Below are 57,671 nucleotides of genomic sequence, written 5' to 3' on the forward strand. Positions count from 1 at the left end.
GCCTATTTTATTAACCCAGATTTTTGCCAAGCTTACTTCTTTAGGACGTATTCATCCCGTTTCTACAGGCATTAAACCCTCGTAAATTGGCTAAGGTATTGAACTCTTAACTTATTATTTGACTTGTAAAGAAGCTGCCACGGCAAGAAATTCTTGTATCATCTTTTGGATCAGATCACCTGCCGGGAGAGCTTCGGCTAATGCTGTTCCCTGTCCTGCCCACATGCTGACAAAATCTGGACTTGATTTTTGAGCAGAAGTCTGATATAGGACGCGCCCTATAGCCATCTGAGCCGGAAATGGTAGCACCTTATCCCTGTTATTTTCCATTTCACGGATAAAACGATTTCGGATGGCTCTGGCGGGTTTGCCGGAAAATACTTCAGTAATAACGGTGTCTTCGTCCTTAGACTGGAGTACCGCCTGCCTATAGACTTCTGGGATATTGTTCTCAGGGCAGGCGAGAAAGGCGGTTCCCATCTGTACCCCGCTTGCCCCAAGTGCGAATGCCGCAACAATTCCACGAGCATCCATGATTCCGCCTGCCGCCACGACCGGAACCGATACCGCATCGGCTATTTGCGGCACTAAGGCTGCTGTTCCAATCAATCCATGTTCATAAGGCACAGCAAAAGTACCACGATGACCTCCGGCTTCAAATCCCTGGGCGATGATGACATCGACTCCTGCTTCGACCAGAGCTTTTGCTTCACGGACGGTCGTCGCGGTTGCTAACACAATTGAGCCTATAGCGTGTATCTCCCGAATTGCCTCAATTGGTGCAGGCCCAAAGTGGAAACTAAATACAGGTATTTTCTCTTCAAGCAGGACAGTAAATTGCTCCTGGAATGGCCCTAGTATTGATATTGGTTCGGGAACAGGCCCTGCATCAAGTTCGTTATGCCATTTTGTTAATAATTCGGACATTGCTGCTTGCTGTTCAGGCGTAAGTTGATACGCTTCAACTGCGGGTGCAAACAAATTAACTGCAAAGGGTTGGTCTGTCAGTTCTCGAATTTGCTTGATTAAGGAGCGAAGTTTGACTGGTGTAGTGGCCGCACCGCCATAGGAGCCTAGACCTCCCGCATTAGAAACGGCCGCCACTAACTCAGGTGTGGAAGCACCAGCCATCGGAGCCTGAATTATTGGGTGTGTGATCTTGAGCAAATCTATCAATTCTGTCTTAGGCCACATGAGTTTCTTCCAGACTTGGTAATACAAGCAAGATATGTGTCTTTAAGTGTATGACTAATGAGATCCCACGATATCAAGGTATTGAGCCGAGATCCGGATACCGTTGGGGAATTCCTTAAACAGCTAAACTGAACCGATTAGTTCAAGGGATTAGAGCAAGTGCGAGATAATGGGTCGTGTAATTATTGATATAACTCTCTTTTGTTACCTTCGGCAGAGAATAATCTGAAACTCCTATCTTTAGATTTCTTCTCAACAAAGGGATTTAAATGATAAAGTTGGCTTGTATTATCCCTTGGCGTTGGCGTAGCGATCGCACAATTCATTATTTTGTTTAGGGTTCAGAAGTAGAGTAGTATTTTTCTTTCCCTAAAGTAACAAAACAGGGTTATTAATTTTGAATTGGGAGTAAAGCGAAGTGACACGTCAAAAATTAAGTGACAAAATTAGATTCCAACTGATTTACCACGATGAAACAAAATTTGGTAGTGCTGTAACTGGACAATGTGACACTACCATCCGGCGTTACTGCAAAAGCATCATGGCACACCGTCAGCAATATGGTCTTGCGGATGTAGTGGCGCATTCACGGGAATTACTGGCAGCAACTATGATTCCTGGTGGACTGGGGGATATATATGAAAGTCCTGGTGTGCTGCGAGAAGATTGGCTATATCCAGATACTAAAGCTGTTCAACCCGTCGCTTTGCAATTGGAACGCAATATTGGCGAAAATATTCCCACCCTCGAACTGCCTCCTCATCTGTTTTCTGATTTAGCTTTGTATTTAGGGGAATGGCAACAAGGAAGTAATCCTCCTACTGCGACTGTTGCCCGTGAGTTATGGGATGTATTAAATGACTATGGCGCGCTGGTTCAAGAGGGTATATCCGCAACGTCTGTGTCAAGCCATGCTACTTTTGTTGGTCACTCAACTTTACATTTGAGCGATCGCAACTCTAATATTCTGTTTGACCCCTTTATCTTGCCCAAGTCTGAGGTTTATCCGCCTAACTATCAACCCCTCAGTCTAGAGGAACTAGGACAAATCGCTGCCGTATTTATCACCCATTCTCACCCCGATCATTTTGATTTAGGCACATTGCTAAGACTAGGTGCGAATACGCCAATTTTTGTTCCTGAAGTGAGGCGAGAATCTGTATTGACAATTGACATGGCATTGCGGCTGCGTCAGTTGGGGTTCGATAATGTTCACACCTTGGGTTGGTTTGAAGAAAAGCAGATTGGTGAAATGCGAGTCATTGCCTTGCCATTCTACGGGGAACAGGCCACCGTTGGGGAAATTCTGCACCCAGAGATTCGGAATCAGGGCAATACTTATTTGGTTGAGTATTGTCATCATCGTGTGGCGTTGACAGCCGATTCTGGTAGTGACTGTCTGGGAAATGTCAAAAAACTAGCAGATACAGCCAAAGAGCATTATGGTTCTCTTGATATTCTCTTTGGCGGCTATCGTGGTTTTGCACTATATCCCATTCAGTATTTATTTTCCTCAGTTGCCCGGTATCTGCCTTTTGTGCCTGAGAAGATTTGGCAAGTCCGGCAAAAAATGATGTGCGATGCTGATGATGTCATTGATGTAGCTGAAATCTGGAATGCCAAACGCATTGTGCCTTACTCCGATGGGGGTGCGCCTTGGTTTTGGCAGCGTGGTCTTGGCCCTTGTCTAGATGGAACGCAAGCACACATCATGGCTGTTGATCCCACCCCAGACTATGTTTATCAGGTGGCAAATCAGCGTTCTGGGACTCCCAAAGATGGAGCGATCGCATCTCCAGTATCAATTTGCCTGCTGCGCCCTGGAGATTCTCTGATGTTTTCACAAGCAGATAAGTAGCTAGACATGATTAAATAAGCTGATATACATTCAAGTTGCAGAATTGGAATTGTTGGTAACAACTTTCAACCCTCTCCCCTGCGCCTCTGCTCCCCTGCCCCCTTGCGGCCTAAACAAGCAAATTAAGTGATTAACAGCTTATATATCCTGCGTTTGCTTCTACTGAATCGGTGGTGGGTAGAATTTGACTTGCTCGAATGGCAGAGTAATAACATTAAAAGCCTTCCAGTTGGTTGTAACGTACTTAAATTTTCCAATACCAAAGTCTTTATTAGTCGTCCAGTTATCCCACCGTGCAGTTAAATGTAACCAGTAATCGCCCCCTTGACTAAGAACGTAGCGAGCTTTATGGCGATCGTCAGGCTTGTTAAAATCATCTACCACAAGTCGAGCTTGAACTGTGGTAAACATCCCCATTACATCAAGGCGATTAATAGATGCCCGGCTAGGTGGCCAAAAGTGGAAGTTGTAACCATTACCTGCTTTGACAGAGATACTTCCGTCAGATTCATATCTAATATTAGCTGCTTTATGGATGTCCCCTACGAAATCTTCTCTATAGGCAGCACCTTCAACTCTTACAGAACTTTGGAGAAGATGCCACTTTTTATCTTTCTTACTTAGATAATAGGCTCTGATATTCCTAATTTGAACTCTAGTGTTAGTAGCTGGATTACCTTCAGACGCTTCATATAATTGTCCCCATGCTGTCATGGCTGTAAAAGTACCAGGAGCAGCACTACCTATACGAGGTTTAGTAGCCCAATTGCAAGACCTGGGAACACCATGTGGTAAACCTTCATGAGGTGGTTGCATATCGTAAATGACAGTTGCAACAGAATTGATTGGTTTGAACACCCGTGAATCTACCCTGTAAGGAAGACAGCAAGTAATTATTGCCGTAATTATACATAGCAAAATAGGTAGAGCTTTAATTTTTATAAACCAAATTCTACGTATAAATATAGATTTTTTCAAGACTTTGTGCCTATATATCGTCAGATAGGTAAATTTGATAACACACTATTTGCTAAATGGCAATTAAATTACAATTTAAAATAATGATTACCAAAATGGCACATCCAATAAAATTATAGTATTTTTGTACTATAAAAAGCTATTTTTTTGACACGCATATCATTAATTTTTGCTACTAAAAAGTAGTATTTTACTCTTGGCAACTCGTACTTGTTGTACCAGAGTTATTATCCACTTCTTGATCAACCACCTAATAAGACTTTGAGCATAATCTTGTAATAAAATTTGCGGATGCAGACGAATTGCCGTCCATAGCTTTTGACTAGCCTGATTAACCGCATCAATATTGTTAACATCTTGCTTAAGATATTGTTGTGTACAATACTGATAAAACCAAGCTAAACTTTGATGTCTAAGATATTGAAGTTTGGGTGGAGCTACTTGATAAGCTTTCTGAATTGTCAGCAGACCAGCTTTCTCCACAGCTTTCATCTTAGATGAGCCTGAATTTGAGGATTGACGATATAGAATTTGGTGTTTGGGAACCACAACAAAAGAGCTACGAGCTGCTAATCGCAAATAAAAATCCCAGTCTTCACAAGGAGTACAGGTAGGATCAAATTTGCCTACAGACTCAATTACCTTCCTGCAAATTAGTGGATTAGAGCCACTGGCCAGAAAATTATTTACTAGTAACTGAGCGTAAACATCACCACTAAAATGAACAGATTTACCTGGATACAAAACTTTTTTTGGACTATCACTGAAGTAAGAAGTCCAGCTATAAGCAACTCCTACCTCTGGATTTTTTTGTAAGGCGACTAACTGCAATTCTAGTTTATCTGGTGTCCACAAGTCATCAGCGTCTAAAAAGGCGATATATTCTGCATTAGCATGAGATATACCTCGATTACGAGCCTCTGCAACTCCACCATTTTCATAAGCGAAAATCTTCAGGCGCTTATCGTTGATACTTTGGATGATTTCTAAAGTTTTATCCTTTGATCCATCATCAATAATAATCAACTCAAAATCCTGGAAAGTTTGCTGCTGAACAGATTGAATTGTTTCTCCGATAGTACATTCAGCATTATAGGCAGGAATAATGACAGATATTTTTGGCATTCCCACATCCTCTGCTATGACAAGCAGAAATCATCAACATCATAAAAAATTTGCCTTAAAGCTAGCAAATTATTGATTTATTAAACCTAACTTTGCTTGCCAATTAATTAATTTTCTTGCCAATCGCATAATTACTTTTCTTCCCAATAGCTTGACTTTAAACTTCACTATCCAGTTGATATAGCTGTAACCTTCTTGAATTCTTGGTTCAGGGAGCAAACTATGAACATTGATAAATGTTCTATAGCTCTTCACTACAGGAGCGTTCTCTGCCAAATTCCACTTTTCGCGCATTCGGTTGATGCTTGTTTCACACCAGGCTTGACTCCAACGTAAATAGAAAAACCGCAACTCTGACCATGAAAGTGTTTGAGGAGGTACATAAGTGATTACAGCAGCGGGTTCAAAATAGATTGGTTTGCCAAACTGAAGTACTGTCAAACATAGATCGTCTTCTTGCCCCATACCCATAACTTGTTCATCTAATAAACCTATGTCCTTGAAACAGTCCATCCGAACTAAGACACAATGGAACTCTACTGCTTGGGTTGGCTGTCGTTTAAACTCTATTCGCACTTTAGATAAAGGAGTTCTAAAGCATGGTCGTCTCATAATCATCCATCTTTGCTCCCCATGCTGCTTGAAATCATAAGTTCCTCCAGCCATGTGAACTTTCGCAAAATCATCGCCTTCTAAACAAAGAGGCCCAACAATCCAGGCTCCAGTTTCATCGGCACATTGAATTAAAGCATTCAGCCAACCTGGCTTAACTAAAACATCGTTGTCAATAAATACAACGTATTCAGTCTTAACAAATTCCAGTGCTAAATTGCGGCACTGATTCGGAGAAAGAAAATTATTAACCCGAATTAAGCGAAATTTCTTTTCTTGAGATTGTGCTTCAAGATAACGTCTGATGTTAGAAGGAGAATTAACATCTACATAGATGAGATCAAATGGTATATGGGTATTTTGATATATATTTTCTAGAGATATTTGAGTATAACTATATCTTTCTCTAGGAACAACAATAAGAGTTATTCTTGCTTCTTGCATAGGACACCTCGATAGTTAAATGCCAACTTTTGATTGTAATGATTTTCAGCAGAGGCACTGTTGAAATTGCATTTTTAAATCTGATTATGATTTTATAATAATAACTACACCATGTATATATTTAGCTACTCTAAAATATGCTAATTTTTACTTATTAATTAAAAACTTAAAGATTTGATTTAGCAAGAAAAAATTTATGTGAGTTTTGATTAAATACATATCGATGAATCCAGATGGTGAAACCATTCAGAACTACTAAATTAGAAACAAGCACGGCTATAGCCACCCAAAATATTCCCCAATTTACTGCTATTAATATAGCAATGGAAAAAACTATGGTAAAAGCTGTATTTATGTAAAGGGAAATATCAGTTTTATCTATAGCATTTAGTAGCAAAGAGGATGCCCAACCAAAAATACGTGGTATGACAGATAAACAAATTAATATTAATATTGGGATTGCTGATATCCACTTTTGACCAAAGATGATTGGTACATAAAAAGGAGATAAAAATGATTGTAATAGAATAATGGGAATTACAATAAGTGAAACTTTTTTGAGGCTACTAAAATATCTGTGTTTGAATAGTTGGTAGTCATCCCGGACAGCACAAATATGAGGAAATAAAGCTGACATAAAGGTGTTGATAACATTCATACTAATTCCTAATCCAGCATTGAAGGCAAAATAGTATAGTCCTAAGGCTTCAACTCCTAAAAACTTACCAATAAGTAAATAATCTAAGTTTCCTCTGAGTTTATTTAAAATCGCAACTAGGAGTAAATTTTTGCCAAAATTAGTGACATCCTGCCATTTATCTAGTTTGAAAGATTTGGGAGGCCGCCAAGCATGATTCATCCAGTTGATAACAATCCAAACTGGAGTAGTCAAAACCATAGGCAAAACGATCGCCCATATCCCCATACCCAGGAGAGCTAGAATTACAGTCATGATATTACCGAGTATTGACTGCGTAGCATTCGCTATTGCAGTAACTTTTAGCCGATTTTCTCGCTCAATCAAGGCATTGTGAACAATATAAAGCGGCATCATTAAGTAAACTAAAGCACTCGTACATAGAGGCCAAATTAGCTGGCTATTTCCATAAAACTGAGCAACTGGGAAGGCACAAAGGCACTGAATAATAAAAATCGAGCTACAGAGAATCCAATTCAGCCAGTAGGATGTATCGCATATAGCCTTGACATCTTCCTGAGCGGCTTGGACAATCTTAGCTCCAATCCCTCCTCTGAGAGTGAAAACAGTTGCAAAGTCCAAAACAGTATAAACAACAGCCATTATTCCATAATCTTGCTGGCTGAACATCCGAGCTAGAGTCACCGTCGTTCCTAAGCGGAAGATACGATTTACTAGTTCTGCTCCGCCTAACCAACCAACATTACGGATAAATTGACTTGATAATCTTTGCTTTAACTTATGAATTAGCATCAAACTACTGTTATAGTGCAATGAAATACGTTGCAATTAAAACTTCGTCTGCAAGCTCTCGGTTACTAGAACATCACGCAGTTGCTTGCCAACAGTCTCAGGCGAAAAGCAATTTTCTATCCGAGAGCGAGCGCGCTTGCCTAACTCACGCCCCCAAGCTTCATTGTCCAGAACACGACCAAGTGCGATCGCTAGTGCTGTTGCATCTTCTTTTGGTACAATTATTCCTCCAGAAATCTCGCCTCCCTCAAGAATGTCGCATACACCAGGAGCATCAGCCGCTACAACAGGTAGGCTACAGGCCATTGCTTCAATTGGTGCTACAGGAAAACCTTCTTGTCGAGATGGCAAAGTATAAACATTAGCGGCTGATAGGTATTGCTGAATAACATTGCGATCGCTCACAAATTGATTCAGCCATTGCACACCTTTTAACTGCATGGTTTCCAGGCGCTGACGCAATCGCTCGGCATCACTTCCCGTTCCTACTAGTAGCAACTGCAAGTCTTGAGCGGGACGTTCATTGCAGATTTGCTGCCAAGCCTCCAACAGAATATCTAATCCTTTGCGCGCTATTTCAACTCGTCCATGCCAAACAACCACCTTAGCGTTGCGAGGAATTCCCAGTGCAGCTCGTGCCTCAGTGCGATCGCTTGCTTGCCAGGTTGTGATGTCTACTGGGTTGAAAATCCGCGCTATTTTGCGAGAGGGTAATCCGTAACGAGATTTAATGCGTTGAATCTCGGTTTGTGTAGCGACAATCGCACCAGTACAACCATGAAACGCTAACTGTCGTGGAATAGCTTCCAGAAAGCTCTGAGTGCGATCGCCTCCTTGAAAAGTCGCAAAAACTGGTAGACGCATCAATTTTCCCAGCAGCACGCAACTATCAAAGCGGGCATACTCATACTCTTGACACAATATTGCTTGACAGTTTTCGCGCCGCAGTTCCCTAGCCAACAAACCTAGAGGTGTAGATAGATACGTTCCCAGACTCTTAGCTAAATCTTTAATGGGTGTCAGTAGAGAACGGCGAACTTTAATGTCATCCTGAATATCTTTAAAAGATTGTGCCTCGTTTGTTCCATAAAAATTCAGTGAATTTCGCCGCACAGCACGATAAGCGTGATACGTCCCATCAGGAGGTAGCACGCAAATCATAGCACCAGTAGGTACATGAGTAAAACGCGATGGACAATCAACACGCGCAGATATGCAAAACAGTACCGTCCGGACACCAACTTGTTGGAGAGCATTGATGTAGCCGAACATCCAGCTACCGACAAACTCTTGGCAAAAAGTCTCGAAAGAAATGTTGATGCTATCTAAAAAATCATCGATTAAATCGTAACAGTGCAGTAAGGCGATCGTTGGCTGGGAGGATTGACTCAAAGAAGATAATTCCTGATTGTGCTGCACAGTCAGCTGTAAACCAGATAACTTGTTCATGCTTCTAACCTCGGATCGCTTAGAGTCAGAGGTTTTTTCACCAACTGCAAGAAATAATTAGCCAGTTGAGTTGGCAGAACTAGTTTCAAAAGCAGCTTGATGATTAATTTTTGAGTTGTTGTATCTAGTAAAACTTGAGGGTTGAGGCGAATTGCTGACCATATATGCTGGTGCGCTTGGCTAACGCTATTGGTATCACTACGATGTTGCAAATACAAACCAGCAAAATAGATATGAAAACTCACCATCGTATACCTTTTAAGGTATTGAAGTTCTGGAGGAGCTGCTTGATATGCCTTTTTCATAGCGATGAGAGCAGCTTCCTTCATCTGCTCAACTTTAGATGACATTGCTCCAGGTGTTCGACGATAAAGTATCTGGTGCTTAGGTATCACAACAAAATCCCACCGAGTTGATAGCCGCAGCCAGTAGTCCCAGTCTGCACAACCAGGGCAAGCAGGATCAAAACCGCCAGTCGATTCCAGAGCTTGCCTACGTATTAGAGTATTTGAGCCATTATGAATAAAATCGCTAACTAATAACTTTTCATAAACATTACCTGTAAAAGCATACCGAGGTGATGGCAGAAATGATAAAGGTTTTCCTTGTTCATCCACATCCATAAAACAAGTCCAGCTATAAGCAACTCCTGCTTCTGGATTCTCTTCCAAGGCTATCAATTGCCTTTCTAGTTTATCAGCTGTCCACAAATCATCAGCATCAAGAAAGGCAATAAATTCACCAGTTGCCTGAGAAATACCCCGATTACGAGCTACGGGTAGTCCACCATTTTCATAGGAAAAAATTTTTAAGCGTTCATCTTGAATACTCTCAACTATTTCTACTGTTCTGTCTTTTGAGCCATCATTAATGACAATTAATTCAAAATCCGAAAAAGTTTGTTTTTGAACTGATTTGATGGTTTCTGCTATAGTTTTTTCGGCATTGTAAGCAGGAATGATCACAGAAATTTTGGGCATATTCTCACTATCAATAATTAGTAATGAAATGAGGTTTCAACGGGCGATCGCTACTATGCGCTGACGCAGATTATAAACATAAGATAAAAATATTTTGTAACCTTCAGTCCCAAACCAACTCATTAGAGTAATAGCAATACTCAAGCGCATAAATTCTTGTGAAAAGCATATCCAAGGGTAGTAAGCTAAAGCTTTTGCTCGAAAATTAGCTGCACTTTTCCAATCTTGAGCTTGGCTTTGTAAAGCTTTCCAAGCTAAACAGATATTAGCAAAACCATAGCTGCGATTTTTTAAATACTGCAACTCGGATGGTGCAGCAGAGAAAGCTTTTTCAATCACGATCTCAAAACTGCGCGCCATTGCTTCCCAATTTCTGGATGCACTACCAGATAATTGTCGATAGTAAACCAAAGGTTCCTTCACTACTTTAAAAGAATAGCGAGATGCTATGCGTAGCCACATATCCCAATCTTCAAGATATGAGCCTAAATTGCGATCAAACAGTCCGATATCCTCAAAGCAAGAGCGACGCACCATTGCTACGCTGCCAGACTCAACAATGTTGTGTTCAGTCAGCTTTTGCCAAACATCTCCCTCTGCCTGATTTTTGAACACTCTGCCCGTAGGTTTACCCATTTCATCAATGAAGGCAACCCAAGTGTATACCAATGCCACTTCTGGATTTTCTTCCATAACACGCAGTTGTTTTTCTAGCTTGGTTGGCTCCCACAAGTCATCAGCGTCTAAAAATGTTATGTACTCTCCTTTGGCATGAGCAATTCCGGTATTGCGCGCTCCTGCTAAACCTTGATTTTCCTGAGTAATCAACTTTACTCGTGGGTCTTTTATCTGAGAAACCCATCGCTCAGTTTCATCTGCACTCCCATCATTAACAACTATTACCTCAAAGTCAGTGAAGGTTTGGCTTAGAACATTTTCTATTGTTTCTGGGAGATAATTCATCGCATTATAGGCTGGAATTAACACAGAAATTTTTGGCATATTTATCTCCTCATTTAAATATATTTAATTAACTACATTAAACTTAATTTCGGATATAAATTAACATAGTTCATATGTTTTTGATTTACCTTTTTCAAATATAAATTCTTGTTTAAATGCAATTCCTAATATCAATAAACCAGGCCAACAGATATAAGCTAAAGTTTCTATATTTTCAGCAAATGTGAAAAAGAAAATAACTAAAAGGATACTTAATCCAACCTTCGCCTGTTTATTAGTTTGAGCTTTAATCAGCAAATTTATAAAACTCCACGCGAAAGGCACTGCTAAGGCAATGCAGCCAACTAATCCATGACTATATAAAGTACCAAACCATGCATGGTGAGAACCAATTGGCCTGTGTCCTACTATTGCTGGCCCTTTGGATTCCATACGACCATGCCCCCAGATTGGTGCCTCGTTCCACCAAGCCTCTAGTGCCATCCGCCTTAATCTAGCCCGCACTTCTGAAGAACCAGAACGAGCTTTATTGAACTTATCATTAAAACTTTCTAGATAAGTAATCAATGTTGATGAAAATATACCTAGCAGTGTACTAACAAATCCTACTAAGAAATGTACCCAAGGACGAAGGAGATTAGTTAATATCCACATCGATACTATAACTAATGGTAGACATATTATGGCTAACCTAGATACTGAGCCAAAAATCATAGCCACAGCACCAACCATTCCCAACCATCGCCACTTTTTGTTACTTTCCTGTTGAGCAAGACAAAAGTAGATATTACCAACTAATCCTAAAGCAGGAGGCCAAGGAGCAAACAATTGCAAGCGTGGTTGATTTTCGTCAATAACATAGAATAAATAGACTCTATAACTATCAATTACTCCGCCAAATGCCTGGAGAGGCGAAACGTAAGAAAAAATTTCAATTTTTAGGAACTTAGCTATGCTACAGATCATTACTATAATTAAGCTCTGTAAGCACAAAATACATACGGCTCGATAAATTATTTTGGAACGGATATTGAGGTGACCTATTAGAGGAAATAAAGCTAATAGTCCCCAATTTCTATACCACATAAATGAGGATCTAAATATTTGCTCAATTCCTAAAGAAAAATTTAAATGCCCTACAATTAAAGCAAATTCTATCACCAGCATAGCAACAATCCATACCCAAGCTGATGGGGAGATAGTAATTTTTTCAGCTAGAGGTGTATTTTCTGTTTGATTCCAGAGTTTTCTTAGTAGATAAAATGTTAAGTAAGAAGCTAAGAACGTGGCACAAACATACTGTGCGCCAAGTAGATACATTGGATAAGTGCCGATAATGTAGTACCAAACTAGGAATTCAGGAGTATTTTGTGGCTTAATTGTAGTACTGCTCACTGGTGATTAACAAAATAATAAATTTACTCAAAAGTTAAAGTTCTCTGATGTCGGTTGATTTATTCTGACTTTTATGATTGTTAAACCATAGGAATCCGACTCCTGTTGTTAAGAAAAAAGAACCAACAACTGCACCAAACAATACCAATAGGGTCTTAGGTGAACTAGATTCTGCTGGTAGGTTTGGTGGAGATAGTAGTACAAATTGTGGATAGTAGACAGAAATATTTGACTTGCCTAAATCTAACTTAGTTAAAGTTGATGAGAAAACAGCTTCTGCTATTTTAGTATTACGTTGCAGATTGTCTAGCTGAGACTCCTTTTGAGATAGATATGTGATCCTAGATTCTAGTTGCTTAATTTGTTGAGCTAACTCTTGAGCCTGGGCTTGGAGTCCTTGTTGGTCTGTCTGAAGTGAAATTAATTGTTGGAAGAAAACTGCTCGCTCTGAGGATGCTCCCAATGAACCACCGCTATTGATATTTAGTTGCTCTATAGCCACTTGAGATACGGGTCTTCCTAGCAGCGATTGAGCTTGCTTAAGAAGTGCTGCATTAGCTGCATCTTTCTCCATCTGCTTGGTAATCACGGCGGGATGAGTAGGCATATACTTAGCACTTAAACTAGCTAACTGTCCGCTAGTTGTGCTGTAATCACCTAAATAACGTTGAAACAACGGATTGGATTGAAGTACTAGAGCATCAACAGCGTCTTGAGCAGACAAACCTAAACTAGCTGATAGTTGCGTGAATTTGGTACTTACTTGTTTGAGTTGGGCTAAAGTTTCAGAACGTTGTCGTCGTAATCCTTCAACGTTTACCGATAGATCTCGTAGTTGGTCACTCGAAATCAAAGGTGAATTAGCTTTGTACTCATAAAGTTGTCGTTGAGCTGCTTGCAATTTTTTACCAGCGTTATTGAGAGATGCTTCTAAACTACTGTTTTCTTTACTAGTCTCTACCTTTCTCAGTTCCTCTAACTTTGCTTCTAAAACACGTTGAAAAACGATCGCTTTTTGTTGAGCCTGTTGGGGAGTATTTCCTGCAAGTCGAAATTGCATAAAGGTAGTGTTATCTAGGATTTTGATCTGGGGTTTTCCAAAATCCTCTATAGATATGTTGAGCTGATTAGCTGCTGTTTTGATAACCTCATCAGTCAAGGCGATGAATTTGTAGTTTTCTCTGGGATCGGAAGACTGGGTGTTGAAATTGGAGTCGCTGTAGGTAGAGGCTTGACCTATTCCTGGTAAATTTACGTTTGAAGATGTTTTAGCTCCTGGGAAAGCGATTGTCCACTCACTTGTATAACTAGCAGGGATTTTCTTTAAAACAAGTAAAGCAAGGCTCCAGATTATGGCATTACTCAGCAGCCATAAGAGGAAATAACTTTTTCTATTTTTGACAATCTTGGTTAAGGATGAAGAAGAACGGCGGATTACTGTGAAGTCAGACATTGATAAATTTCCATTATTTTAATTATGCTCTAGAATTTTGGTGTTTAATCAATATTCTGGTCAGCAATCCCTAGAGCAGCTCTCATCAAAAAACAGAGATATCTGACCTTGAATTTCTAAGTTTCTCTAACTCAAAACTCCTTTTCTCGAAATTTTAGTTATTTCGCTAGGTATGCCAGAAATAGTTCCATAAAGTTTCAGATTTTCAGCAGTAATCCGATCCCAGTTATAATTTACTCGCACATATTTTTGTGCATTCTTAGCCATTGCTGCCAATTGTTGGGGGTGATGAATCGCCCAATCTAAAGAATGAATACAAGAGTCTAAATTTCCAGATTCAAACAGCATTCCTCGTCCCCCATCAATCAATTGCTGGTGGGGTGGAATGTCGCTTCCTAGAACTGGTATTCCTTCCTGCATTGCTTCAAGCATTGCTAGAGGTAAACCTTCTAAATCAGAAGGAAGGACAAATAACCCTGCTCCCCGAACAATTTCCCAAAGACGAGTTCCTCGAAGTTCACCGGCAAATATAATATCTCGATTATCTGCAACTTTTTCTAATAGATTTGCGGTAAAGGACTTGGTATCACTTACACCTCCAGCCAGAACAAGTTTCCATCCAGCTGGTTTCAAAGCTGAGAAGGCATCAACCAGTAAGTCAGGACGCTTTTCTGGAACCAGTCTGCCCAAAAACACAACATAGCGCCCTTGCTGAAGACCTAGTTGCTTACCGTAAGCAAAGTTAGGGTCTGATTCACCGTAGCAAGCGGGGGCATTGGGAATGTAAACTGTCTCTCGATCGTAAGTCTGCAAAAAGTAGTTTTGTAGTGCTTCTGAAACCACAATCATTCCGTGGGCAAAGCGTACTGCGGACTTCTCTCCGGCGCGAATTAAGCGCGTAGAAAAGTTGCCCCACTTGGCACGTTGCCAGTCTAGCCCCTGGCAGGTAACTACAATCTTTGCATTGGTAATTCTTGGTAAACAGGTAAATAGAGATGGGCCAAGAGCATGGAAATGAACAATATCATAGCTTTTGCCAGTGGCAGCGATCGCTCCCAATGCTGAAGTGACAAAAGCATCTACTCCTCTAAAATCTACACTGGGTAAAGATATAACTTGAACTCCTTGATAGTCATAACTTTCCAGCCAAGAACCTTGAGTGTAAGAGGAACGGGCGAATAAATCTACAGAGTGACCCTGGGCAACTATCCGGGGATAAAGTTCCGCACAATAATGCTCAATTCCACCCTGTTTGGGAGGTAGACCTTTTGCACCGATAACAGCAATTTTCATAGTTAAAATTTACGTTCAAAAATGGTGTACAACCTGATACTCAATAAATCTCTATGGAGTTTTATGTGTTAAAATTATTGCCTGTGCTTTTGGTCTATCAGTTTTTGTATTTGGTTAAACTGCTAATTCACACAACCAACAGCCGAGAAATTTCGCTTTTCCCAACGAGTAAACATATCGCTGTAAACATCTCTCATAACAGTCTGTGCCGCATAACGCTGTGCTGTGCGTACACAAGATGCACTTGGGTAATTTTCTGGATGTAGGATTACTTGCTCTAAAGCATCTGCTAAACACTCTGGAGAGCGCTGTTCACAGACAACCCCATTATCAGCAGTTAGTAGTTTTGGGGTTTCACCACATCTAGTGCTAACTACTGGAGTTCCACTGGCTAATGCTTCTAAAACTACTAAAGGTAGACCTTCGTAGGCACTGCTCAGGACAAAAACACTACTGACCCGATGCAACTGGGCGAGTTCCTGTATTGGGACTGCTCCTAGCATTGTTACCCGATTAGATAGTCCTAACTGAGTGATTTCTATACGTATTTTTGCCGCCAGTTCGCCATCACCAGCTATTAGTAAGTGAGTATGTGGTTGATTTAAAGCGGCGATCGCACGTACTAACAAAATCGGATCTTTTTGAGGATGTAACCGCCCAGCAAACAGAACAAAGCGTGTTTTCTCGCTCAAGCCCAATTTTGTTGCTAGTTCTCGTCTTTGTGCGTCTCTTTGTTCTTGACTCACAGAATAGAAAATCTCGTTATCAAATGAATTTTTGATATATGCAACGCGGTCTTGGATTAGAGGATACCTCTGTTTATACAATTGTGCTGAATCAGTGTTACAGGAAAAAATCTGACTAAACTGGCTAACTAGTAGGTTTTCTAAGGCAAAATAAGCTGCGGGAAATCTGCGCCATAAAATCGCATTTTTATCCCCAACCGCCTGAATTTGCGTTTGAATATCGTTATGAATAAACAAGGTTTTCTCCCCCTGCCAATTTAGGGCGACTAAACTTGGTTCCAGTCGGTGAAAGTGCATAAAGTCTGAGGCGAAGTTACGACCAACAAGTGCAGATGTATACTTGAGTGTGGTTGGGATCAAACTTCTAAAATTATCATTTTCCAAGGTAAATAGGGGAAAGAAGCTAATTTCTCGACCAGCTAATTCTGCTTGGTGCCACTTACCAACTGTTTGAGTGCGATCGCTCGCTGTACCTACTACTCGCACTTCAAATTCATTGGGAGCGTATTTAATAAATGTATTGATCAGTGTTTGTATTCCACCAATAGTAGAGTGCCAAGGATTATACTGATAAAAAATAGTTAAAACAGGTTTACGCATTGTTTTTATAATTAGCCTATACCTTGTAAAGATTTTTATAACTGTTAATATCTAAAAATATTTACTAATTATAAAAGTATTTTTACGTACAAAAGCCTGAGCTTTTTACTAAGTAAAGTATCTTTACTCCTATAGCATCCCTTGTAAGCTCAAAGAGCAACACTATCTATAGATACCGTCCTAGATAAATATATAGGTATCCATCAAGTTATCCGCTTGGATATTATTACTTGCAGACATCATGCTTGCCTCCTAAGGGTAAATACTCTGTATAACCAGCTAGAGCTAATGCAATTGCAAATTAACGGTGAATTACTAGAAAGCACCGTTTTTCTTTAACACAACCTGAAGAGTTTTGAGAATCAAAATCAGATCGTAAGTAATAGACCACTTACGTTGATAGTTAATATCCATACAAACAATATCTTCAAAGTCTTTAATGCTGGAACGGCCATTAACTTGCCATTCGCCAGTCATACCTGGTTTGACATTCAACCTCTCCCAGTGATGATGTGAGTAGTACTTGACTTCATCAGTACTTGGAGGACGAGTTCCAACTAGACTCATTTCTCCTCGTAGCACATTCCAAAACTGAGGAAGTTCGTCTAAACTCGTGCGCCGCAGAAACCTGCCTACACGAGTAATTCGAGGGTCATTCTCATTTTTGAAAATATGATTACCCTTAGCTTGGTTATCAACTAGATGTTTAAGTCGGTCAGCCTCCACTACCATAGAACGAAATTTCCAAATCCGAAAAGTCCGTCCGTTCAGACCACAGCGAATTTGACTGTAGAAGATAGGGCCAGGGTTATCTAATTTAATAGCTATCGCAACTGGAATTAGAATAACTGCTGTGATTACTAGCCCTAAAATAGCGCCCACGATGTCAATTATGCGCTTTGTTTTGCTGGTAACAGAAGGATGAACTAAAAACTCAGCAACATTAGCAGCGTAAATATTATCTGTATTTTTTATGGAATTTTGACGGGAAGTAGGGAGCTTAGGCATAGTAATTACAGTTTTCGTTAGTCAGTTTCATCAGTCAGTAGGTTGAGCAAGTCAACCGCTAGAACGCTAGCAGTTAATAGATGTATTGGTTTTGATATTAGATTTCTCATATTTGCATTACATATACTTAAGCACTATTTAAGATTTTGTATAGATGGAGGCTCTTTTTCTCAGTCTGATTACAGTCTCTTCTTCAACTAGCGATCGCAATACTATCTAATGACTAATTAGGGTTTGATATCTACAGCGTCCTAGTATGAGAATAAAATTGTCCATTTAACTATCCACTTGACCGTATCGTATAAAAACACTAAACCTCATACTAGTGAATAGTATTCAAACTAAGCTATTTTTCTGGAATTAATAACAAAGGAAAAAGTCAGGCTGACTTATTGCTTATAAGCAATATCGCTCTTATTTAAGTATATATGTATAAAAAATGCCATTAATTAAACCTCATATCATTGCTATGGAAACACCTAGAATTATGGTCATTGGAAGTAAGGTTACTACTGTACAAAGCGTTAGTAGTTATTGCCTGAAATATAATTTTGAAGTGTTTCCTTATTATGGAACTCCCCTAGTTGAAGAGATTACTCTGTTTGCTCCTCATGCGTTGGTGCTATGCCTACCTATCTGTGATGACTTCCAAGCTCAGGTGGTTCAACCTTATATCTTGTGGTCAGAACAACCCTCAAGTGGGAAATCATTATTAGTTTCCACCGCTACGGAACTGTATACTTCTTTACAAAAAGTACTAGCAGCTTAAATTAACCCTTCACGCACAGCCAAAGCTGCTGCTTGGACGCGATCGTCAACGCTGAGTTTATTTAGAATCATACGCACATAAGATTTAATAGTTCCTAGTGAAAGGTAGAGATGGTCAGCAATCTCTTGGTTTGAATATCCTTTGGCAATCAGTTTGAGGATTTCTAGCTCACGAGGACTGAGAATTTGTTGTTGAAGCGGCTCAGATTCAGGAATTTCCGGCTTAATAACCGTTGGCTTGAGCATCCGAGCGACCTTTTGAGCTATATGAGGATCTAAATAAGCACCTCCTTGCAAGATCAATTGAATCACCGCGAGGAGTTGTTCCCATTCAATAGTTTTCAGACAGTAACCATCTGCACCAGCTGCTAGCATCCCGATCACCTGGGTATCACTGTCAAATGCACTCAAAGCAAGGATACGAGTAGTAGGACAATCACTCTTTATCTGTTGCGTGGCTGTGATTCCATCAACAACTGGCATATCAATATCCATCAAAATTACTGCTGGTTGGAGTTGCACAGCTAGTTCTATTGCTTTTGCACCGTCATCTGCTTCTCCAACTACACTAAAACTAGGTTCAAGGGAAAATTGAGCTTTCATGCCTCGACGTATTAAAGCATGGTCATCAACCAGTAGAATCTGCACAATATTTTGTTGTCCAACTTTTGCCATCTTTACTTATTCCTGAGATTGTTTTTGCCATAGGAACCTAGCCTGGTCTGTTTTAGCTGGGAGGGTAAACCAGCAGTTACAACTTTTTGTTTCCTTTTGACCAAACATTAGTAAAACTAACATGAACAAACTAGAATAAAAATACTTAAATAAATAACTTTCCCTAAAGATTGAAGCTATAAGACTATTATTTGATTTTTGAAAAAATCAGTACATTGTTACCTGCCTTATTTTGGGTTGCCTATTGCCTGACTACACAAGTATGTTCAGTAATTAAACCGGATTTCTATATGATTAAAAGTAGTAAATTAGCAGGAAAACTTAGGTATTAGGTTGGTAAGGTGATTTCCGAAAATTACTGAAATTTAAATGCTAGATGACTTATACATTCATCATTATCCCTTGCCCTAGAAAATTCTATTAATATGAGCGATTAAAGCGTAGTTGTGTCCTACACTAGTCTCTGTTCTGATTGTAGAGTTGGTTTACTAAAAATTAGGTGGATCAAAAAAAGATTAAGTAAAACTAGTGTTGATATCAACTAATATATTAAACACATAAAATTAACCGTAATATAAAAAATACTTAAAATTTCTAAGAATTATTTTAATTATTAGCCTATCTTGAACAAAATGTAGGGGGTTAAGTCCCATTTTCTATCAATTCGCAAGTGTTGTGGCAGAGTCTAAATCTTCGTTACAACACAGAAAAAACGAATTGCGAATTCGTTTAATATTTGATTGATAATGTAATTTTGGAAAATTGTTACATTAACTTTTCATATTCATCAGGTTTAGTTTCCGTCACTATACCATACAATGTAAGCATTTTTAGAAATGTATAAAAGCTCATGAGAGCCGAAAAAATCGTGAAAAGCATAATGAAGAGTTGATAAACTAAATAGTCTTACGAAATTGAATTGTAGCAATACAGTTACATCTAATTTCGATGTTGTTATCAAGCTAAAAAACATTTATTACTTCCATTCAAACTTTTTTACAACACCAGCTTTACAAACAATTTATATACTTAAACAGCTTTAAACAATATAAATATGAAAATAATACTTACGTATTGAATATGTGCTTAGATTATCTTACAAGACTCATTAGTATGAATACTTAATATTGTCATGAGACTACCATTAGAATTCTTAATTAATTTTCAAAATTTTGTATTATTTGCTACTGCTGGGATTGCTGTATCCAGAGTCATGCTCAAACAATATACGAGCAAATAATTTGGAATTGTCTCTAAATAGCAAGAAAACTATTTCAATGGTGTCATCTATTACTTTTTTACGTTTACTAGCACCGTCAGCTCTAAGAATTCGTTTATTTGCACCTTTGTACACTAGCTTTTTAGTTCTAGTGTTATTAATAGTAGGACAACAAGGCTGGAACCTTTGGATAACAATCCTCAGCCAGCAAGCAGCTACTCGGATCAGCCATACTTTGCTAGTAAAGCGTGAAGCAGAACAGCTGCTGAACATTGCCTGTCATCAAGAAAGAAACTTTCTTGAAGTTAGTACTCCTCAAAAGTTAGACTTCCATACCAGCCTAGAGCGTCTATACACTCTTTCACAAAATAACCCTACTCAACTCCAGAAACTTGATCAGATTAAAATTCTCTCTACTCACTGGCAAAATCAATTAAAAAATAGACAACTTTTCAGATCTGCCAATATCTATATTTCAGGAGAAGATCCCTTATTCAATGCTCTGAGCGATCAAATACGTACCCTGCTTTTGCATGAGGATATTATTTTAGAGCAACATCAGTATCAAGTCCAGCAATTTTACAAAATTAATGTAGCTGTAGACTTATTTTTACTAATAGTGGTATTAGCAGGAGTTGCATATAATGTAAAACTATTATATCAAAGAGTGGCAATTCCTTTAGCCAAATTGACGCAGGTTGGAGAAAAGTGGCGAAATGGGGAAATGGAAGCCAAATTTGATTATTCCTCATGTGATGAAATTGGACAATTGGCTCTTGTTCTCAATACAATGGCAGTTGAAACTTATGCTCGTCAGGAATGGATGAACGAGCGCAATCAACAGTTTCAAAACCTGATTTCTGCTTTATCCCACGATATCCGCTCACCTTTGCTTGCCACCCGCAATACTTGGGATGCAATTTTGAAAGGAGCTTTTGGCCCGGTAAACGATACTTGGAAGGAAGTGTTTCAAGAGTGCCGCCAAGCGAACATGGATCTTCTCAAGCTTGTAGAAGTTCTACTAGATGTCTCTCGTTATGAAGCTGATGGTGGCATTCAGCTAAACTATGAACCTCTTGATTGGGAAGAGATTTTTGTCAAAATAATTGCTCAACTCAAAGCAAATTTAAAATCTGAGATCTCGTTAATCTATAAAATTTCTCCATCTCTACCAACCATTTATGGTGATGAGTTAGAGATTAGAAGAGTTTTACAAAACCTGCTAGAAAATGCGGTGCGGGTAAGCGAGCCAAATAAAACAATTTTCCTAGAAGTAGCAGCTTATCAAGCAAACCAAGTACAAGTTAGTGTGCGTGATCAGGGTTTAGGAATTTCACCACAAGAGAAAGAACGCCTGTTCCACCGTTTTATTCAAGGACGAACTCGCAGTGGAAAATCTGGTCTGGGTCTGTACTTGTGCCGTCAAATCGTCGAAGCTCATGGTGGTAGTATTGGCGTTGAAAGTTCTGTTGGAGAAGGTAGTATGTTCTGGTTTACCCTTCCTGTTAATCAAGAACAGACTCAGTTTTAACATCAAAAAGAATGTCAAATTAGTTACAATGCCTGATAGGATGTTTAGGGTTAGACTCCTCCTTTTTGCCTTGCCCTTCGCAATATAGTAAAATTTGGTGCGATCGCCTGCCCTACCCTAAGCCATCTGTCGCGCCATCAAATTTGCAAATAACCCCTCTTGGCTGACTAATTCCTCAAACTTACCTTGCTGAACAACTCGGCCAGCTTCAATCACATAAATTTTATCAGCATTGCGGATGGTGCTGAGGCGATGAGCAATTACTATGCGCGTGACTCCCAAATTATCTAAACTGCTGCTAACTATAGCTTGGGTTCGATTATCTAAGGCACTGGTAGCTTCATCAAAAATAAGGATTCTCGGTTTTAATACCAAAGCACGGGCAATTAATAATCGCTGTCTTTGTCCACCAGACAGGTTTGTCCCGCCTTCGGAAATGACTGTGTGCATCTCCATTGGCATAAATTTAATATCATCAGCAAACCCAGCCATGCGCGCCGCTTCCCAAGCTTCATCCATCGTCACTAATGCGCCGCTAGAAATATTTTCAAAAATAGAAGCACTATTAATCCGGCCATTTTGCAAGACAACACCAATCTGTCGCCGCACTGCTGATATATCTAAGCCTGATAAATCCTGACCATCGTAGTAAATTGTCCCGTCTTTTGGTGTTTCAAACCCCAACAACATCCTAATAATTGTCGATTTACCACTACCAGAAGGCCCTACTAAAGCAACAAACTCTCCGGCTTCGCACTTAATAGTGACATCATCTAAGTTGAGGGGGCCGTCTTCTCGGTAACGGAACGTTACATGATCAATTTTGACTTTACCTGTTAACCGCCCCGGATCGCTTTTGTTTAGGTCAATTTCTGGTTGCGCCTGAAAGATAGGTTTTGCTCGTTCCCAAAAAATACTGATGTCTAATATGCTAATTATGGTATTGCTCAGTTGTGTTGCACCCAAAATAAAAATAGCAAAGGCTGAGTTAAATGCTAAAAATGTACCTGTAGATAATCCGGCACTGCCTTGAGATGGGGCTTGTGTAATTAATGTGATTGCCAGCCAAAAGATGATGATCGAAGTAACTGTTGGCATGACAGTATTAAATATAGCTAAGATATCTTCTACTATTTCTGTACTCAGTTTGAGTTTGAGTTGCTGACTATATTTGTTTGCCCAGTAAGCAAAGGCACGGTCTTCGGCACTGTTGACACGAAGTTTAGAAACGCCTGCAACCATCTGGACAGTGAAACCAAAAATATCTCCTTCTATTTCTTCTAAAGCACGCAATTTCTGGCGGGTAAATATGCCAGAGATCGTAGTAAAGATGATTGTCGCCACTGCTACTGCTAACACAACTAGAGCCAAACTAGAACTGTAGACAAACAACAGTCCCAAATTCAGCAGGGAGAAGAAACTAGTAAAAATTGTGCGTAATACTGTGTCGCCAAGTTTCTGACGAATTTGGGTGATAGCAGAAACGCGAGATTGTAAATCGCCAATGGAATACTGCCGAAATAAAGATACCCGTAAATTCAATAATCTATCCCAAAGGGCTGCTTGGGAATCTAAACTAGCTTTACTGTCTAGTCTCAGTCCGGCAAACCCTTGGGCAGTTTGAAAAATCACTGTGCCGAAGGTGGCTGCCAATAGACCTAAGCCGATTTGAACTAATAAGCCGCGATCGCCATCGGGAATGGCAGCATCGATGAGAATGCCGGTGGCTAAGGGCGTTAACATCCCTAGTAATGCGGCGATTGTGCCTGTCAGGAGGATGATTAGCAGTTCTCTTATCTGCCCTTGGAAGGCGAACTGCAACACATTGATCGCAGTTAAATTTTGATCTGGGAGGGAACGATAAAACACATAGGCAAAGGGAGCCAGTTGTTTAGCAGTATAATTATTGACGGGAATGCGAGTATGATGTTCTGGGTCAAAAATTTCGTATTTTCTTGTACCTACTGGTAAAATTGCCACAGGGCGATTCTCTTGATACGTGTATCCTAGTAGAGGACTAGTATCTTTTAACCACCATTGCTCGTTGAGTAATACCCGCCGAATCCGAATGCGAGATGCACGGGCGATCGCTTCTAGGGGTTCTTTAATCCGACTCATATCTTCAGAACGCGCCGGGGGCAGAATCTTCATACCTAATGCCCTACCTACGGCACCGGCGGCAATTAACAGGGGTGTCCCTTCTTGCAAAAGTTCTGCTTGTTTGGGTTTAAGAACTGAGGCTAAATTACCTAAAGCACCAACTTTTACTTGATGGTTAAGTTGTTCTCGTGCTTGGAATTGCTGTAGTTTATTGGCTAATTCCTCCTGTTCTATTTGCAGAAGAATTTCACAGAAGTTGCTATGCAATTCATCAAGAGTAACTTGGATGCTGTCGCAATTACTCAGCTTTTCAGGATGAGAGAACACAGAGGGAACGACAATGCGATCGCTTACACAACTACAGATATTTTTCCCCCAAGTCTGCAATAACTCCGGAACTCCCGCAAACTCATCTTTCCCCCAATCATGGATATTTAGTTGCCACAATACAGTATCTTCCATAGATACCGCTAAAATTTTATGGGTTTTAGTCGCTATCCCAAACAAAGCTTCTCCTGCTGTGGCAGTAAATAAATAACGGCGAACTCCTGCAATCCCTTGGTGGATGGGAATAGCAAACAATGCGATCGCACCTGATTTAATCTGCCAAACAGTGTGAGGATCATCTAATAATCGGGACTGATTACCTGTAAACAATAACTCGGAATCATTCATTTGAATTTATAGAATTTTTTAATTACTTTGTAGTCAGCAGTAAAGTGCTTAGAGAATCAGGACTTTGGCTTACGCCACTAGCCTTAGTCTGGGTTGCTTGGCGATTTAGGAGGATAAATTTTAGCCTGATTTGCCAGTTCTGCAATCTTCGCGGTGATTTAGCGATTCTTCTGGGCAAACTAAAAATGATTGATCATCCTAGAGAGAGGAAATACTATCCGATTTATAAATTTTTTTATCAGATTCATATTAAGTTAGGTTAACTTTTAACCTTCTATGAACAATGTTTTTTTAGCTAATGCTAAAGGTGACATTTATTTAAATTAATTACCCATGTTAAAACTCATACTAGCTTTGCGTTTTAAATATTTTTAACTTTAGTGTCAAAGTTAAAAGACTATATTCTAGTGCAATAAATAATTTAATACCACCCATAATCAAGTTTAAATACTATGCTCAAACAAACACTGGCTAATTTTCCTAATTTTGTAGCTTTTAGAAATAGCGATATTGATTGGATGCTTAGTGTAGGTAGAATCACTGAATATTATCCTGGTGAAATTCTTATTAAAGAAGGTCAAGCAATTCTTGATACAGTAGAAGTTTTGTTAGAAGGAGCTTTCAGTATTTGTGTTTCTCCCACTGGGAATATAGAAGATGCAGTAGAAATTGATCGGGTAAATGCGGGAGAAATTGTAGAATCTCTATCTTTTATAGATAATCGTCCGCCATCTAGTAGTTTTATCGCCTTGCAACAATCACAGGTTTTATCTGTGCCTAGAATTTTATTAATTAATAAGTTAGAAGAAGATACAGATTTTGCTGCCCATTTTTATCAAATGCTGTCTATTGAACTCTCACAGCAATTACGAAGATTAAGTGATTTTCTCATTAAAAATAAAGTAGTTCCGGGTGAAGCACTACGAAAAGTTTTATTTGTATTTGCCATCTTGAATGACGGCGATATTGATTGGATGATTTCTCAGGGAACTAAAATCAAAGTTAATCCAGGAACGGTGCTGATTGAGGAAGGTAAGCCAGTTGACGCACTATATATATTGTTAGATGGCAAATTAGGAATTTACGTTAGCACACAACATAATGAACTAACTCAAAAAGAAATTGCTAAGTCAGTCAAAGGTGAAATTTTAGGAGAAATGTCCTTTGTAGAAACAACCACTGCTTCTGCCACAGTTAAAGCAGTAGAATCTTCAATATTATTAGCATTACCACAGCAAATACTAGCCAAAAAATTAAAGCAAGATACAGGATTTACAGCCCGATTTTATCGAGCGATCGCTGTAGTTTTAACAGATAGAATACGTGATAGATTATTCCGCCGAGGATTTGGCAAATTAGCTTATCAACTAGACGAAATCCTATCCGAAGATATCGAAGTTGAAGATGAAATTGACTTAGATACCTTAGACAATACCGCCTTAGCTGGTGCTAGATTTGACTGGATGATTAAAAGGTTGAATAGGCAATAGGCAATGGTCAATAGTCAATGGTCAAGAAAAACCCATTCCCAACTCTCCATTCTCAACTCCCCAAGCAATGCCTGACAAAGAAAGTATATTTCGCAAAGAATCGCTGGAGCGTTTATCTTCTCCAGAGAGATTAGATCAATTAATGCAGATAGTTAATCCTTTAGATTGGCTACCATTGGCTACTTTAGGTAGTTTTATTATCTTGGGGTTAATTTGGAGTATTTGTGGTCGAATTCCTGTGACGGTTTCAGGTAAAGGAATACTCATGAAACCCAATCAAGCTATAACTTTTGAGTCCCCGATTTCAGGACAATTGAAAAGTCTGAATGTTAAAACCGGACAATGTATCGAAAAAGGAGATATCCTAGCCACAATTGATCCTACTGATCTCAAACAACAATTACAACTCCAACGTTTAAAACTGTCGCAGTTACAAACACAAGAACGGAATTCTATTGTTCTTCAGCAACAAAGGATTACAAAAGAAAAAGAAGCGATCGCATCTGCTAGAGCAAGTTACATTCAACGTTTACGTGATACCCAAACTCTCACGCCTGCATTTTATGAAAAAGGCTTAAATGCTATTCGTCAACAGCGTATTAGTTTACAGCAACGCCTTAATGATGCTACAGAACTTGTGCCTGTCCTCCAAGATAGACTCCAGAAACGTCAGCAGCTTTTAGATGCAGGCGCAATTGCCAAAGATACCTTATTACAAGCACAGCAAGAATATAAACAAGGGTTACAAAGTGTATATGATATCCAAGCGCAACTCAAGCAGTTAGATGTGCAAGAAACAGAAGCACAGCAGAGATACTTAGGAAATCTCAGTTCTGTAGGAGAACTGCAAGCACAATTAAAAGACTTAGAAACTAGGAGTAAACGTATTGAGCAAGAAAATGCCGAAAATATTAATACTAAAGTTAATCAAATTCAGGATGTAAATCGAGCGATCGCTCAACTAGAGAAACAAATATTAGATAATAGCAATATTTTCAGTCTCAGCAGTGGTTGTATCTTAGAAGTCTCAACTTTTGTCGGTCAAGTTGTTAGTCCTGGAACTCCTCTATTAACCGTAAACGCCAGTGGCAACAACACTCCACTGATTGCCATTTCTTACTTTAACGTCAAAGATGGCAAGCAGATTCAACCAGGAATGACCCTACAAATCACCCCCGACTCCGTGAAAAGAGAACGCTTCGGCGGTATCGTTGCTCAAGTAACCTCCGTTTCCCCCTTACCTGTTACCAAAGAAGGTGCAAATTCTATTATTGGTAATCCTGACTTAGTAGCCAAAATCTTGCCCACTGGCGGTGGAGACATGGAAGTGCGCGCAGAAATGGTCATCGAGTCATCCACCTTTAGCGGTTATCGTTGGTCTTCTTCCCAAGGGCCAAAATTGAAAATTTCTGCGGGAACAACTACCAGTGTGCGGGTGAAAGTCTCAGAACAAGCACCAATTACTTATGTCTTGCCCATTCTCCGTGAATTTACTGGGATTGACTAAAGTAGTAGTCTGACAAACCAAAATTGCTGCGTAAAGGCAGCACGGGGGCTGGGGAGCAGGGGATAAGTTACTGTCCATTCCCCTCTGCTCGCCACCTAGTAAAGTTGACTTGCCAGACCAGTAAGGCTGATGCATCCTTCTCCATTTCTATTCCCTGTCACCTGTAACCTGTCCCCTCTCTTTACCAATGAATGTAATTGTCTCCATTTCAAACCTCAATCCCTTCCGCAAAAAAACACCACCGCCAGACTTAGGAACAGCACAAAGTCAAATTCCCTCGCGTGTAAAAACTCCTACTGTTTTGCAAATGGAAGCCGTGGAATGCGGTGCGGCAGCTTTAGGAATTATTTTGGCGTACTATCGCAAAATTGTACCCCTAGCAGAACTGCGGCAAAGTTGCGGTATTTCTCGTGATGGTAGCAAAGCTTCTAACATGATTAAAGCTGCCAGAACCTATGGAATGCAGGCTAAAGGTTTTAAAAAGCAATTAGAGCAATTAAAAACACTCCGTCCGCCATATATTGTCTTTTGGAATTTCAACCATTTTTTAGTAGTCGAGGGATTTAAAAAAGATTGGGTTTACCTGAATGACCCAGCCGCAGGGCCAAGACGAGTTTCTTACCAAGAATTTGATGAAGCCTACACAGGAGTTGTTCTGGTCATGGAACCAGGAGTAGAATTTCAACGCGGAGGCCGGAAACCTAGCTTAATTGGCTCCTTGCTTGACAGGTTACAGAGTTCTTGGGGAGCCATCCTCTATTGTTTACTCGCAGGATTTTTTCTAGTTATTCCTGGGTTAGTTTTACCAGTATTCAACCAGATTTTTGTCGATAAAGTTCTTATTGAAAATCGTACAGATTGGTTACGTCCACTAATTTTAGGAATGATAATTACTGTAATTATTCAAGGATTATTAACACTATTGCAAAGACGGTTTTTAAGAAAATTAAATATTAAGTTATCAGTAGAAATGTCAAGCCAATTCATCTACCACATATTGCGCTTGCCAGTACAATTTTATGCTCAAAGATTTGCCGGAGAAATTAGCAGTCGGATTAATATCAATACTAAAGTGGCAGAAGTTTTATCAGGCCAATTAGCTAGGACAGTAATTGATACAGTAATGGTAGTATTTTATGCCATAGTCATGCTTACTTATGATGGCGTACTAACTGCAATTAGTGTTTGTTTTGTAGCAATTAATATGCTGACATTACAGTGGGTTTCGCGCCAGCGCACAGATCTATATATGCGAACCATACAAGACCGGGGTAAAGTTGCAGGTACAGAAATTGCTGCTCTCCAAAGCATGGAAACGCTCAAAGCATCAGCCTTAGAGTCTGATTTTTTCTCCCGGTGGTCTGGTTACTACACAAAAATGATTAATGGTCAGCAGGAACTAGGAATCACTAATCAAATATTAGGAGTTTTACCGCCATTTTTGACTAGTTTAAGCTCATTATTAATTTTAGCGATCGGTGGGCTGCGGGTAATGGATGGACATCTCAGCATTGGGATGTTAGTTGCATTTCAAAGTTTAATGAATAGTTTTCTAACTCCAGTCAATTCTTTAGTTAATTTTGGCAGTACCCTACAAGAACTAGAGGGTGATTTGAATCGGTTGGATGATGTGTTGCGGAACCCAACTGATCCAGAATTAGACAGTCAAAAGAGACATATCAAGCCACTACAGTATGCTTCATCCTGCCAACTCCGGGGATGCGTAGAATTCCAAAATGTCACCTTTGGTTATTCGCGGACGGATGAGCCTTTAATTAAAGACCTGAGTTTTCAACTACAACCAGGACAAAGAGTTGCGCTTGTTGGTGGTAGCGGTTCAGGTAAATCAACAGTGGCTAAATTGTTAGCCGGACTGTATCAACCTTGGTCGGGGGTAATTCTTTTTGATGGTATTCCCAGAGAAGAAATTCCCCGGTCGGTAATGTCTAATTCTCTAGCAATGGTAGAACAAGAGATTTTTTTATATGCTGGCACTGTCAGAGATAATTTAACTTTGTGGGATGATACAATACTTAATTCTCAATTAGTACGAGCTTGTAAAGATGCTGTCATTCATGAAGTGATTATAGCTTTACCTGGAGGGTACGATAGCAACTTGCTTGAGGGCGCAGCTAATTTAAGCGGAGGACAACGCCAACGTTTGGAAATTGCTCGTGCATTGGTCAATGATCCCACAATTTTAGTTATGGATGAAGCAACCAGTGCTTTAGATGCAGAGACAGAAAAAATCATTGACCGAAATCTGCGCTATCGGGGATGTTCTGCCATTATTGTGGCTCACCGCTTAAGTACTATCCGCGACTGTGATGAAATCATTGTTTTAGAAAAAGGTAAGGTAGTACAGCGAGGTATTCATCAAGAGATGTTACAGAATGATAGTCCCTATGCAAAATTAATTCAATTAGAGCAGACGAGTTAACATGATGCGGCCGCCCTGCTACTTTAACACTGCTTCATTCTCCACCAAAATTTCAGTAAATTTATTGGCAACCCCGTGAAGCAATAATCCCCGAATTTCAAATTCGGGGAGTGTTAAAGTCTTTCCTATTCCTCACCTGAAAGTGCAAGTCTAAGCCACCACCTCGTAAGGCAGCATCATCTCGTTGTCTTCGTGACTGATCATGTGGCAGTGCCATACGTAGCGTCCGGTGAACGAGTTGCCAAAGGGCAGGTTCGGCGCGGCTTGGGCGCCGAAGGGGACGATAAGACGAGTGACTTCGCCTGGGTAGACTAAAACTGTATCCTTCCAGCCTGCCTCATTCGGTGCAGGTAGTCTTGCAGGCCCGATCGCAAATGGTGCGGGGTCTGGTGGTGGGTAGTTAGCTGGTACCGTTGACCCGCCTGGTGGTGTATGATGCATACGTACTTTACGAGGGCCAGTAGCAAAGTATGCCCTCAGATACTGAGCCGTATCAAGCTTTTGCCGATTGAGAATCTGGAAAAAGACTAGATGCAGATGTATTGGGTGGGCAACTGGTTGCAGATTAATGATGTTCCATTGCTCCACAGTGTCTACCTTGGGGCGTTCCCTTAGTTCTGGATATTGCTCGGCCTCATCCCAATAGACGTAGTTTTGTAACACCACCACCAGCTTATTTTCAATTATGGTTTCTACTAGTGTCAAGAATCGCTGCCGCACGGGTGGAATAGCAATCGGCTTGATTAATGGTTTATGCAGTCGTAGTTTCTGAGGAATGACTTTAGGAGCAGCAGCACCCGCGTTCACCGTGAACTGCATAATTTCTGGCAGGGGTGGTTGTGGAAAGAAGTTGCCTCGCCCAAACGGAAACGGTGACACAGCATCATTTTGGATGACGATTTTTTCTCCTGGTAGGTTCTTAGAGAAGTCAATCAATACATCAGCCCGCTCGCCTGGAGAGAGCAGCAGGCTGGACAATGGCACCGGAGCGTTGAGCATTCCCCCATCAGTACCAATTTGAATGATTGGCTGTTTCGACGACAGCTTGAGGTTGTAGGTTCGATCGCTTGAACCATTGACAATCCGGAATCGGTACAATGTACGGTCAACCTTGAGGTTTGGCCATGCTTTGCCGTTGACAGTAGCAACATCACCAATCAATTCCGATTCCCAGCCTTTGGGATGGTATATTGAGCCATCGGGGTTGAATTTCCGGTCTTGTAACACCAGAGGTATCTCATAAGGCTCGCCAGAAGGGAGATTGAGCGGCCCATTACCACCTATGGGATCGTCGATGTCTCTGATTAGGTAGACTCCAGCAAGCCCGGCCAGAACGTTCAGCCCAGTGATACCGAGCGCATGGTCGTGATACCACAATGTCGATGCTTCTTGATTGTTGTTGAAGTTGTATACGTAGGTTTGTCCCGGTGTAAACGTGTCTGTTGGGTAACCGTCACTTTGTGGTTCGGTGTTGCTGCCGTGCAGGTGCAACGACATCCGTGGGTTGGTGGCATCGGAAGCAAGTACACCATGCAACGTTGTGTCAAGCCCCACCATCAGAGGGTGATTTCCCACGTTATTAGCCACGGTGAGCTTAAGCGGTACCCCACGCGTGACCTCGATAGTAGGGCCGAGGTAAGAAGCACCACCGTAGCCCCATGTGGCTCCTGCCCCTAAACTGCTGTGGAATGAGTGTGTACTTGGGGCGATCGCTAATATACTCGGTGGTGAACCCGCGAACGGAGTCGGCAAAGACTCGGTAAATTTAGTTATCGGTGGCGAGGCTGCATAAGTTCTCTTTGATTGGAACATCGTAGGAATGAGGACTCCTGCTCCCAACCCAGCACTCGCTGCTATAAAGTGTCTTCTACTTAACATTGCTATTTTATCTCTCAGTGTGTAAGTAAAACCTGCGCGTTGTTCTGTCGTTGCTGGAATCTACGCCTAAATCACCAAATTGTTTCCAGAGGTGAGAGTCACATTGTCAACCAATAATCCAGAATCAATAGTGCGATCGCCCACATCTACAACTCCGATTCCTAAAGAGTATTGTCCGGTGGTCGGTATTGTAAAAGAAAAAGTTTGAAAGCCAGTTTCTTGGCTAAATGGTGTTACGGAAGTCATTAATAATGGGGATGTCGCATTAGCCAAAGCCGACACAGAATTGATAGAGACGAAAGCGAAATCATTAAAAATGCCTGGAAGTTGCGGAATATCAATATTATGAAGAAAATTCCAATCGAAACTTAAGATGTCTCCAGCCTTTGCCGTGAATGCTTGTCGAATAGCGGAACCTTCAGTAGCTTCATTAATACCAGTACTTTGTTTAGCAATCTGATCGAGGCTTCCAGAGTCTAACCCTAAAAATTCTTCTAAAATGGAGTCAGCAAATGTGGCTCCTCCAGTTGACAACAAAGCCTCGAAACTTCCCTCGGTGGGACTGCTACCAAATGTTGATGTCTGAATACTCGATTCACCTAGTTTTGTCCAGCCAGCGAAATTACCAGTTTCAAAACCACCGTTCAGGAGTGTTGAATTGGTAGACGCAGTAGGTAAAGTAAAAGTCTTTAATGAAAGTGTATATTGACCCGATTCAAAATGGTCACCAGTAAGGTTATTGTCCCTCAAACCAGTCACGGCAAAATCCAGATTCCCACTTGCTGGTACTATTCCTGTGAGTACTGGTAGAACACTTCTGTCAGATTGGTCATCGTTGAACGCTTGGATATTACCAGAGTCATTAACCCATCCCAGAAGTGGGTCAAATCTGTTGGAATTTACCTGTGCAATAAATAAATCTCCAGCTTGAAGATGTGAAAATTTAAAAAAGTCAACGTCGTTATTTTCAATCCTGCCATTTACATTTTTGATATTACATGGGATCAATTGGCTCTGCTCGAAAGAATTATTCGGTTCCTGATCAAATACTTTTGAAAGCAAACTTTTGAGAGATTCTGATGAGGTGCTGCCAGTCAAGGCTAAGATTTTGGATGTGATTGTCATAAATGCTTTGTCCTAATATGGGAATTATATTTAGTAGCCTTAGGTGGGAGTAGTTGACTCCATGCAATTGCAACGCCTAAATACCAAAAGCGTGGCAATTGCAAAAATTGCACCTGCATAAAAAACACTACTGATTCCCCAGATTCCAAAAATTGCCCCCATTAATAGAGGCCCCAAAGTTTGGCCAAATCCTAGAAATGTCCCGTTGATTGACATAACCGCAGCTAAATATTCCTTGGGTGTCAACTCTGCTAACAAAGTTTGAATACTAGGAAAGCCAATGCCAAGGCCTAGCCCAAAAATCATTGTCGGGATTAATAATAGCCAAAGGCTGTGAATCAAGGGAACTATTACTAAAGCTACAGCAAAGAGAAGAAATGAAAATTTGATTAAATCTCTTTTTGAAAATTTCCTTGCCAACCTTCCAAATTGTGATGAAGTGAGCGTAATTGTGGCAGACATACTTGAGAGAATAATGCCAATAGTCAAAGCCGACACATTAAATGAATTGCTGATGAGAATTGGGATATAAGTTATATAAGCACCATAAAGGAGCATGAAAGTTGCAACCGTACTCACAAACAGCCCCAAAAATTGCCGATTCTTAAAATTGCCTAGTGCATTTCTGAGATACTCTGTAAACTTCTGCTTACTTTTCGGTTCAGGACTTTTGAGCGAGAATAACACAAGCAGTCCTATAGGAATGGCCAATGCGGGAAGCATAAACGGATAATGCCACCCGAATACTGCGATCGCTCCACCAATCGTTGGATAACTTGCCGTACCTATACTACCTACACTGGCGTTATAACCCATAGCATTGGTGCGCTCTTTACCTGAATAAATATCGCCAATCAGGGTTACATTGAGGGAGTTTAAGGAAGCCGCACCAATTCCTTGGAGAAAACGTAATACTAATAATAAGTTGAAATCATGAGCAAACCCGCATCCTACTCCGGCAATCCCAAATAGCATGAGCGAGGGAACAAGTATTTTTTTTCTACCAAATCTATCTGCAAGAACACCCAGAATAGGCGTTAATACAATACTAGGAAACGTAAATACTGTGATTAGTAGCCCAATTTCTTGAGGTGATACATTCAGTTCTTTAGCTATCTTTGGAAAAACCGGATTAATACTGGAAACTCCTAGAACACCCATCAAAGTAATGCCAAAAATAATTAGAAGATTTTTATCTAAATAGACTGGCTTACGGCTCTTACCTCCAGTGATTTCTGCGGCTGAATTCATGATAGTAAACTTCCTTTTTTGATTGGATAAACAAAAAATTGTGGTAAGTATTCAGGAGCCAGAATTCATGTTAATTAAACCAGTATCTTTAAGTAAATTTGATTCCGGCAATAGGTAAACGAACATGAAAGTTTGTGTTTCCTGGCTCTGAAAAGCAGCGAATTTCTCCGTTATGCTGACCCACGACAATTCGGTAAGAAATCTCCAGGCCTAACCCTGTCCCAACACCAACTTTTTTGGTTGTGAAGAACGGCTCAAAGATGCGGCCTTGAATCTCAGGGGGAATTCCTGATCCGTTATCTGCAATTTCTACTAAAACGGAATCTTTCTCCAAGGATGTCCGCACCCAAATTGTGCCTCCCTCGCTCAAGGCATCGATCGCATTATCAATCAGGTTCGTCCATACTTGATTGAGCGCACTCCCGTTAGCCTGAATGGTTGGTAGTTCAGGATAGTACTCGCGTATGACTTTGACACGGTGCTTTTTGAGCTTATGGCTCAAAATTGTTAGTGTGTTTTCAAGACCTTGATGCAAATCTACATTCTGTAGCGCAGACTGATCCATGTATGAGTAAGCCTTGACAGCCTTGACTAAATCGTATACGCGCTCAATAGCTTGCTCAAGCACGTTTAATACACTTGATACAGTCAGGTTTGCTTCTAGCCAAGACAGCATATCGATGAGTGTATGGCTAGCAATTTGGTCACCGATTGCTTGTAACTGTTCAGTCTTAATTCCTGCGCCAACCAAGACAGCAGCGAATTTCCACCCATCATTCACACCATGTTCATCCAGCCAGCTTGCTAGTTCATCTTCATCATCCATCTGAGCTAAGGGATCTGAAGGAAATGGGGTTGCAGCATACTCAATGGCATTGCTTTTTAGCTGCAAAAGGTATTCTAGTTGAGTCGGTGTCAGGCGTTGCTCGATACACCTCAGAGCGAGGGACTGGAGAACCTGCATCGTATCGCGCAGTTGTAGCGCGGCTCGATGTGCTGCTGATGCTGGGTTATTCAATTCATGAGCTAGACCTGCGGCTAGAGTTCCCAAGGCAATTAGCTTTTCATGTTGTTGAGATAACATCCGAAACTCTTGGACGCGAATTGCCATACAACCAAGGACATTTTTTCTCACACATGGATAGGTCATGAGCATTTGCCAAAAAACGTCCTCTGGTATACAGTACAAGTGACTTTTATGTACTGCTTGGCCGCTTCCTAAATGGTGCATACCTGCAAGGATAGGTAATTCACCAAAGAACATCCCGGTTTTAAATCTATCTAGAACTATCTGTTGGTTACTAAGATCCAGTAAAATCTGTATTTCGCCTTCAAGTAGGACATAGAAATATTCTGGCGGATCTCCTTGCTGGAAAAGGGTTTGTCCTGGCTCTAACCAGACTTCGGTGCCTTTCGACAACCCTTGAAGCTGATCCTCAGTCAGTTCTTGGAATAAAGAAATGTCGCATAACTTCTCAAGCATAGAAAGACCTCATACCAAGTTGCGTTCAAAAATATTAGTTTTGGCAGGCAGGGGGGCAGGGGATCAGGGGAGGTAGAGGGAGAAATACTACGTATGATTGCAATTTGGTATTAACTCTTTCTACAAAGATGCAAGATATTGATGGATTAATTGAACCGCGATCGCACCTTCGCCGACTGCTGAACCGACTCGTTTCACCGATTGGTGGCGAACGTCACCAGCTGCGAAAATCCCCGGTACGCTAGTTTCCAATAGAAAAGGATTGCGCGCTAGTGTCCATCCCTTAGGGCGTTTGCCATCACGGATTAACTCAGACCCAGTTAAGATAAATCCCCGCTCATCACGCTCTAAAATACCATCCAACCATTTGGTATGCGGTAGCGCACCAATAAAGGTGAAAATGGCACTAGCAGGCAAAGTTTCCATTTCATCTTGTGAGTTTACCAGAGTGAGAGCCTCAAGCTTGTCTTCACCCCAGGCTTTAACAACTTGGGTCAACAACTTGACATTAATATTCTTCGTCTCTTCGATTTGATCGATTAAATACTTGGACATTGTTTTATGGAGCGACTCTCCACGTACCACAAGCGTCACAGACTGGGCGTACTTCGACAGGTGCATAGCAGCCTGTCCCGCCGAGTTACCTGCCCCGACAATAAAGACGTTTTCACCTTGGCAGGCAGATGCTTCAGTGATTGCGGCTCCGTAGTACACCCCAGCACCCATCAGCTTGTCAATACCAGGCACATCCAGTCGGCGATAGGATACGCCAGATGCAATCAGTAATGTGTGACAGCTTAACTCTGACCCATCTGTGAGGGTCACAAATCGATACTGACCGTCTACACGCACGTTAGTTACTTCTTGCGGTGCCAGGATTTCTGCGCCAAACTTATGAGTCTGGGCGATCGCGCGTCTGGCGAGTTCTGTCCCGCTCAACCCTGTGGGGAAACCGAGATAATTCTCAATTCGAGAACTGGAACCCGCTTGCCCTCCTGGGGCCTGCCGTTCAATTAAGACAGTGCGTAGCCCTTCGGATGCGCCATAGACCCCTGCGGCTAGACCAGCTGGGCCAGCCCCCACAACAACTAAATCGTAAAAAGGCATTTTGGGGCGTGTCTTTAACCCAATTTTCTCAGCAATTTGGGTGTTTGTTGGTGCTGCCAAGTGGGAACCATCGGGGAATAACACTATTGGCAGTTGCACAGCATCATAATTAGTACACTGAAGCAAGCAACGTGCTTCATCTGAATCAATATCCAACCATTGGTAAGGAACATGATTGCAAGCCAAAAAATCTTTAATTTGATGGGACTTGCAAGACCATCTATGACCAACAACGCGAATTCCGTCAAAGGATGGCAAAAATGATGTCTGCCAAACCTCAAGTAAATCGTTCAACACAGGATACAAACGCTCTTGGGGAGGGTTCCAAGGCTTCATCAGATAATAATCAATTTTTGCTTTATTGATGGCTCTGATAGCTGCCTCTGTGTCTGCATAAGCTGTAAGTAAGGTACGTTTTACTTGCGGAAAAAGTTCAATGGCTTGTTCTAAGAACTCCAAGCCTGTCATTTCCGGCATCTGCTGGTCTACAAGTAACAGTGCCACTGGGTCGTTACGTAATTTTAACTGTTTGAGGGACTCTAAAGCCATTTTGCCGGAATCCGCTCGCAGCACTCGATAGTCACCACCATATTCTCGCCGTAAATCACGCTCGATTGCCCACAAAACTTGCGGGTCATCGTCTATTGTCATTAGTACTGGTTTATTCATAATTTCCTTCTTCACTGAGGTTAGCTATTTTCAGTAGATTACAAAGTTCTCTGTTGAGGGAGGGTGTAGGGGGTAGGGTGTGGGGTGTAGGGAATATTTGCATTGATGAATCGCTATAAAAGTTAAATAGCGTCAGTGAATTTAATTTTGCCTCACCAAAAAGCCAGGTTTTACCTAATTAGCCTTTGATAACACCCAAAAAACGCGAATTTGTCACCTACACCCAACACGTTGTCTTCTCCTGAAGGAGACCAGGTCGAACACGAAAAAGTTCTCAGTCTACTGATTTTCCTCAATTGAGTTGTGTTCAATTACACGTTGGCCATCTCAACAGTTTCATACTGTTCTAATACAGTAATGCCTTCGCAGAAAGAACTCATTTTGAGGAAATGTAATACGTGTTCAGGCGCGCCAACTAAATAAATATGCACATCAGCACCTAACTTCTGTTTAGCGAAAATCAGGGATCTTAGCCCAGCACTGGATATACACTTTAAACCATGTAGTAGAAATACCAGCTGTTTGACTGGTTGGGCTGTGGCTCTCTCCAACTCTTGCTGAAAGCTTGGTACAGCACTGGCATCTAATACCCCAGTTAAGGAGATTTTGGCAGTACCTCCAGTTACTTCTAACAAAGTGGCGTTGAATGATACCTGAGTAGGCAACAGTCGAACTCGAACTTTGAGATCGTTTTGAGAAGGGGGCAGTTTGACTGTTAGGCTGTTGGCATCAAAGTCAAAGTGCGATCGCCCGTCGATCCAGACTTCATCAATCCGCACGCTGCCTGGTGGCAAAATATCCGGGGCAACTCTGAGGATGTCATCCTTAAATCCGCCTGGTTTCGGCTTGAAGTAGAGATCCATCGGCTGTTTATTCACCAACAAGTTGGTATAAACTGTTGCTAAATAAGCCAACTCGAAGGAGTGGTACCCGCTCATCGAGTGGCTACCCTTACCCCGCTCAGTTTTGCCTAACAGGTAGGGAAGCCCATTGGCTAAAACATTAAAGTAGACTCCTCCCACTTCGGTATCGAGGAAGAAAGCGTTATAGAAAGCGGCTGATTCACGGGCAAATCTTTGATATTCCTGATTACCAAGGGAGCCAGCCAGAATCAGATAGGCTAAAATAGCCTGTTCTTGCTGCCACCAAGCCTTGCGATCGTGCCAGACATGGCGGTATATTTCTTCCCCTGGTTGGAGTACACGTTCTACTACGTCGTACCATCCCCCACGCTGTTGGTCACTACCCACTGCTGGCATCATCTTGGCGATTTTTTCGGCTAGGGCGGCATAGTTCTCTTTTGGTCTGAGATGGTGCATCCGCATCAGGTTCCAAGCAATTTTCAGGTTGTGTCCTACTACTGCTCGATTCTGTTGCCATCCCCAAGTTGTATCATGGCTCCAGTCTTGATAAAAACGTTCTTGAACAAAGGGGCTATGGTCGTAATCTGGGAACCGCTTTTCAATCGTGTCAAAGGTGTACTCCAGCAAATCGGCGTACTCATCCTGACCTGTGGCTAGCCAAAGATTGATTAAATAAGCAGGGGCGTGATCCCCAACGGAATTCCAGTTCTTTTTCGCCCGGTTATGTCCCAAAGACTCACAGTGAGCGCTGAGGGTAATCGGATCGATGTGGGAGAAAAACCCGCCTTTATCGGTTTTATCGAGGAAATAACGGTTAAACAGATTGACTGTCAACTCAATATCATTCATAATTTGGCGATCGCCAGTTATCCGATAAGTTTGAGTCGGGCCAGCCAGGGCATAAATCTGCTCATATGCAGGGATAGCGTCATAATCATCCCCAAATTCTGAGGAAAATATTTTCTGCTCACTACCATCTGCCTGAACGTCAATCGCATGATACCAATAACAAATCCCTTCGCCTTCATCCAGAAAACGCATATGTTGGCGCAGGTACTCAGTGCCTTTTTCAGCCGCTTCTAGATAACGGTCATCGCCAGTCATCATGTAGGCTGTGGCAAAACCGTAAACCAGCCGTGAGATAGTATCAGTTTCCTGACGATTAGTTTTTTCCTTGGCACCAACTAAGCTGAGATCGGTACGATATTTGCGGTAATCAATTTCGCCGTCATCAAACTGCGATTTGAGATAAAAATTGGCAAGACTGCGAATCTGGTTAACCCACCAGTTTGGCTTTTCAAAGAAGTATTCACTTTCTGCCCGACCCAGAAATACTAGATGTTTGGCTTCAAACTTGTACTGGTCTGCTTCTGGATAGAAAATGCCATAGGCGAAAAGATAGCGATTTGGCACCAGCATTGATGTCATCTGCACAGTGCAATCGTAATAAGGTTCTTCCAAATTACGCACCAGTTCAGCAGAAGTCATTGAGGTCAATGCAACTGAAAAGTTCCTGCCGTCTGAAGTTGTGAGGTCAAAAGTGCCAAAAGCTCCTTTGTGTAAGTCCAAATTGCTCACATACCCAGCAATGGTATCTGAAAACGAAAAACCTAGATGAGACATGAATTTTCTCCACAAGTGAAAAATTGGTTAACTGAATTTATTTGGAAACTAGAACGACCACGCTACGACCTTTCACAAGACAAATGTCGTCTGCAACGATAGTTTCTTTCCCCGGTTCCACAATATCCATAGGGGAAGACTCAGCAGTGTCGATAACTTTGTACCATTCCCTATCCGCTAGAAAGGGAATTTCAAAGTGGAGTTTTTCCCAGTGCATATTGAACATGACGTGAATATCTGCATTGCCATCAAAGCCTCCCATAGTCAATGCCAGTACTCTGGAATTAGAATCATTCCAATCAGGGCTAAATAACTTAGTACCGTGCCAAGTAATGTCTGTCATACCTCGTTCATTAACTTCGCCACTGAAGAAATGACGGCGACGCAAGGTAGGATTGCAATGACATTTGCGGAATTCGATTATCCGTTTGCAGAACCTGAATATATCAGCGTTCTTATCCACAAGATTCCAATCAAACCAACTAAGTTCATTATCCTGGCAATAGGCGTTGTTGTTACCCTTTTGTGTCCGTCTGGCTTCATCACCAGCTACCATCATTGGTACGCCTTGGGAAAGGAACAAAATGGCTATGAAATTCTTAATTTGTTGGCGACGCAAGGCATCAATTTCGGGGTCGTCAATTTCTCCTTCAAAGCCACAATTCCAGCTGAGATTTTCATCAATACCATCACGGTTGCCCTCACCATTAGCTTCATTGTGTTTATAGTTGTATGAAACCAAATCATTGAGGGTGAAACCATCATGGCAAGTAATAAAATTAACGCTATTAATCGGTAGATGTCCGGTTTCTTGATAAAGATCAGCACTTCCGGCAATGCGCGTAGCGACTGCCCCGACCAGTCCTGGATCTCCTTTGACAAAACTGCGGATGTCGTCGCGGAAGCGTCCATTCCATTCTGCCCACCGATAACCAGGAAAATAGCCAATTTGATAGAGTCCGCCAGCATCCCATGCTTCTGCAATGATTTTGGTGTTAGCTAAAGATTCGGATGTTTCAATATGCCAGATGACTGGTGGATGAACTAGCGCAACTCCATCCTGACCACGCGATAGGATAGATCCTTCATCAAACCGGAAGCCATCAACGTGCATTTCTTTTACCCAGAATTCCAAGCAATCTATAATCAACTTCTCTACCATAGGATGGTTGCAGTTGACAGTATTGCCACAGCCAGAGTAGTCCATGTAATATTGCTGGTCGGATGTGACTAGGTGATAGTAGACACTATTATCCAGACCTTTGAAATTGATGGTTGGGCCTTCATGGTTGCCTTCGTCAGTATGATTAAAGACTACATCTAAAATCACCTCAATGCCTGCCTTATGTAAGGCCTTAACCATATCCCGAAACTCTGTAATGGGGCTGACCTCACAAGGAGAACTACAATAAGAAATTTCAGGGGCAAAGAAACTATGCGGATTATATCCCCAGTAATCTTTCAGTGGTTGACCGTTAACTTCTCGCAGAGTTTGCTTTTCATCAAAGTCAAATATTGGCAGCAGTTCAACAGCTGTGATTCCCAATTCTTGTAAGTAAGGGATTTTCTCAACGATCGCCGAGAATGTACCACTGTGCTGACAGCCTGAGGAGGGTGATTTAGTAAATCCGCCAACGTGTACCTCATAAATGATGGTATCACTCATTGGATAGTTAAGGGGGCGATCGCCTTCCCAATCATAATCAGAGATATCAATGACTACACTACGCATTGAGGTACTTACGTTGTCTTTTGATCCCAAAGCGTCAGCACGGTTCCAAACAAAATTGTTAATTCCTTTAGCGTAAGGATCGAGCAGTACCTTATTTTTGTTGAAACGGTGTCCCCTTTTGTGTAAATCGTTAGGCCCATCAACTCGATAGCCATAGGAAATACCCGGTTTTAATCCTTTTACATAGATATGCCAGATGTAAAAAGTTTTATTTATCCTGGGGTTTAATTTAATGATTTGTGATGGTTCCGGGTCATCATACTGCTCAAACAACAACAGTTCAACAGATGTAGCGTGTTCTGAGAAAATCGAAAAGTTTACTCCGTCTTTGTCTGGCGTTGCCCCTAAAGGATTTGCTTTTCCTGGTTCTAGTTGGTATTGATATATTGGCGGTGTAAATTGAATTTCATCTTCTATCGTGGTGATGATAGCCATTTGAGCTTTCCTCTCATTGCAATGATTAATCAGTTAACTATGTCTTTCTAAAGCTGCGCCGAATTTTCGCTTTTGAACGCTAAGGTATTGAAAGTACAGAGAGTTTTTTGAAAGATATTTCGCCAGAGCGAAAATTAAGCGCAACTTTATCAAGGGTTGGTTTAAACGGTAACTTTATTCAGTGCTTGCTTGTTAATTGCCTCTAAAAAAACAATCACAAATTCGTTAACTACATCAGGGTGTTTTCCCGTAATTAAATTGCCGTCGGTATGTACTCTTTTAGTACCATTGCCATCAAAAACAATAATTCCTCCCGCATTCTGCACATCGGCAATCACATTATGAGCGCAGGTAACTTGACGATTTTCCAATAATTCTGGTGCTGCACAGAACAGCCAAAGGCTATGACAGATAGTTCCAATTGTTAATTGATCGCTATCCATCGCCTTGACAGCTTTACGAAGGAATTTGACGGCTGGGGCTTGGTTGGGTTGTCCCTCTTGAGAATATTCTTCATACCGCAGACGATCCATCGCATAGCCACCGATTAAAATAATGCCTGCATAATCTTGAGGATCAACATCGTTGACTTCTGCGGTAACTGTCACTTCTTGTGTTAAATCATTTCCCTTGAATGTCAGTTGATTTTGATTCCAAAGATGAGATATATACTCTATCTCGTATCCATTCCTGGGAAAGAAATTATTGAAGGTTTGGAACTCAAACTCGTCAAAGTGAGCTTCAATCAGAACACCTATTTTTCCTTTCTTACTAGTTAATTTTGTTACCATAGTTCTTAACTCCGGATAATTGGTCTAAGTCGCAAGCTATTGATTTCCCCTTAAAGCTGGACACCACTTGCAGAGGCATCAGCATAGACTCTCCACTCGTAAATTTTGTCCCCTTCAAAACGGTATATATCGACGCAAGGAACCTGAACAAACCGCTTGTCCTGCTTATGAATGTAGTTAGCATCCATTTCCAAAACAACGGTATTGCCGATTTCCCAGATTCCTCTGATATTGCGGGTTGCCAGTTTCAGGGTTTTATAAATATGTGTCAAAAGGTCGCGGCAGTTTTGCGGCCCAATTACAGGGTCATTTGCACCAATTTTGTAGAGTACGTCAGGAGTAAAAAAGCTGATAAATTCATCCCAATTTTCCGCTTGCAAAGCCTCATACATTTTTTCGATTTTTTGGCTCAATGAGCCTCTTGCAGCGACGGTTTGAGGTTCAACTTGTTCTGTCTGAAAAACCGGATCTATATTCATATAAATCCGCAGTTCTTGCACTTTATCTCCTTTGAAGATAATAGTGTCGCAGCAGGGAAGTGTAAACACTTTACCATCGTGGCGAATATAGGTCACATCCATTTCGCAGATAACGGTGTTTCCTATCTCCCACATATTTTTAATGTGGTGGTAAACTTTTGCCACTGTATCCAAAAAAGCAACTGAATTGTCTTTAATGCCTTGATGTCCATAGGCAATAGGAAAGTTAGAAAACTGATACAAACAGTCATCGGTGTAGAACTCGACGAAGTTGTTCACATTCATGGACTCGCCTGCTTGAAACATTTGTCTAACGATTTCAGGCTTGCTTAGGGAAATTACTGTTGTCTGTGTCATTGATTTATCCTCTTTGGTAGTTTGATTTTCGATGAGCTGTTTGAGATCAAAGGAGCCTTTCTTGATAGTTTCCGGTTGAGCAGTTTGTAATAACTGCTGGGCTTTTTCTGGCTCTAGAGATTGGTCAGTAATAGGCTGTAACTGAGAAATGTTGTATTTGCCATAAGTCTCATTTCCATTTGTGTTTGTAGTTTTTGTTTGGGAGTTCAAAAACCAGTAATTTGTGTTGTTGGCTTGGTTATATTCCGCCTCCGCTCTGGTGAAATTTTCTTTGGCTTTGCGAGTTACTTGGTTAAATTCAAGTTGTTCTCCGTTTGGCCCTTTACAGTAAAACAATGACCATCCTTCAAAGTCGCCGAATTCTGAATCTGAGTAGCCTTCAACGAAATATTCTGGTTCATTCCAAAACTTGTTGGCATTGTACTTAAGGGCAAGATTGTTTCTTTCGGCTTCTGACTTGACATCGATGATGCGGTTAAAAACAACATCAGTCAGACCTCGCCTCTGACACTCTTGTTCTAAGGTTTTGGCAAAAAGGTTGAGATCCACGTCATCTTTCACATAGAAAGAAAGATGCGGTACGTTTGCATAGCCAACACAAGAAGATACTTTGTCAAAAATATTAGGAGCATTTGGTGTTAATTTAGCATCCCGGAAATGGATGAGTTCAACAACCGTGTTACCAAAAGAAACAAACCTAACGTCTATTGCAGCATCTGAACCATCTCTGAGGTTAGGAACTCCCAGTGTTTTCGGATCAATTCCGCGTTCAATTGCCTCAATATCTTCTTTTTGAAAAAGAGTATTGTGCAGCACTGGGCCGATAAATCCATCGCCGCTCAGAGCAACTTTTCCACCTAAGACTTCAGTATAAAATTCCATAGCTTTTGCCATGTCATAAACTGTCATCCCGAAGTGTTGCACTCCTTGCAAGTAATGACCTAACCCAGTTTTGCCATTCTGCTTCCCGTTCATCAGTGACACTATGTCCTCCTTGAGTTCATTGGTTGCTCCTACTTTGACAATCAGCTCTGCAACGGTGGAACTGCGCTGACCTGCCAGAGTCATTTTGCCGTCGTAAACAAAGGTGTAAACACTACGTTCAGGAAATGGTAAAAGCTGCTTGATATATTTAGCTTGGTCTTGAACCGCAACTGCATATTCTCTGGAAGCAAAGAAAGTTTCCATCTCCAAGGGATTAGCAAAGGCAATTTCAAAGGCGGCTTGATATTGCTTTTGCAATGGTTCAAAATGCGATACGCCAGCCGCATCAGGGCGCGAGTTGTCCACTTCCTCAAACAAATGCAGTCGAAACTTGAGTACCGAATCACTTTTAACCACAGCTGGGGCAAAGCTTTGTGTTAGATACTGGCGAAAGTTGTCTACACTCACGTCATCGGATTTCTTGACCATGACGTGGAACTTAAGCAGACCGAGATTGCCGTTGGGGTCTGGGGTAGGAATGCCATCAACATAGGTTTGGGAATTACCATTGGTGTTATAGCCGATGGCTTTGCTAAATAAGTTATGTTCGTCATCCATGAGGATGGCAGCAGATTGAAACCATTTCTGACGTTGGGTTTCAGTTTCAAAGGTTAATTCGGCAATCCCATCAAACTGGTCTTCTGCGGGGCAGTCGTAATCAATACCATCTATAGTTGGCCACAAACCACCTTCGCTATGCTCAAGATGGAATTGCCAGTACTGATGCTGACCTGGGAGGCGCGCACACAGGGGGCCGTGTACATTTCTCCAGTAATCATCGAAAAGCTCTAAGGAGATTCCTTTGCGTTTCCATAACAGTGCGTAAAAGGTTAGTTGACCTTGGCGATCGCGTATGGAATAGTCTTCCTTTCTCAATGCAGATATCATGTTTCCATCACCGCTTTGCTGAAAAATTTCTTTTAGGGCATTGAAGTAGACTGCAACTTTATTGAATCCTGCGTAAACGCACATGAATAAAAGCAGTTCTGCAATTTCCTCATAGGTGGCTCCTTGTTTGAGAGCCATATTCACATGGGCTGTAAAAGAATTACCTGAACCTGTGTGAGTCTGATTAATAATATCAACCGCGATCGCAATTAGAGCCTTAGTCTTTTGGTCAATTAACGGTAGACCCCATACTTCACCAGCGACGCGAATCACAAAATCGCCAAATTTCGGGTTGATATGTTTTAAATCTGCTTGCAGTTTCAAGTCATCCAATACTGCATTTTTCATTTTAGGTTGTGGTAATCAAAGTCAATAGTCCACTTGGGGCAAACACATCACGATAGAATGTCAGCTGCTCGGTTTTGAGATGGCACCCCCCTCTATGACCACGGCGCACCCAAGTGACATTTCCCTTAGCAATGCTTTCGTTGGTTTCGTCGTCTACACACTTCCACTCAAAGTAGGTGACTTCACCGTGAAACATGACAATTGGCCAGCACATGGTAACTCCTGGTTGGGCAATTAATGCCCACCAATGTTTCTCGCGTTCTTTTTGCTGTTCTAAGCCGTAGTAAGGGCCGTCCTGACACAAATAAACTAGATCGTTGCGATATTCCCCTGTTAAAATGTCACCTCGTCCTTGGCGTAACGCCTCACAATGAGTAGGCCACCATTCCTTATTCTCTTGTTCAATTTGTTCGAGGGTATAATCAGCACTAATTTGTGGTAATGTTCTTTCTTTCTTGGCAACAAACCTTTCAGCATCCTCGATCAGTTTTTTAGCAACATAGGCACTCACCAGCCCCGGTCGAGAATAATCTGCTGCTAAATCTTTGTAGTAGTTAATCCGTTTTTGGCTCGATGTGGTTGTAGTGGTTTGTAAACCATTTTGAGACCCATTTGAAGAACCATTCGTGTTAGAAAAAATTAGTTTTTGTTCTAGCATGAGCGAAATTACATCCTTTTTAAGTTGATTGGTGGCTCCAATGTTGGCAATTAGTTCTGCAACGGTGGAACTGCGCTGACCTGCCAGAGTCATTTCGCCGTCGTAAACAAAGGTGTAAACACTACGTTCGGGAAATGGTAAAAGCTGCTTGATATACTTGGCTTGGTCTTTAACCGCAACTGCATACTCTCTGGAAGCAAAGAAAGTTTCCATCTCCAAGGGATTAGCAAAGGCAATTTCAAAGGCGGCTTGATATTGCTTTTGCAGTGGTTCAAAATGTGATACACCAGCCGCATCAGGGCGCGAGTTATCCACTTCCTCAAACAAATGCAGTCGAAACTTGAGTACTGAGTCGCTTTTAACCACAGCCGGGGCAAAGCTTTGTGTGAGATACTGGCGAAACTGGTCTACACTCACACCATCGGATTTCTTGACCATGACGTGGAATTTGAGCAGACCGAGATTACCGTTGGGGTCTGGGGTAGGAATCCCATCAACGTAGGTTTGGGAATTACCAGAGTCAGTGTTATAGCCGATGGCTTTGCTGAAAATGTTGTGTTCGTCATCCATGAGGATGGCGGCAGATTTAAACCATGTCTGACGTTGGGTTTCGGTTTCAAAGGTTAATTCGGCAATCCCATCAAACTGGTCTTCTGTGGGGCAGTCGTAATCAATACCATCTATAGTTGGCCATATGCCACCTTCGCTATGCCCTAGATGAAACTGCCAGTACTGATGCTGACCTGGTAGGCGGGCGCAAACTGGGCCATGAACGTCTCTCCAATAGTCATCAAATAGTTCACGGGAAATCCCTTTGCGTTTCCACAGCAGCACGTAAAAGGTTAGTTTGCCAAGGCGATCGCGTGTGGCATAATCGGTCTTTCGCGTTGTTGCTAAAATCATGGCTGCGCTCCTTTGTTCGCAATTAATTTTTTGTTGATGCCAATTAGGTTTGGCGATCGAGAATCTCATTTAAAGCACCGAAGCAGCCAGCAACTTTATTGAATCCGGTGTATACACATAAAAACAACAGGAGTTCCTCGATTTCCGCCCTCGTGGCTCCTTGCTGGAAAGCCATATTGACATGGGCGGCGAAAGGGCTACCAGGCCCTACCTGATCCTGATTGGCAACATCAACAGCGATCGTGATTAAAGCCTTAGTTTTTTGGTCAATTAACGGTAAACCCCATGCTTCACCTGCTACACGAGTAACAAAGTCACCAAACTTCGGGTTAATATCTTTTAAAGCCTCTTGAAGCTTTTTGTCATCCAGAACTGCGTTTTTGTATGCTATTGCCATTATCAAGTAACCTCTTTATTAACTATGAGAGTGAGATGGGCGTGCAGAAGAGTATGTCTGCAAAGTGGCCAATTATTGATTTGGACTGTTAAATATTTTCAAGTTATGCAATTTCTTCAAAGGTTAATCAAGACTAAATCAACTCTATTTTTAGTACTTCATTAACAGGCAGTTACTGTGAGTTAAAAAGCTAAACTTCTTTAATTGACATATATCTCATATCCAAGCTATATTTCAATAAATAAACGTTTTCACTTGTTCCTAAGTTATTTCTGCAACCTCTATAGTTTCACTTTAAGGCTGATCAAATCCAGCAATCTCATATATAACCTATAGAAAATATCATCTAAACTCTTGAATCAAATCTAATAAGTTAATAAAAAATCATTAGTAAAATTAAGAATTAAAATATAAACGGAATATCAAAAAGACTAAATTTGTCACTAGGGATGAGTTTCAGAGTATAGGTGTTTTCTGAACTGAAATTTATGAACCTCTTACAAAATATATACTTTACTTTAGTTTACAAATTAGCTCTGATTGTGGATACAGATAATTGGTAATAAGCATAATTTCGGAATTAAGTCAAGTTATCTATCAACATTCCTTGACCTTGTTGATCATACTTAATGCTTTCAGCACAATCATATAATTTTATGTTATCAACAGCATATTATTATGTTAAATGTATTAGTGCGATCAATGATTGCAAGTAAGATGAGATGAGATTTTAGATGAGATTTATATGAGATTCCTAGTTTTAATAATCACTAAGCTAAAAATATTAATGAATAAATTCTCAAAAGACTAGCTTGCTTCTAATACCATTCTCATATGAAAACGCATAAAAATAACCCCACTGCCGGCGGCTACCCCCCTCTCTCTGTCCCCCTTTGCCAAGGGGTGGTGGGAGGTTGGGAGGAGTCAAAATCATGTGCAGCTTCACAGAAAATTGGTATCAGAAGGAAAGACTTACCTGAAGTTAATTTGAACACATTTGAAATACTGAAAGACAGTTTATTAATTTTGGCTACTTCAGTTTATAGTTTCCACACAGAATAACAACGGGGATAGTTAAGATGCGTCCTGTAATGCCAGTGTCTACCAATTCTATGGATTTCGAGCTTCTGCTAGAGATTATTAACCGCAAACTAGTTGACAGCCGAAATCGCCCGCTTACCCCTACAGAAACTTTGATTATCCAGGGTATCTGGCAGTATCAAACCTACAATCAAATGGCGATAGATGGAGGCTATAGCCCTGGCTACCTAACTAATGTAGTCGCTCCGCAGTTGTGTCAGCGACTCTCTGAACTCCTTGGTAAGCGCGTTACCAAGAAAAACTGTCGGTTTTTACTAGAGGCTTATGTTGCTGCTTATGCAAATCCAGAGGCAATGTCGTTAAGGCAACTTCCTGATGACTTTTTCTCTGCTGTTGATCAGGCTCTGTCGCCCAGCTACCCCAGTGGCCCAGTTCCACTCGGTTCTGTATTCTATATTGAAAACTCGAATACTGTGGCACGGGTTGGTGAAGAAATTTGTAAACCAGGAGCCTTATTGCGGATTAAAGCACCCAGAGAAGCTGGCAAAACTTCACTGTTGATGAGGATTCTCGACTATGCTAACTGCCAGGGCTACCGCACCGTTAGCCTAAACTTAGAGCAAGTTGATCAAGCAATTTTGAGTGATCTGAATCGTTTTTTGCGCTGGCTATGCACTAACGTTACTCATCAGTTGCAGATTGAATCGAGGCTAGACGATCACTGGGACGAAGACATTGGTTGCAAAGTTAGCTGTACCCACTATTTTCGGAGCTATTTGCTAGAGCAAATTAACACTCCGATTGTGTTGGCGTTAGATGAGGTAAACCAAATTTTTGAGCATCCACAAGTGGCAAAAGATTTTTTACCAATGTTGCGATCGTGGTATGAAGAAAGCAAAAGGTTACTCATCTGGCAAAAGCTGCGTCTGATTGTTGTTCACTCCACTGAAATTTATGTTCCTCTACAACTTAACCAGTCGCCTTTCAATGTAGGTCTACCGATTCAGTTAAGCGATTTTTGTTTGGATCAGGTGCAGCAGTTAGCTCAAAGTTATGGGCTTGATTGGAGCAATGGAGAAGAAAGCAGACAATTAATGGCTATGGTTGGGGGACATCCAGCATTGATACATATGGCCATCTATCATCTAAGTTTTGAAGAGATGACCTTGGCGCAACTATTGAAAACCGCTCCTACATCTACTGGAATTTACTCCCATCACTTGCAACGCCATTGGGTGAATTTACAACAAGAGATGGAATTGCTCATAGCTGTGAATGCAGTTATGAGTTCTATTGAACCTGTGCAATTAGAACCGATTGTAGCTTACAAGTTAAGTAGTATGGGACTTATTAAATTAGATGGCAATAAAGCTACACCCAGTTGTCAGTTGTATCGGCAGTATTTCAATAATCTGCAATCACAAGAAATGAAATCAGTAATTAATAATTGATTAATAAGTATAGGGAATATAGCAATCCTATTTGATTTACAAACCGCTTATGGGAGCAGGTAATAGGCAATAGATTTGTTTGCCACTGATTTAGGATCGCTATATTAATCATATTTATTAAACAAGTGAGGGGAATAGCATTCATTTTTAAACAAAGACAATAAAAACCATTGAAAGGTGAAAGTTATGGAAGTCAACTCAACCAATCCTCCAAAAATTAACATTAAAAATTTTAAACGTTCTCCTCAACAAAATACTAATGGTTGGGAAGCAGAAATCATTGAAGGAACTTGGCCAAATAATTTATCCGGCTGTGTCTTTATGGTTTCTCCTTATCACCGCAAGCAAGACCGTCATTTATTTGCTGGTGAAGGTGTAATTATTAAATGGAATCTCAAAGCTCAAAATGACCAAATCACAATCCACGCAAATAAATTGATAACTTGGGATAGTTTCTGGCAGAACAAACTACCAATATATAATCTATCAAAAGCTTTTTTTCCAGCAGTTATTAGCCCTTTAGGAGTATCAGAAATTGCCAACACAGCGGTTGTTAAGATGGATGGAAGACTGCTTTTAACAGCAGATGCTGGACGTTACTGGGAAGCAGATCCAGATACCCTGGAAACGATAACACCCATAGGATATTTTGACGAACATATCATTTCTGTTCCTCTAGCATTTTTTCCTTTGGTAGCAAATACAGCCCACCCTTTCTACGACCCTACAATTAATAAACTTATTAGTTGTGAATTAAGGTCGCGGCTGCGTCCAGGTAATTTATTTACTGATATGGTGAGTGATGTCTACATAACTTATTGGGATGGCAAAGGAGATTTAGAACATTGTAAAGTTACCGGAGCAGTTCTTGATGGTACTCCACACACAGTAATAGTGACAGAAAAATCTATTCTGTTCCCAGATATGCCCTTTCAAATGGGAGTATCAATGCTGTTGGGGTTAAAAATTCCTCCTCTCAAACCGTATCATAAAACACAGCTTTATATTGTTAACCGTGAAGAGATAGAAAAAGAACAGCGAGAGAATGTCACCTCACGTCTAATAACTTTTGAGGGTGATAGCTACCACTTTTTATGGAACTACTATCATATTGACGACAGAATTCATTGCATCGCCATACAACAAGCAACAATTAGCTTAACAGATGCACTTCAACAGGAGGATGTTAAACACTTCACTGGCGAACCCTACGATAAAGATTGGTGGGGTATACCTTGGATGTTTGCATTTGATCCTGGGGTACTGCGTAAAGTAGTAATTAAAGATGCTGATTGTCTAAGCGAAGAAGCCTTTATCCATCCGGGATGGTTTTCTACAACACTTTACACAGCCGATTCCAGAGAATTTTTAACTAAAGAAGGATATTCTGCTATCTATCAAGTTTATACTGGGTATCACCGCGATTTTATTTGCCGTCGTCACTATCTTGAATTTCGTGATTGCCCGACTCGTATTCTCAAGGATGAACAACTACCCCAATATGATCTCCCCTCAGTTTTAGCTAAAGTTCCCTTAGATAAAAACTGGGAACAACTTACCCAAAAAATCAAGGAAGAACAAGAACAAAATCCTGATACTCATGTATCTCATTTAGGGAAAGAACTGCTTGATTTTTATGTATTTCCTGACGGGTATGTTATCAATAGTATTCAATTTATTCCGCAAGAGCATGGGTATATTTTAACAACTATTTTGACACCTACAGATTACCTGGAAGCATGGTTATTCGCTGCTGATACGCTGAGTCAAGGCCCTATTACTAAACTTCGTTTACCAAAAGAAGTTCATTTTGGGTTTAGCTTGCATTCAGAGTATTTTGAGAAAGTTATTCCGGCTAAACATAGTTACAAAAGGTCTAGGTTAGTATCTGATTTACGCAGTCTAACAAAGGTTCCTTACGAATTTTTCTTTGATTCATTAGAAAACATTCGCAAAAAGAAGAGTGATCATTAAAATATAACTCAAATATGAAAAAGTAGCAGCGATCGCTGCTACTTTTTCATAAAATTTATGTTCATGCATTTTGTGAGTTTATTATGATTACTCTAAGTGGATACAAAATACTTGCTCAAATCTACGAAAGCAATAATTCAGAAGTTTATCGAGCTATTCAAGAGTCTGACAACCAGCCAGTTATCCTCAAATTACTAAAACAAAATTATCCCACTAGTCAAGAACTGGCTCGCTATAAGCAGGAATATGAAATTACGCGCAATCTAACTTTTGCCGGAGCAATCAAAGTTTATGGTTTAAATTCTTATCAGAGAACACTGGTTCTGATAATAGAAGATTTTGGGGGGATATCTTTAGACCGATGTTTCCCAGAAAAGCCGCTTGAATTTGAGATTTTTTTTCCTATTGCTATTGAAATAGTTAAAAATTTAGGCAATATTCATGCAGCCCATTTAATTCACAAAGATATTAATCCAGCTAATATCGTCTTTAATCCCACCACTAAACAACTCAAAATCATCGATTTTGGTATTGCGACAGTACTCAAACGAGAAGATCCCAGCCTCAAAAATCCTTATATTATTGAAGGCACTTTAGCCTACATCTCTCCTGAACAAACTAGGCGAATGAATCGCCCTTTAGACTACCGCACCGATTTCTATTCTCTTGGTGTTACCTTCTACCAACTGCTGACAGGACAATTACCCTTTGAGAGAAATGATGTCTTGGAGTTAGTTCACTGCCATCTGGCTATACAACCGATAGCTCCTCATTTACTGAATCCTAACATTCCTTTGGTAGTTTCTAATTTAGTGATGAAACTGATGGCCAAAACAGCTGAAGAAAGATATCAGAGTACCTACGGTATTCAAGCTGATTTAGAAGAGTGCCTCAGACAATTTGAATCTACAGGTAAAATAGCAGACTTTTCCCTAGCTACTAAAGATATTACCGGACAGATCCAAATCCCTCAAATACTCTATGGTAGAGATGCAGAAATTTCAACCCTAACCGCAGCATTTGAAAGAGTCACAGCACCAAAAAAAGCTAAACCATTGGTAACCGAACTGATGCTAGTAGGTGGGTATTCTGGAGTTGGAAAAACAAGGTTAGTCAAAGAACTCTATAAACCTCTAACTGAAAAACGAGGCTATTTTATTTTAGGTACATTTGATCAATTTCAACGTAATGTTCCCTACTCTGCGGTTGTCAATGCCTTTACTAATTTGGTACAGCAACTCTTAGGTGAAAGTCAAGCGCAACTAAATCAATGGCGAGAAAAGCTTTTAACTGCTTTAGGAGTTAATGCACAGATAATTATAGATGTTATTCCCGAAGTAGAATTAATCATCGGTAAGCAACTACCTGTCCCAGAATTAAGAGCAACAGAAGCTCAAAATCGCTTCCATTTAGTCTTTAAAAATTTTATTCGTGTATTTTGTTCTCCTGACCAACCTCTCATCATATTTCTTGATAACTTACAATGGGCAGATTCGGCCAGCCTCAAGTTAATTGAATTGATGATGATGGATGCAAGGCTGCAATTTTTATTTCTCATTGGAGCTTATAGAGATAACGAAGTTAACCACGCTCATCCATTAAAAATTACTCTGAGGAATTTACATCGAGAAGGAATAATTATCAATGAAATTATTTTACAACCATTAGAATTACATCATATAAATCAATTAATTGCTGATGCAACTTTCACTGAATTAGAATATATCAAACCTTTAGCCGAATTAGTCTACAGAAAAACTAATGGCAATCCTTTTTTTGTTAATGAATTTTTAAAAGCAATTTATTCTAATAACTTGCTAACCTATCAGCATGATTCAACCGATAAAAATCAAAACGCATCTTGGCATTGGGATATCAAATTGATTGAAGAATTAAAAATTACTGATAATGTAGTTGAATTAATGCTCGCTGAAATGCAAAAATTGCCAAAAGCTACTCAACAAATTTTAAGTGTAGCATCTTGTATGGGAGCGGAATTTAATTTATCTACAATTTCTATAGTTTGTCAAAACCCAGAAAGTGAAATTTTTAAAAATTTAATTTCAGCAATTGATAAAGGTTTAATTATTCCTTTATCAGAATTAAATGAACAGTTATTAATTCAAAATTATAAATTTGGGCATGATCGTATTCAGCAAGCAGCTAATCTGCTGATTAATGAAGCAAAAAAACCAGCTATCAACTTAAAAATTGGCCGTTTGCTATGGAAGAATACTCAAGCAGAAGAGTTATCTGAAAAAATATTTGAAATTGTTGACCACCTGAATTTAGGGCGTGAACTTATAACTTACCCACAAGAACAAATTGAAGTTGCAGCCATCAATTTGCTAGCAGGACAAAAAGCCAAAGCAGCAACAGCTTATGAAGCAGCACTCAAGTATTTAAATATAGGGCTGGAACTTTTAGCAGATAAAAGTTGGCAAAAAAACTATTATTTGAAACTGACTCTTTATGTGCAAGCAACCGAAGTATCTTATTTAAATGGAAACTTTGCACAGATGGAACAATTAACTTCGGTAGTATTAACAAAAGCAAAAACCCTCTTAGATAAAATAAAAGTATATGAAGTTAACATTGAAGCTTTACAATCACAAAATAAAGAGCTAGAAGCTATTGGGACGGCTCTCCCCGTGTTACAAACTTTAGGTATTAGTTTTCCAGAATTAGTCCAACCGATAGATATTCAACAGGAATTAGAAAAAACTCGCACAAATTTAGCGGGTAAGCGGATCGAGGATTTAATTAATTTGCCTCAGATGAGTGAATCATACCAATTAGCAGTAATGAGAGTAGCAAGTTGCATTTTTTCTTCTATTTATGTTGCTGCTTCTAATTTGTTACCATTACTAGTTTCTCAACAGGTGAATGTATCGCTTAAATATGGTAATACTTGTCTATCTGCTTTTGCTTATGTTAATTACGGATTAATTCTATGTGGTGTGTTAGGGGAAATTGAGGAAGGTTATAAATTTGGTCGCCTAGCTCTAGATTTGGTAGATAAATTTCATGCTAAAGACCTGATTTCTAAAGTAAATGCTGTATTTTACGCTACTATTAGTATTTGGAAAGAGCCGATTAAATCATCGTTGCAGCCATTACAATCTAGCTATCAAATTGGATTAGAAATGGGAGATTTGTATTACGGAACTACTTGTGCTTATCTATATTCATTTCATTCAATTTTTGTAGGACAAGAACTAAATAATTTAGCGTTAGAAATAGCTAGTTACAGTCAAATTCTGAGCCAATTCAAACAAGAAGGTACTCTTAATTACAATAATATTTATGGTCAGACTGTCCTCAACTTGATAGGGCGTGCTGAATCTCCCTACCGTTTGTTAGGAGAGGTTTACAATGAAGAAATTATGCTTCCGCTTCATCTCAAGACCAATGATCGCTATGCGCTATGCGCTTTATATTTTAATAAACTGTACCTATGTTATCTTTTTGGAGAGTATTCTTTAGGTGTTGAAAATGCTGAAAAAGCAGAACAATATCTAGATGGAGCAACTGCTACATTACTAATTCCGCTATTTTATTTTTATGATTCTCTCGCTTACCTTGCTATCTATGAATCTGCATCAGCAACCCAAAAACAGCAAATCTTAGTAAGAGTTACAGAACATCAAGAGAAATTACAAAATTGGGCGTGTTATGCTTCAGCCAATTACTTGCATAAATTTTACTTAGTAGAAGCAGAGCAGCATCGTGCGAAAGGAGATGCGCTAAAAGCGATGGAATTTTATAATCGCGCTATTGAGTTAGCTCAAGAAAATCAATATTACAACGAAGAAGCACTAGCTAATGAACTGGCGGCGAGGTTTTATTTAGCTAATGGTCTCAACAAAATTGCTCAAATTTATATTACCGATGCCTGGTATTGCTATCTCAAATGGGGAGCAACAGCTAAAATTAAAGATTTAGAAAATAGATATCCTAATTTGCTTGCTATCAAATCTGAGACTGTAGCCCCAAGAAAATCTAATTTTAAAACTACAAGTGAACAAACTAGTTCAGTAGTACTGGATTTGCAAACAGTTGTAAAAGCATCACAAGTTTTAGCCAGTGAAATTGTATTGCACAAATTGCTGGAAAAATTGATGAAAATTGTGATCGAGAACGCAGGCGCTCAAAAAGGCTATTTAATTCTGGAAAAAACAGGTGAGTGGGTGATTGAAGCTCAAGGCTCTGTAAATTCTGAGAACATTACTATTATGCAGGCGATTCCAATTAACTCATCAGATAGCGATCGCCAAACACCTCCTTTATCAGCTGCTATCATCAATTATGTTGCTCGTACTCAAAAAAATATAGTTTTAAATGATGCAGTTCATGAAGGAGAGTTTGTTCGTGATCCTTACGTTGTAGTCAATCAACCTAAATCAGTTCTCTGCACTCCCCTGCTATATCAAGGCAAACTGAGCGGCATTTTATATCTAGAAAATAATTTAACAACGGGTGCATTTACTCCAGAAAGAGTAGAAATTTTAAGAATCCTTTCTACCCAAGCAGCTATTTCTATTGAAAATTCTTACCTTTACGAGCAGTTAGAAGATTACAATCGAACTCTAGAACAAAAAGTCAAAGCCAGAACCCAGGAACTACGAGAAAAAAATCAGGAATTAGCCAGCACTCTGCAAAAGCTCAAAGCCACACAAGACCAAATTATTGCTCAAGAAAAATTAGCTTCTTTGGGAGCATTAGCAGCAGGTATCGCCCATGAGATCAAAAATCCCTTGAACTTTGTTAACAATTTTGCTGAACTGTCTGTGCAATTAGCTCAAGAACTAATTGAAGAGTTAGAAACTCAAGAAAATAAATTAGAGCCAAACAGCCGAGAAAACATTGCAGAAATTTTAGACGATCTGAGCCAAAACGCTCAAAAAATAAATCAGCATGGTAAAAGAGCAAATGATATTGTCAATGGAATGCTGATGCTCTCTAGAGGGCAAGTCGGCAAAAGACAACCGAATGATATCAACGCTTTGTTAGAAGAGTCTATAAATTTGGCATATCACGGGATGCGTGCCAAAGACCCTTCCTTTCAAATTGCGATCGCCACAAATTATGACCAACAAATTCCTCACTTGAATATTGTACCGCAGGATATTAGTCGTGCCTTTATTAATATCATTAATAATGCTTGCTATGCAGCTAATGAGAAAAAGAAAGAATTAGCAGCAGGATTCTTGCCAAAAATCTCGATTACCACTCAGGATTTGGGTGAAAAAATAGAAATACGTATTCAAGATAACGGCAA

Annotated in this window: 36 protein-coding genes (1 of these 36 running past the window's edge); 10 read left to right on the plus strand and 26 right to left on the minus strand. The window is 40.4% G+C overall.

Annotated elements, in window-relative coordinates:
* Positions 1–114 precede the first annotated feature (114 nt).
* The gene (locus H6G76_RS20455; RefSeq protein ID WP_190704699.1) at positions 115–1,194 is read right to left on the minus strand and encodes a nitronate monooxygenase family protein; all 1,080 of its coding nucleotides are present in this window, start codon (positions 1,192–1,194) and stop codon (positions 115–117) included.
* A gap of 418 nt (positions 1,195–1,612) precedes the next feature.
* On the opposite strand from H6G76_RS20455, the gene H6G76_RS20460 reads away from it, so the two are divergent.
* Entirely contained in the window at positions 1,613–3,052 is a 1,440-nt protein-coding gene (locus H6G76_RS20460; RefSeq protein WP_190704702.1) for an MBL fold metallo-hydrolase, read from the plus strand.
* Between the two features lie 159 nt (positions 3,053–3,211).
* Here H6G76_RS20460 and H6G76_RS20465 read toward each other — a convergent pair whose 3' ends face one another.
* The 12 genes from H6G76_RS20465 to H6G76_RS20520 all read right to left on the minus strand — a co-directional run bounded on the left by H6G76_RS20465 (position 3,212) and on the right by H6G76_RS20520 (position 17,548).
* On the minus strand, positions 3,212–3,910 hold the full coding sequence (locus tag H6G76_RS20465; protein WP_190704705.1) for a hypothetical protein: 699 nt from the start codon (positions 3,908–3,910) through the stop codon (positions 3,212–3,214).
* A 282-nt stretch (positions 3,911–4,192) separates the two neighbouring features.
* Positions 4,193–5,155 (minus strand): glycosyltransferase family A protein, encoded by a 963-nt coding sequence (locus H6G76_RS20470; protein ID WP_190704708.1) that lies wholly within the window; start codon positions 5,153–5,155, stop codon positions 4,193–4,195.
* A 69-nt stretch (positions 5,156–5,224) separates the two neighbouring features.
* Positions 5,225–6,211, minus strand: coding sequence for a glycosyltransferase family 2 protein (locus tag H6G76_RS20475; RefSeq protein WP_190704710.1), 987 nt, complete (start codon positions 6,209–6,211; stop codon positions 5,225–5,227).
* A gap of 166 nt (positions 6,212–6,377) precedes the next feature.
* Positions 6,378–7,661, minus strand: a complete 1,284-nt coding sequence (locus tag H6G76_RS20480) for a lipopolysaccharide biosynthesis protein (protein ID WP_190704713.1) — start codon at positions 7,659–7,661, stop codon at positions 6,378–6,380.
* A gap of 36 nt (positions 7,662–7,697) precedes the next feature.
* Positions 7,698–9,110, minus strand: a complete 1,413-nt coding sequence (locus tag H6G76_RS20485; protein WP_190704716.1) for a glycosyltransferase family 4 protein — start codon at positions 9,108–9,110, stop codon at positions 7,698–7,700.
* Positions 9,107–10,090, minus strand: a complete 984-nt coding sequence (locus H6G76_RS20490) for a glycosyltransferase (protein ID WP_190704719.1) — start codon at positions 10,088–10,090, stop codon at positions 9,107–9,109. The genes H6G76_RS20485 and H6G76_RS20490 overlap by 4 nt, the downstream gene beginning before the upstream one ends.
* Before the next feature lie 36 nt (positions 10,091–10,126).
* A complete protein-coding gene (locus H6G76_RS20495; RefSeq protein ID WP_190704722.1) occupies positions 10,127–11,092 on the minus strand; it encodes a glycosyltransferase family A protein in 966 nt (321 codons plus the stop codon).
* A gap of 60 nt (positions 11,093–11,152) precedes the next feature.
* The gene (locus H6G76_RS38080) at positions 11,153–12,448 is read right to left on the minus strand and encodes an O-antigen ligase (RefSeq protein WP_199337462.1); all 1,296 of its coding nucleotides are present in this window, start codon (positions 12,446–12,448) and stop codon (positions 11,153–11,155) included.
* Positions 12,449–12,482: 34 nt separating this feature from the next.
* Positions 12,483–13,901 carry a hypothetical protein gene (locus tag H6G76_RS20505; RefSeq protein WP_190704724.1) on the minus strand — a complete coding sequence of 473 codons (1,419 nt, stop codon included), beginning with the start codon at positions 13,899–13,901 and terminating at the stop codon, positions 12,483–12,485.
* A 126-nt stretch (positions 13,902–14,027) separates the two neighbouring features.
* Positions 14,028–15,194, minus strand: coding sequence for a glycosyltransferase family 4 protein (locus H6G76_RS20510; protein ID WP_190704727.1), 1,167 nt, complete (start codon positions 15,192–15,194; stop codon positions 14,028–14,030).
* 122 nt (positions 15,195–15,316) lie between these two features.
* Positions 15,317–16,540, minus strand: a complete 1,224-nt coding sequence (locus H6G76_RS20515) for a glycosyltransferase (protein ID WP_190704730.1) — start codon at positions 16,538–16,540, stop codon at positions 15,317–15,319.
* A 315-nt stretch (positions 16,541–16,855) separates the two neighbouring features.
* Positions 16,856–17,548: a sugar transferase gene (locus H6G76_RS20520; RefSeq protein ID WP_190704733.1), complete on the minus strand. Its 693-nt coding sequence runs from the start codon at positions 17,546–17,548 to the stop codon at positions 16,856–16,858.
* 469 nt (positions 17,549–18,017) lie between these two features.
* Between H6G76_RS20520 and H6G76_RS20525 the strand changes: the two genes are divergently transcribed.
* Positions 18,018–18,317, plus strand: coding sequence for a hypothetical protein (locus H6G76_RS20525; RefSeq protein WP_242056468.1), 300 nt, complete (start codon positions 18,018–18,020; stop codon positions 18,315–18,317).
* On the opposite strand, the gene H6G76_RS20530 is transcribed toward H6G76_RS20525, so the two are convergent.
* Entirely contained in the window at positions 18,314–18,991 is a 678-nt protein-coding gene (locus H6G76_RS20530; protein ID WP_190704736.1) for a response regulator transcription factor, read from the minus strand. The two genes, H6G76_RS20525 and H6G76_RS20530, sit on opposite strands and share 4 nt — an antisense overlap.
* Positions 18,992–20,268: 1,277 nt before the next feature.
* Here H6G76_RS20530 and H6G76_RS20535 point away from each other — a divergent pair.
* Positions 20,269–21,741: a sensor histidine kinase gene (locus tag H6G76_RS20535; protein WP_199337463.1), complete on the plus strand. Its 1,473-nt coding sequence runs from the start codon at positions 20,269–20,271 to the stop codon at positions 21,739–21,741.
* Between the two features lie 117 nt (positions 21,742–21,858).
* On the opposite strand, the gene H6G76_RS20540 is transcribed toward H6G76_RS20535, so the two are convergent.
* The gene (locus H6G76_RS20540) at positions 21,859–24,516 is read right to left on the minus strand and encodes an NHLP bacteriocin export ABC transporter permease/ATPase subunit (protein ID WP_190704739.1); all 2,658 of its coding nucleotides are present in this window, start codon (positions 24,514–24,516) and stop codon (positions 21,859–21,861) included.
* Between the two features lie 452 nt (positions 24,517–24,968).
* Between H6G76_RS20540 and H6G76_RS20545 the strand changes: the two genes are divergently transcribed.
* The 3 genes from H6G76_RS20545 to H6G76_RS20555 all read left to right on the plus strand — a co-directional run bounded on the left by H6G76_RS20545 (position 24,969) and on the right by H6G76_RS20555 (position 29,953).
* Positions 24,969–26,006, plus strand: a complete 1,038-nt coding sequence (locus H6G76_RS20545) for a cyclic nucleotide-binding domain-containing protein (RefSeq protein WP_190704742.1) — start codon at positions 24,969–24,971, stop codon at positions 26,004–26,006.
* A 67-nt stretch (positions 26,007–26,073) separates the two neighbouring features.
* On the plus strand, positions 26,074–27,513 hold the full coding sequence (locus H6G76_RS20550) for an NHLP bacteriocin system secretion protein (protein WP_190704745.1): 1,440 nt from the start codon (positions 26,074–26,076) through the stop codon (positions 27,511–27,513).
* Between the two features lie 307 nt (positions 27,514–27,820).
* The gene (locus H6G76_RS20555; protein WP_242056473.1) at positions 27,821–29,953 is read left to right on the plus strand and encodes an NHLP family bacteriocin export ABC transporter peptidase/permease/ATPase subunit; all 2,133 of its coding nucleotides are present in this window, start codon (positions 27,821–27,823) and stop codon (positions 29,951–29,953) included.
* 150 nt (positions 29,954–30,103) lie between these two features.
* On the opposite strand, the gene H6G76_RS37775 is transcribed toward H6G76_RS20555, so the two are convergent.
* Complete coding sequence (locus H6G76_RS37775) at positions 30,104–31,510, minus strand: multicopper oxidase domain-containing protein (RefSeq protein WP_313934809.1); 1,407 nt, start codon at positions 31,508–31,510, stop codon at positions 30,104–30,106.
* Between the two features lie 103 nt (positions 31,511–31,613).
* Here H6G76_RS37775 and H6G76_RS37780 point away from each other — a divergent pair, with 103 nt between their 5' ends.
* A complete protein-coding gene (locus tag H6G76_RS37780; RefSeq protein WP_277883114.1) occupies positions 31,614–31,745 on the plus strand; it encodes a hypothetical protein in 132 nt (43 codons plus the stop codon).
* Between the two features lie 152 nt (positions 31,746–31,897).
* Here H6G76_RS37780 and H6G76_RS20565 read toward each other — a convergent pair whose 3' ends face one another.
* The 10 genes from H6G76_RS20565 to H6G76_RS20610 all read right to left on the minus strand — a co-directional run bounded on the left by H6G76_RS20565 (position 31,898) and on the right by H6G76_RS20610 (position 47,924).
* Positions 31,898–32,956, minus strand: coding sequence for a hypothetical protein (locus H6G76_RS20565; RefSeq protein WP_242056469.1), 1,059 nt, complete (start codon positions 32,954–32,956; stop codon positions 31,898–31,900).
* Positions 32,957–32,995: 39 nt separating this feature from the next.
* On the minus strand, positions 32,996–34,207 hold the full coding sequence (locus tag H6G76_RS20570; protein ID WP_190704753.1) for an MFS transporter: 1,212 nt from the start codon (positions 34,205–34,207) through the stop codon (positions 32,996–32,998).
* 88 nt (positions 34,208–34,295) lie between these two features.
* The gene (locus H6G76_RS20575; RefSeq protein ID WP_190704756.1) at positions 34,296–35,690 is read right to left on the minus strand and encodes an ATP-binding protein; all 1,395 of its coding nucleotides are present in this window, start codon (positions 35,688–35,690) and stop codon (positions 34,296–34,298) included.
* Positions 35,691–35,810: 120 nt separating this feature from the next.
* Entirely contained in the window at positions 35,811–37,466 is a 1,656-nt protein-coding gene (locus H6G76_RS20580; RefSeq protein ID WP_190704759.1) for a response regulator, read from the minus strand.
* Between the two features lie 311 nt (positions 37,467–37,777).
* Positions 37,778–39,952 carry an AGE family epimerase/isomerase gene (locus tag H6G76_RS20585; protein ID WP_190704762.1) on the minus strand — a complete coding sequence of 725 codons (2,175 nt, stop codon included), beginning with the start codon at positions 39,950–39,952 and terminating at the stop codon, positions 37,778–37,780.
* A 37-nt stretch (positions 39,953–39,989) separates the two neighbouring features.
* Positions 39,990–42,119, minus strand: a complete 2,130-nt coding sequence (gene glgX, locus H6G76_RS20590; RefSeq protein WP_190704765.1) for a glycogen debranching protein GlgX — start codon at positions 42,117–42,119, stop codon at positions 39,990–39,992.
* Positions 42,120–42,280: 161 nt separating this feature from the next.
* On the minus strand, positions 42,281–42,910 hold the full coding sequence (locus H6G76_RS20595) for a DJ-1/PfpI family protein (protein ID WP_190704767.1): 630 nt from the start codon (positions 42,908–42,910) through the stop codon (positions 42,281–42,283).
* 50 nt (positions 42,911–42,960) lie between these two features.
* Positions 42,961–45,966, minus strand: a complete 3,006-nt coding sequence (locus tag H6G76_RS20600; protein WP_190704770.1) for a nuclear transport factor 2 family protein — start codon at positions 45,964–45,966, stop codon at positions 42,961–42,963.
* A 1-nt stretch (position 45,967) separates the two neighbouring features.
* A complete protein-coding gene (locus tag H6G76_RS20605) occupies positions 45,968–47,527 on the minus strand; it encodes an EthD domain-containing protein (RefSeq protein WP_190704775.1) in 1,560 nt (519 codons plus the stop codon).
* Between the two features lie 43 nt (positions 47,528–47,570).
* Positions 47,571–47,924 carry a carboxymuconolactone decarboxylase family protein gene (locus tag H6G76_RS20610; protein WP_190704777.1) on the minus strand — a complete coding sequence of 118 codons (354 nt, stop codon included), beginning with the start codon at positions 47,922–47,924 and terminating at the stop codon, positions 47,571–47,573.
* 1,112 nt (positions 47,925–49,036) lie between these two features.
* Here H6G76_RS20610 and H6G76_RS20615 point away from each other — a divergent pair.
* The 3 genes from H6G76_RS20615 to H6G76_RS20625 form a co-directional block, all read left to right on the plus strand.
* Positions 49,037–50,416: an AAA-like domain-containing protein gene (locus tag H6G76_RS20615; protein WP_190704804.1), complete on the plus strand. Its 1,380-nt coding sequence runs from the start codon at positions 49,037–49,039 to the stop codon at positions 50,414–50,416.
* 186 nt (positions 50,417–50,602) lie between these two features.
* On the plus strand, positions 50,603–52,390 hold the full coding sequence (locus H6G76_RS20620) for a carotenoid oxygenase family protein (protein WP_190704778.1): 1,788 nt from the start codon (positions 50,603–50,605) through the stop codon (positions 52,388–52,390).
* Positions 52,391–52,473: 83 nt separating this feature from the next.
* Positions 52,474–57,671 carry the 5' portion of an ATP-binding sensor histidine kinase gene (locus H6G76_RS20625; protein ID WP_190704780.1) on the plus strand. Its footprint extends 217 nt past the window's final position, so 5,198 of the gene's 5,415 nt are visible here — the first part of the coding sequence; it begins with the start codon at positions 52,474–52,476; its stop codon lies off the right edge, out of view.

It is taken from the genome of Nostoc sp. FACHB-152, from assembly GCF_014697475.1.
Classification (GTDB): domain Bacteria; phylum Cyanobacteriota; class Cyanobacteriia; order Cyanobacteriales; family Nostocaceae; genus Nostoc_B.

Bases quoted from the DNA above. Each gene is read 5' to 3' on its own strand.
- H6G76_RS20455 (WP_190704699.1), bottom strand. From the start codon at position 1,194: ATGTGGCCTAAGACAGAATTGATAGATTTGCTCAAGATCACACACCCA.
- H6G76_RS20470 (WP_190704708.1), bottom strand. From the start codon at position 5,155: ATGCCAAAAATATCTGTCATTATTCCTGCCTATAATGCTGAATGTACT.
- H6G76_RS20475 (WP_190704710.1), bottom strand. From the start codon at position 6,211: ATGCAAGAAGCAAGAATAACTCTTATTGTTGTTCCTAGAGAAAGATAT.
- H6G76_RS20480 (WP_190704713.1), bottom strand. From the start codon at position 7,661: ATGCTAATTCATAAGTTAAAGCAAAGATTATCAAGTCAATTTATCCGT.
- H6G76_RS20485 (WP_190704716.1), bottom strand. From the start codon at position 9,110: ATGAACAAGTTATCTGGTTTACAGCTGACTGTGCAGCACAATCAGGAA.
- H6G76_RS20490 (WP_190704719.1), bottom strand. From the start codon at position 10,090: ATGCCCAAAATTTCTGTGATCATTCCTGCTTACAATGCCGAAAAAACT.
- H6G76_RS20495 (WP_190704722.1), bottom strand. From the start codon at position 11,092: ATGCCAAAAATTTCTGTGTTAATTCCAGCCTATAATGCGATGAATTAT.
- H6G76_RS20505 (WP_190704724.1), bottom strand. From the start codon at position 13,901: ATGTCTGACTTCACAGTAATCCGCCGTTCTTCTTCATCCTTAACCAAG.
- H6G76_RS20510 (WP_190704727.1), bottom strand. From the start codon at position 15,194: ATGAAAATTGCTGTTATCGGTGCAAAAGGTCTACCTCCCAAACAGGGT.
- H6G76_RS20515 (WP_190704730.1), bottom strand. From the start codon at position 16,540: ATGCGTAAACCTGTTTTAACTATTTTTTATCAGTATAATCCTTGGCAC.
- H6G76_RS20520 (WP_190704733.1), bottom strand. From the start codon at position 17,548: ATGCCTAAGCTCCCTACTTCCCGTCAAAATTCCATAAAAAATACAGAT.
- H6G76_RS20525 (WP_242056468.1), top strand. From the start codon at position 18,018: ATGGAAACACCTAGAATTATGGTCATTGGAAGTAAGGTTACTACTGTA.
- H6G76_RS20530 (WP_190704736.1), bottom strand. From the start codon at position 18,991: ATGGCAAAAGTTGGACAACAAAATATTGTGCAGATTCTACTGGTTGAT.
- H6G76_RS20535 (WP_199337463.1), top strand. From the start codon at position 20,269: ATGGTGTCATCTATTACTTTTTTACGTTTACTAGCACCGTCAGCTCTA.
- H6G76_RS20540 (WP_190704739.1), bottom strand. From the start codon at position 24,516: ATGAATGATTCCGAGTTATTGTTTACAGGTAATCAGTCCCGATTATTA.
- H6G76_RS20545 (WP_190704742.1), top strand. From the start codon at position 24,969: ATGCTCAAACAAACACTGGCTAATTTTCCTAATTTTGTAGCTTTTAGA.
- H6G76_RS20550 (WP_190704745.1), top strand. From the start codon at position 26,074: ATGCCTGACAAAGAAAGTATATTTCGCAAAGAATCGCTGGAGCGTTTA.
- H6G76_RS20555 (WP_242056473.1), top strand. From the start codon at position 27,821: ATGGAAGCCGTGGAATGCGGTGCGGCAGCTTTAGGAATTATTTTGGCG.
- H6G76_RS37775 (WP_313934809.1), bottom strand. From the start codon at position 31,510: ATGGTGGGGCTTGACACAACGTTGCATGGTGTACTTGCTTCCGATGCC.
- H6G76_RS20565 (WP_242056469.1), bottom strand. From the start codon at position 32,956: ATGACAATCACATCCAAAATCTTAGCCTTGACTGGCAGCACCTCATCA.
- H6G76_RS20570 (WP_190704753.1), bottom strand. From the start codon at position 34,207: ATGAATTCAGCCGCAGAAATCACTGGAGGTAAGAGCCGTAAGCCAGTC.
- H6G76_RS20575 (WP_190704756.1), bottom strand. From the start codon at position 35,690: ATGCTTGAGAAGTTATGCGACATTTCTTTATTCCAAGAACTGACTGAG.
- H6G76_RS20580 (WP_190704759.1), bottom strand. From the start codon at position 37,466: ATGAATAAACCAGTACTAATGACAATAGACGATGACCCGCAAGTTTTG.
- H6G76_RS20585 (WP_190704762.1), bottom strand. From the start codon at position 39,952: ATGTCTCATCTAGGTTTTTCGTTTTCAGATACCATTGCTGGGTATGTG.
- glgX (WP_190704765.1), bottom strand. From the start codon at position 42,119: ATGGCTATCATCACCACGATAGAAGATGAAATTCAATTTACACCGCCA.
- H6G76_RS20595 (WP_190704767.1), bottom strand. From the start codon at position 42,910: ATGGTAACAAAATTAACTAGTAAGAAAGGAAAAATAGGTGTTCTGATT.
- H6G76_RS20600 (WP_190704770.1), bottom strand. From the start codon at position 45,966: ATGAAAAATGCAGTATTGGATGACTTGAAACTGCAAGCAGATTTAAAA.
- H6G76_RS20605 (WP_190704775.1), bottom strand. From the start codon at position 47,527: ATGATTTTAGCAACAACGCGAAAGACCGATTATGCCACACGCGATCGC.
- H6G76_RS20610 (WP_190704777.1), bottom strand. From the start codon at position 47,924: ATGGCAATAGCATACAAAAACGCAGTTCTGGATGACAAAAAGCTTCAA.
- H6G76_RS20615 (WP_190704804.1), top strand. From the start codon at position 49,037: ATGGATTTCGAGCTTCTGCTAGAGATTATTAACCGCAAACTAGTTGAC.
- H6G76_RS20620 (WP_190704778.1), top strand. From the start codon at position 50,603: ATGGAAGTCAACTCAACCAATCCTCCAAAAATTAACATTAAAAATTTT.